Source organism: Ruegeria sp. AB5 (assembly GCF_056542645.1).
Window position 1 is genome coordinate 226,898 of record NZ_JBQGAE010000002.1, and the last position, 56,065, is coordinate 282,962.

Sequence of the window (56,065 nt, forward strand, 5' to 3'; positions counted from 1 at the left end):
TCGACTTCAGCGCCGGTGAAGGTGCACCCAGAAACGCCATTTCAAACTCGTAGTCATCCTCGACAACCATCGCGTCCAAATCGCGTGCACGTTCCAGCAGTTTATCCCTGCGCGCAATGGGCATGGTCGCAGTGGTCGGACTTTGATGGCTGGGGGTGGTGAAAATAACGTCTGTGTTTTCAGGCAATTGATCCGGGGGCAAACCGTTCCGATCAACGGGTAGGGCGGTCACATCACAATCCCAATGGGCCAAAAGGCTGCGCAGGGCGTAATAACAGGGGTCCTCGATCACCGCGGTTCGATTGTGGGTCAGCAACACGCGCGAGGCCAGCCACAGCGCATTCTGCGCCCCCATGGTGATCAGGATCTCTTCGGGCCGGGCTGCGATACCGCGGCGGGGCAAGGTGTGGCGGGCGATGAATTCGACCAGCAACGGGTCGTCCTGATCCACGTAGTCGGCGGTTAGCGAGGCGAAGTCTTTGTGCCCAAGGGCCCGAACCGCGCAGAGCCGCCAGTTCGCATGATCGAACAGGGTTCTGTCGGCTTGTCCGTAGATGAACGGGTAACGATAGTCACGCCAGTCTGCGGGTTTGGTCAGCGTATCTCCATCCGAAAACCGGCGTGCCAGCGCGCTGTCCCAATCAATGGTTTCCTCGTTGCGTTGAACCGGCGTGTATTTTGGCGGCACGGGCGCGTTCTCGGACACATAATAACCGGACCGTCCTTTAGCCGTCAGATAGTCATTGGCCAAAAGCTCGGTATAGGCCAGCGTGACCGTGATCCGGCTGACCCCCAGATGAGCCGCCAGCTTGCGCGAGGATGGCAGCTTTTCCCCGATGTGAAAGCGGCCGGACAGAATGCCCTCGGCGATCATCTGCTGGATTTGTGCCTGCAGAGTGCCCTGTCCGTTGAGTTCAAGAAAGAAAGTTTCAACCGAGATCGCCATACGCGTTTATAGGTTGGCCTTAAGCATGGGGCAATCTGGACTTAACGATCTGCCGCAATTTATTTGGCTGCTTGACGGGGGGTATAGAATAAACTAAATAACTAGAAAATTAGTTTAATGGAGATATCAGATGTGGGAAACAGCCGCTGCGGGGTTTTCGGCCATGGGGTCCGAGGCTCGGCTGAAGGTTCTGAAAACACTAGTACGGGCTGGCGAGGCAGGTTTGACCGTTGGCGAAATCCAAACACGAACCGGCATCGCGCCATCAACCCTTGCCCACCATCTGCGGTTTCTGGCCGCTGGTGGTGTGGTCGAGCAAGAGAAAATCGGACGCAGCACGATCAACCGCGCCAGTTTTGACGAATTGCGAAATCTTGCGGATTTCATCCTCAGCGAATGCTGTGCTGACGCAGTAGAAAAGGCCGCAAACGATGGCTGACTTGACACAAAACCCGAAACTCTCGGCCCGGGCCGCGCTTGACCTGATCAAGACGCCCTGGGCCCTCATCGTTGCGATCCTGGCGCTTGTGGCGATCCTGGATCCGGGAAACTGGCTTGAGGTCATTGTGTTCGCCGGTAAGGCGCTTGCACATACGGGACAGTACATCCTGTTTGCTGTTCTGTTGCTGTCCTATCTCAAGGCCACCGGGGCCGAGGTCATGGTGGCGCGCGCTTTTGAGGGGCGTGAAACCCGAATGATCTTTCTGGCGGCCTTGTTCGGGGGGCTGGCACCGTTTTGTTCCTGCGAGGTCATTCCGTTCATCGCCGGGCTGCTGGCGCTGGGCGCGCCGCTTTCTGCCGTGATGGCATTCTGGCTCAGCTCGCCGCTGATCGATCCGCCGACCTTGTTGATCACGGCAGGCGCCTTGGGTTGGCCCTTTGCCATCGGCAAAGCCGTTGCGGCGGTTGCTTTGGGTCTGTTTGGTGGGTTTGCTGTCCGGTTCCTGACCCGCAGCGGTGCATTCGCCCAGCCCTTGCGGGAATACAAACCCGCCGGATGCTGTGGCTGTGGTCCGAAGATGGACGATAAACCGGTCTGGAAATTCTGGCAGGAGCCGGACCGTCGCCAACGGTTCCGCGCCGAGTTCGTACACAACGGCATCTTCCTGCTGAAATGGTTGGCGCTTGCCTATGTGCTTGAGGCACTGCTGGTCAGCTATGTTCCTGCCGACCTGATTGCCCGAGTCGTTGGTGGTGAAGGCGTCCTGCCTATCGTCGTCGCTGCGCTGGTCGGGATGCCTGCGTACCTGAACTCCTATGTCGCGCCACCGCTTCTGGCGGGATTGATGGAGCAGGGGATGACCGCAGGGGCCGCGATGTCCTTTATGGTGGCCGGTGCCGTCAGTTCGATCCCCGCCATGGCGGCGGTCTGGTCGCTGGTGAAACCGCGTGTCTTTGCCACCTATCTTAGCCTTGGAGTCGGAGGCGCGATAGTCGCCGGGATCGTCTTTCAGATGCTTTGAAACGAAAACCGCCCGGCGCATGCACCGGGCGGTTTCAAACGTTGTTGAAATCAGTTCAGCCTGTTTCGCAGAATCGCGGTAGCTTGAACCGGTATCTCGGTTCCCCGCTTTCCACATAAACCCGTTTCTCAACACAGGCGCTGGTGCCCACGGTCTGAGAGACAGGAGCCTCGGTCGAAGTGATTGATGTGGCAGTGCCGTCCGGCAGTCGAACCGACGCAATAACCCCGTTCTTCAGATCTCCGTTGATGGCGGTTGCGGACAGGACCGGAACCGTCATGAACGAATGATGCTCGTGCTCACCATCATCCCCAAGCAGGAACAGACTTCCGACGATAACCACCATCACCACACCAGCGGCCAGACCCAACCCCCAGGTTTTCAGGAAGGCATAGATCGACACGGCGCGGTGCGGGCCAAAAACTGTAGACAAAACGCTCAGCATGAGGGTTCCCAAAGCAATGCCCCGGCCCGTTCAGACCCGAGCTTGAACCGGATCAAGTCCGCGGATCTTCGTCTTCTTCCTCATCTCCACCGCCTTTTGGCAGGTTGAAGAAGCTGTCTGCGTCCACGATTGGATCACTGTCTTCTTTCTCGTCTTCTGGCTCATCGGACAGCGAGAATGTTTCGAGGCCTTCAATCGCTGTCGGAATCTTTGGAGCCGCATCCATCTCAAGTGACTGCTCGGTCGAGACCAGCTTGCGACGTTCATCATCGCTCATGACGCCACCCTCAGCCGCCTTCTTCGCGGCGGCCTTCTGGACAACGGTATCAAGTTCGGACTGTTTGCACAGGCCCAAAGCAACCGGGTCGATCGGCTGCATATTGCTGATGTTCCAGTGGGTGCGCTCGCGGATCGACTGAATGGTCGGCTTTGTGGTGCCAACCAGCTTGGCAATCTGGCCGTCGCTCAGCTCGGGGTGAAACTTGACCAGCCACAGGATCGAATTCGGACGGTCCTGGCGCTTGGACAGCGGTGTATAACGCGGGCCGCGACGCTTTTCCTCGCCAGCGGCAGAGGGATTGAACTTGAGCTTCAGTTTATGCAGCGGGTTGTTCTGCGCCGTTTCGATCTCGTCCTGGGTTAGCTGGTTGTTTGCGATCGGGTCGAACCCTTTCACGCCAGTGGCCACATCGCCGTCGGCAATGCCCTGCACTTCCAACTCGTGCATTCCTACGAAATCCGCGATCTGCTTGAAGCTGATCGTGGTGTTATCCACCAGCCATACGGCGGTTGCCTTGGCCATAAGCGGTTTTGCCATCAGCCCGTCTCCTATGCATACATCTGTCCCGTCGCCGGAATTCGGCGGCCCCGTGATCTTGGGGCAGGTTTCCGTTGTCGGGGAACTTGGCCCGTATATAGTCGCGTCAGGGCAAGAAGGGAAGAGGTGAATGCGCCAAGGGTTTTTGGGGTTTGTTTTCGTGGTTCTTGCCGCTGTGGCCGCACTGGCCGAGGGCGAAAAGGCCGGAAAATTCGACTATTATGTCCTGTCGCTCAGCTGGTCGCCCAACTGGTGCGCCCGCGAGGGTGATGCGCGTGGGTCTGACCAATGCGACGCCCGGCATGATCATGGGTGGATTTTGCACGGACTTTGGCCGCAATTCCATCAGGGCTGGCCCTCTTACTGCCGCACGACCGAGGCGCCGCCGTCCCGCGCCATGACCCGCACAATGGAAGACATACAGGGCAGCGCAGGTCTTGCATGGCACCAGTGGAAAAAGCATGGCACCTGCTCGGGCCTGTCCGCGCGCGACTATCTGGACCTGTCACGCGAGGCCTATGGCCGTGTCGAGCGCCCTCAGGTGTTCCGCAAACTGGATGCAACAGTCAAACTGCCGGCTTCTGTGGTGGAAGAGGCCTTTCTAAAGGCCAATCCCACGCTGGAGCGCGACATGATCACTGTGACCTGCAAACAGGGGTACATCGAAGAGGTCCGCGTGTGTCTGTCCCGCAACCTTGACCCCGTGCCCTGCGGTCGGGACGTAGTCCGCGACTGCACGGCCAAGGGCGCGTTGTTCGACCCTATCCGCTAAAGGTCGCCGCTTTGGCGTTCGCGGGCGTATTCTAAAGCTTTTGCCGTTCCGTTCAGATCAATCGCTATGACGACCTCACCAACGGGGTTGCAAACGATAATGGTTAGGAATTGGGGTCGGTGAAGAAACGGTATGATTGCAAAGACTACCTTGATTGACAGGTCGAACATACCAAAGGAGACATGGACCAATTTGACCGGGCCACAAATCAACCTCATTTCGATCCAGAGCAGACCTATTCATTGGTGTCCAAGTCTGGGTGATCCTGCACAAACCTCTCAAAATACTCGGCAAATGTGCCAACTACGGGCGGCAATTGCTCGTAAGGCGGATAGTATAGTGTCAGCCACAGCGATGTAACCGACCAGTCCGGCAAAACGCGAATGACTTCGCCGGTTCCCAGCCCCGGATTGGTGATAAAATCAGGCAGGATACAGATACCGTCTCCTCCGACAGCAAGAGCGTAGAGGAAATCTCCGTTGTTGGAGATAACCTGTTGGCCTGCCTGCACAGTCGTGGGCCCCCCAGCATGCGAAAGCTCCCATGTCTCGGAACGGCCTTTGGAGCTGTAGGACATCAGGAATTCCGGGTTCAGATCGCGCGGATGATCGGGTTTGGCAATGCGTTCAAACAGCAACGGCGACGCGATCATCTGCCGTGGGACTTCGCACAGTTTGCGCCAGATCGTCGATTTGTCGGTCGGCGGGCCCGATACGCGAACGGCAAGGTCGCAGTTTTCCTCGATCACATCCAGCAGGGTGTCGGTGAAGTTGATCTCGACCGAAATGTTCGGATAGGCCAGTCGAAATCCCGAAATCACTTGCGGCAGCAGCGCAACGCCCAGCGAAACCGGCGCGGTAAGTCGCAGATGGCCCCTGTCGGGCTGATGGGCCCGTTGAAGACTTCGCGTGACCTCTTCGAACCCTTCCAACAACGGTCGATACCGGGCAAGAACGGTTGCTCCGGCGCTGGTCAGCGAAACTTGCCGTGTCGTGCGCACCAGTAGTTGGGTGCCCAGATCCTTCTCAAGCTGTGCGATGATGCGTGTCGCGGATGCCGGCGCGATGTGCAATTCCCGGGCCGCCAAAGAAAAGCTTTTGAGGTCGGATACGGCGCGTAGGACACGGATGGGTTTAAGCTCGATCATCTCCATCCAATAATTCCGTTTTCGTCAATAATAAACCTACATTCTTGTCCATTAAAGTAAACAGCCAAAGCGCCATCTTTGAAACACGTCGAACACACGCCAAGGAGCGCGACATGATCAAAGACATCAAGGGATTGCACCACGTTACATCGATGGCTGCAGACGCCAACACAAACAACGCTTTCTTTACAAATACACTTGGCCTGCGCCGGGTGAAACAGACAGTCAATTTCGACGCGCCGGATGTGTACCATCTGTACTATGGGGATGAGGTCGGCACGCCGGGCTCGGTCATGACCTATTTTCCGTTCGGCCAGATGCCCAAGGGACGTCGCGGTGCAGGAGAGGTCGGTGTGACCGAGTTTGCGATACCCTCAGGCGGCATTGCCTTTTGGCGCGCGCATCTTGCCTCCAAGGGTGTGGCAGGGCTTAGCGAACACATCACCTTTGGAGAAAAGCGCCTGTCTTTTGTCGGTCCTGATGGTGACAGCTTCGCATTGGTCGAGTCGGACGCCCGCGATCGGACGGCGTGGACCCAAGGCGGCATTTCCGATGATGCGGGGATCCTGGGATTCCGTGGCGCACGGTTCGCACTGACGGACATTGATGCGACAGGTGAGCTGCTTTGTTTCATGGGCTACCAGAAGGCCGAAACAGAAGGTGACGTGACGCGCTATGTCATCGAAGGGGGCAACGCCGCAGACACAATCGATCTGCAGCAATTGTCCTCGTGTGCCCCAACCGCCGCGCAGGGCGCGGGCTCAGTTCATCATATCGCGTTTGCTGTTGAGGATCGCGCAGCTCAACTGCGTGTTCGTCAGGCCCTGCTGGATACAGGCTATCAGGTCACTCCGGTCATCGACCGCGACTATTTCTGGGCGATCTATTTCCGTACGCCGGGGGGTGTGTTGTTCGAGATTGCCACAAATGAGCCCGGCTTTGATCGGGATGAGGATACCGCACATCTGGGTGAAGCGCTCAAGTTGCCCGCTCGGTACGAGCCATTCCGCGACAAGATCGAAGGGCTCTTGCCCACACTCGCGGCTTGAGGACGGAGGCTGAAATGTCCAAAGATCTCTACAAGACTCTCGTAAAAGCGCCGCAAGTTTCCCGTCCGCTGGTCTTTGCCTTTCATGGCACCGGAGGGGACGAGCACCAGCTGTTCGAGCTTGCAGGGCAGCTTGTAGATGGCGGGGGCGTCGTCTCGCCGCGCGGAGACGTTTCAGAAATGGGTGCGGCGCGGTTTTTTCGCCGCACTGCCGAGGGCGTCTACGACATGGAAGACCTGAGGCGTGCGACGGAAAAGATGAGTGCGTTTGTCGAAGCACACCGTGCGGCCTATCCCGGCAGCCCGGTCTATGGCTTCGGATATTCGAACGGGGCGAACATATTGGCTGCGGTCTTTCTAAAACGCCCAGACCTGTTCGAGCGGGTAGGGCTATTGCACCCGATGGTGACCTGGGAGCCGGAAGCCAATCCGAAGCTAGCAGGGCGGAATGTCCTGGTGACGGCCGGGCGACGCGATCCGATCACACCCTGGCCGATGACGGACCGCTTTATTACGTGGCTAGCCGAGAACGACGCCAAGGTCTCGTCCGAGATTCACGAAGGGGGTCACGAACTGCGCAATTCTGAGTTGACGGCCCTAGCTTTCCACTTTGGCGAGGGCACCAACGTTGGCTGAATGGTCAAGCAGTGCATTCAACGTCGACAGAACGGCGGCTTCTTTGCGGGCCCAGGACATGAACTCATAAATATGTTCTTCGTGCTCGCGACCCGGGTGGCAACATATGAAATAGCTGAGACCGGTTTCCACCACCGGACCAAATGGACAGACAAGGCGCCCGTCCGCAAGTGCGGAATACACCAGCAGCGAGCCACACAGCGCAATTCCCGCGCCTGCGATGGCGGCGTCAACAATCTGGCCGCCCGGAGGTCTTTCGAATTTCATGGCTTTCGAAGGATCGACTGCGCCCGGCAGTCCGGCATGTTGCGCCCAAAGGTCCCAGCTGGGGACCGATCCGGCCAGCATCGGCGTTGTATCGTACAGAACCTGCGCGGCCTTAACATCGGCTGGGGCCCTTATGCCGAAAGTGTCCAACACACCAGGACTGGCGACAACCAGCATCAGTTCGCGGTGAAGCAACAGCGCGTATCGGTCCTCGGGTGGCTCACTCGCGTATCGAATTTCGATATCGGCCCGCGGATTCATTCCGGTGTTTTGGGGATGTTCGGATTCGATGTGAACCTGAACATCGGGATGGTTCCTGGTGAATTTGTGCAGCCTTGGCAAAAGCCACTTGCTGATCAACGCGTTGCTGGAACTAATACGCAGTTTGGGCGCAGACTTTGGGCGGACCTCGTCGACAATCTGACGAATTTGCAGGAACGCTTCACTGATCGTTGGCTGCAGGCGTTGCCCTTCTGGTGTCAGATGGATCGCGCGGGTCTTGCGCACAAACAACGGTACTCCAAGGTCGGCTTCCAGCGCTTTGATTTGCTGACTGACAGCGCCGGGTGTGACCGACAGCTCAAAAGCCGCCTCCTTGATCGATCCACGCCGGGCCGCAGCCTCAAAGGCACGCAAGCTTAGCAGGGAAGGCAACCGAGACAGAGGCATGTCAGTCCAAAACTATAGTTTAGCCTGGCTAATGCATAGCCGCAGAACTTCTGCTTTGTCGAGTTCAAACTGCGCACCACATCAATGGACAACAAAACCTGGAACCGTGTGAAATGATCAAGATTCACGAAAAAGCCTCGCGAGGGCGCACGCAAAACGGATGGCTGGACAGCCATCATACGTTTTCGTTCGGTCAGTTCCAGGACCCAGCCCGCATGGGGTTTGCAAATCTGCGTGTAATCAACGAAGACAGTTTGATCCCGGGCGGTGGCTTTGCTGCACATGATCATTCCGACATGGATATTCTGACGCTGGTTCTGGACGGGCAGCTGCGTCACCAGGATGATCAGGGCAACATCGCCATCATTCGCGCCGGCGAAGTGCAGGGGATGTCGGCCGGTACAGGTGTGCGCCATTCCGAGTACAACGCTTCTGCATCCGAGGCGGCAAAGTTCCTGCAAATCTGGCTGATTCCGGATCAATTGGGCGGCGCGCCGTCATATACACAATCCGCGATTCCCGATGGCGATGACGTGCTGCTTGCGGGGCCGGCTGCAGCGCACCCCTTAATCCCGTTGAGATCAAAGACACGCCTGACGCTTCGCCGGTTCACCGAAGGACAAACGCTGACGCTTGTGCCAGATGGAGCGAGCGACCACTTCGTACATCTTCTGGATGGCCTCGCCTATGCCGAGCGCGAACGGCTAAGTGCGGGTGACGGCCTTCAGCTTCCGCTCTTCGAACAGGTCACGCTGCATTGGCACACTGACGGGGCCGCTCTGGTGTTCGACATGCCAAGCCTTGCAGCATTCAAGAAACCGGACGACCCCGATGTCAAATCACCCGAACCGGATCTGCAAGGAGACACCCTTTGACATGGCAACCTTACCTCCTTTCGCTCGCGGCGGGCCTGGGGATTGGCGTCATCTACGGCCTGATCGCAGTACGCAGTCCGGCCCCGCCAATCATCGCCCTTTTGGGGCTTTTGGGCATGCTCGCCGGGGAAGCCGCTGTGCAATGGATCAGAGGGCATTCCGACGTCGTGTCACAGGCGCTGCATCTGAAATCCTTCGCCGTGACCCAGCCGGAAAAGACCCCCGAACCAACCAAAACCGAAACACTTTAACCTCACCAAACGCAACAACGGAGAAGTCAAATGTCGAAACATGAAATGATCACGCCCGAGAATGCGGCCCTTGTGCTGATCGACTTTCAGCCCGCGATGTTTCAGGGCGTGGAAAGCCATGATCGTCTGTCGGTGATGCACAACGTTCAGATCCTAGCAAAAGGCGCGAAGCTGTTTGGCTTGCCGACTGTGATTTCAACCGTTGCAAAAGACAGTTTCTCGGGCCCGTTCATGCCAGAAGTGACCGAGCTTTTCCCCGATCAGGAGGTTATCGACCGCACATCGATCAACTCGTGGGTTGATGAGAATTTCCGCAACGCGGTCGCCGCAACTGACCGCAAAAAGATCGTACTGGCCGGTCTTTGGACCGAAGCCTGTGTCATGTTCCCCACACTCGATCTGTTGCGTGAAGGCTATGAAGTTTATGTCCCGGCAGACGCATGTGGCGACGTCACGCCCGAAGCCCACGAGCGCGCAATGGACCGTCTGGTTCAGGCTGGTGCGGTTCCGATGAATGCACTGCAGTTTATTTTCGAACTCCAGCAGGACTGGGCCCGTGGTGAAACCTATGACGGTGTCATGGATATCCTGAAAACGCACACGCCTTACGGCATCCAGGTTCGTTTCTCGAAATGGGCTTTGGGTGAGCACGCCTCAGAAGCAGGTATCGCAGCGGAATAATCTGTCACACTACGCCTGCTTGGGTCCTTCATTCCTCCCCATCAAGTCGAGCAGGCTCTTTCAGCAGCCGCCAATCCGTGCCCGTTCAGCGGGCGCGGGACAAACCCGCTTTGCCAAAGGATGCACACCATGGCCACCCCTGACAGGATACTCTTCAACGGGAAGATCACGACAATGGATCCCGAAATGCCCGAAGCAACGGCCGTGGCAATTTCGGGGGATCAGATTGCTGCCGTCGGAACAGACAAGGACCTACTCGGTCTCGCGGGACCTGAAACGCAGACCATTGATCTGGGCGGTCAGCGTGTGATTCCGGGTCTGATCGACAGCCATACGCATATCATCCGGCAGGGCAACAACTTCGCAATGGAGTTGCGCTGGGACACCGTTCCGTCTCTTGCTGACGGGTTACGCATGCTGAAAGCGCAGGCCGAACGCACGCCCACCGGTCAATGGATACGCGTGGTCGGTGGGTGGTCTGTCGATCAATTTGCCGAAAGGCGCCTGCCAACGATCGACGAGATCAATGCTGTTGCGCCGGACGTACCCGTTTATGTGTTGCACCTGTATGATCGGGCCTGGTTGAACAAAGCCGCCCTGCGCGCGATCGGGATCGACAAGCACTTTTACGAACCCTTCGTTTCAGGACGATTGGAGCGGGACGATCAGGGCAACCCGACCGGCCTGGCTATGGCGCGCCCCAACGCGCAGCCGCTTTATGCGTTACTGGACATGGCTCCCAAGCTGGATTTCGAACAGCAAGTCACCTCGACCAAGCACTATTTCAAGGCGCTGAATGGTCTTGGGCTGACTTCGGCGCTGGACTGCGCGGGCGGGTTCCTGAACTATCCGGACGATTACGGTGTCCTGACCGAATTGAACAAACGCGGCGAACAGACGGTGCGCATCGGCTATCAGCTTTTTGCGCAGCGTCCGATGTTCGAACTGGACGATTTCAAACGCTGGAATGACATCGTCAAACCGGATGCTGGCAACGAGTTCCTGAAATGCGTTGGCGCGGGCGAAATGCTGGTCGCCTCGGCCTATGATTTCGAAGACTTCAGCTACCCGCGTCCGGACCTTCCCAAGCGCATGGAGGTGGATCTGAGGCCCGTACTCGAGTTTCTGTTCGACAATCGGTGGCCGATCCGCTTCCACTGCACCTATGAAGAAAGCGCCCACCGGTTGCTGAGCCTGATTGAAGAGGTTGGGCGTGACAAAGGGCTGGAAGAGCTGAACTGGATCTTCGATCACGGCGAGACGATCTCGGAATCCACTATGGAGTGGATCGCCCGCCTGGGCGGAGGTATCAGCTATCAAAACCGCATCGCCTTTCAGACAACAGCCTATCGCGACCGCTACGGTGAAGACGCCCTGCGCGACGTCATGCCGGTCAAGAAGATGATGGCCTCGGGCGTGCCGCTCGCAGCTGGCACGGATGCGACGCGGGTGTCGTCTTATAACCCGTGGTTGGCCATTCACTGGGCCGTTTCTGGCAAGGGCCGTGGCGGAGACGTCATCTGGAGTGCGGCGAACCGTTTGGATCGGCACGACGCGCTGCGTCATTGGACCGCCGCCGGAGCTTGGTTCAGCCGGGAAGCGGGAAAGAAAGGTCAAATCAAGGCGGGGCAATGGGCGGATATCGCCGTGCTCGACCGGGATTATTTCTCGATCGCCGAGGATGAGATCACCGAGATCGAGGCCGACCTGACACTGACCGGCGGCAAGGTTGTGCACGCCAAGGGCCGTTTTGCCGCCCACGCGCCGGCCCCATTGCCGGAACTTCCAGATTGGTCGCCTGTCCCAATCTTTGGTGCGCCCGGTGCATCGGCACAGGGCAAAGGCAGCCTTGCCGCCGAATAGCGGCACATGCGCTCTCGATCTCAGGAGAACTCTCATGTTGGACAACCAAAGCCTAAGGATCACCTACAGCGAAAGCGACACGAAAGGGCGCTATGGCGCGTCTGTTTCCGGGATTGTGAGCGGGGCGGAACTGACATTGTCGAAAATCACGCCCAGTCTTGTCATCGCCGACCATACATTTGTTCCCGAAGAACTGCGTGGGCAAGGCTTGGCGCGGGCATTGGTGGCGCAGCTGGTTAAGGACGCGCGCGATAAGGGTCAGCGCATCGTGCGGCTTTGCCCGTTCCTGCGGACCTACGCGGAAAGAAATCGCGAGGAGTTGGTTGATGTCATCCAGTGGTAGTGCTGCAAAGCCCGCGCCCGCATCGTCAAACTCGGCCTGGGTCCCGTTCAGGTTCCGCGCGTTTGCACTGCTATGGACAGCGACTTTGATCTCCAATGTCGGCACCTGGATGCACGATGTGGGCGCAGGGTGGCTGATGACGACACTCAACTCTTCTCCTGCGGTGGTTTCGTTGGTGCAGGCGGCAACAACCCTGCCAGTGTTCGTCTTTGCCTTGTACGCCGGAACGCTGGCGGATCGGCTTGATAAACGCAAACTGTTGATCACGGTGAACTTGGTGCTGCTGGCGCTGGTTTCGATACTTACAGTGCTGGTCCAGCTTGAACTGGTCACGCCCGCGCTGCTGATTCTGTTCACCCTTGCGATCGGAACCGGCACGGCCTTCATGGCTCCGGCCTGGCAAGCGATCGTTCCCACGCTGGTGCCGCGCGAGGCATTGCAGCCTGCCATCGCGTTGAATTCCATGGGCATCAATATCAGCCGCGCCATAGGTCCTGCCTTGGCTGGGGTTTTGATTGCATCGGTCAGCCTGTCAGCCCCGTTTGCGGTCAATGCGGTCAGCAATATCGTGATCATTGCTGCTTTGCTGATCTGGAAGAACCAAGATGGCGGGACAAAGACATCGCAGCCTGTCTTCAACGCGATGATGACCGGTATGCGGCACGTTGCGCATAACGGTCCGCTAAAGGCCACTTTGATCCGGTCCTTTGCCTTCTTCATCTTTGCATCCGCGTATTGGGCGCTGTTGCCGCTGGTTGTTCGGAAAATCGAAGGCGGCGGGGCCACGTTGTACGGGATGCTTTTTACCCTGATCGGTGCCGGGGCTGTTGTGGGGGCTCTGGCACTTCCGAAGTTTCGCGCCAAGCTCGATGCGACTACCGCTGCAGCTGGCGGCACGCTCGGCACCGCTGTAGCTATGGCTATTCTTGCGACGGCGACTACGCCTCTGATGGCCTATGTCGCTGCGTTGCTGGGTGGCTTTAGCTGGATCGCCGTTCTGACCACGTTCAACGTTTCGGCGCAGACGGCGCTGCCAAATTGGGTGCGGGCCCGTGGGTTGGCCGTGAATCTGATGGTCTTCTTTGGGTCGATGGCCTTTGGGTCAGCAATATGGGGTCAGGTTGCCACGGCGACTTCTGTGTCGACCACGCTGCTGGTTGCGGCGGGCGGGTTGATCGTCGGCTTGGCATTGACACGCAAATTCCGGCTGGGACAAGGCGAAGACCTGGACCTGACACCCTCGATGCATTGGCCTGCGCCGCAAGTTGCATTGGCCGATGACGGGTTGTCGTCGCGCGGTCCGGTCATGGTCGAAGTAGAATATCGCATCCGACCTCAGGACGAAGCCGCCTTCCTGTCCGCGATCCGGGAATGGTCGGGCGAGCGCTGGCGCGACGGAGCCTACGATTGGCGTATCTTCCAAAGTGCCGAAGACCCTGAGCTATGGGTCGAAGCCTTCATGGTTTCGTCGTGGGAAGAACATCTGGCCCAGCACGCGCGGGTGTCGCGCCAGGACGAGGACCTTCAACAGAGCGTCGCAGTCTTCGACATCCGCGAAAGCGGCCCCGTGGTCCGCCATCTGATCGCACCATGAAGGGGGCGCTTGATATGGTTCCAGCGTGGGTCTCAAAGGGTCGCTGCCTATGTATCATGGCCTTTGTAGCCTTGCTTGCGTTTCATGAACCACGCCAGGCTTCGGCTGACCTGATAGTATATTCCGGCCGTATCGAAGCGTTCAAACGCGCAGGCGATCCACCGCTTTTTCAGATCGTCAACCGTAGCCGTCTGCGCGTTGTGTTTGAGGTCCCTCCCACGCCATTGGCCGCGAAGCAGGACAGCAATGGCGCTCGACCAGACGCGTTCTCAGATCTTAACCGTTTTAGCATCAAGTCAGAGAATGCCGATGTTCTACAGCAAGCGGTCTGGCTGACGGGATTGCAAGTTTGCATCAAGGATCAAAGCGGCAATATCCGAGTACAGGCGGATCTTGAAAACCGTCGTCAGGGTTTGCTTCCGGGAATGCAAGTCCCTGTCACGCCCGAGAAGAACCCAGGCATAGGCAAGGGCTACTCACTGCCCGAGCCATGCCGCTTTGCTTTCTACAAAACACCATCAACATCAGGCATCACAAGGATTGTTCCAAATGATCAAATTCGAGTTGAACGGCCGACCCGTAGAGGTTGATACCTCCCCTGACGAAATGCTTTTGCTGGTCCTTCGGGACACGCTCAAACTCAAAGGAACGAAATACGGATGCGGTGCTGCCATGTGCGGGGCCTGCACGGTGCATGTGGATGGCATCGCAGCTTTTGCCTGCCAGATGTCGGTAAGCGATGTGCAAGACACCAGTGTCACAACGATCGAAGGATTGTCCGAAGACGGCTCGCACCCTGTTCAAAAGGCGTGGATCGAAGAGCAGGTTGCGCAATGCGGCTATTGCCAGTCGGGCCAGATCATGCGCGCAGCGGCGCTTTTGGCGGACAACCCGTCTCCGACCAGAGAGGAAATCGTCAATGAGATGAGCGCGAACCTCTGTCGTTGCGGGACCTACAACCGAATTTTCAAAGCCATAGAACGCGCAGCCAAGGAGGTTTGAGATGACCATGACCATAAACCGCCGAGGGTTTCTACAAGGCGCTGCTGGACTGACATTTTTCATCGGTGCGGGAGGGATCTCATCTGTCCGGGCTGAGGCCGCAGTTGGCACGCTGGACGTCAATCACTGGTTGACGATACGGGCCGACGGAAGCATCCGGATCGTCTTCCCCTCGACCGAAATGGGACAAAGCAGTTATTCCACGCTGCCACAGATTTTGGCTGAAGAATTGGACGCTGCTTGGGAGGACGTAGAGATCGAGCAGCTGAATGCCGATGACCGGCGCTTTGGAAATCAGCTTTTTGGCGGTGTTTTGTATACAGCCGGAAGCACTGGTACGCAGTTTTACTTTGATCCGCTGCGCAAGGCGGGCGCACAGGCGCGGGACGTGTTGCTGCAAATCGCAGCGCGCGAATGGGGTGTGGACAAAGCCAGCCTTAGGACCGAACCAAGTGTTGTTTTAGGCCCCAATGGCCAACAGGCCGGGTATGGTGAACTGGCGGCTCTCGGTTCCACAGGCCTAGCTGTGCCTGACCCTGAAACCGTGCCTTTGAAAGCCCCCTCCCAGTTCCGGATCATCGGGAAAGACCTGCCCCGTCGAGACGTCCCAGCCAAAAGCACGGGGCAGGCCGAATACGCGATTGATGTCGAAGTGCCCGACATGGCCTATGCGGCTGTCTTGCGCGCGCCGGTGGAAGACGAAGTACCCCTTGTGATCAACGATTCCGCAGCGCGCGATGTATCTGGCGTGATAGATATCGTGACCGTACCGGACGGCGTTGCTGTCGTTGCCGAAAGCCTCTGGTCTGCCTTGGGTGCGCGGGGATTGCTTGAGGCCGAATGGTCCACCACCTCACCATTCCGGAGCTCCAACAGCGAAGAGACACTGGCCGAATATGCCGCTGCTGCCAGCGCTCCAGACGCGTCAGGCGCGATCTGGGCCGAGACCGGCGACGCCCGAACGGCTATTGCAAATGCGGATCGCCAATTTTCACAGCTGTACCTGTCAGACTATGCGTATCACGCCCAGATTGAGCCGATGGCGGCTGTCGCCGACGTAGACGCAGACGGACAAGGTGCAGAGGTTTGGGCGGGCACGCAAACCCAATCCTGGACGGCGCGCACCGTATCCGAGGTGCTGGGTATTCCCGTCGAAAACGTTCGTCTGAATATGATGACGATGGGCGGCGGCTTTGGGCGACGCACAGTCCTGATGCAGAACTATGTGCGCGACGCGGTGCTGTGTTCCAAGGCTATTGGACGTCCGGTCAAAGTGATCTGGCCGCGCGAAGATGACGTCAAGCAGGGGACTTTTCGCCCTGCGGCCGCCCAAAAGCTTGAGGCCGGATTGACCGCGGATGGCAAACTGGATGGGTGGTATCACAAGGTCGCCACGCCCACGGTCATCGGGTTCTTCAACCCGCTACGGTGGGACGCGGTGAACCCGAACGATGTGATTTCGATGCGTGGCGCCGAGAGTAAATTCTACGGGATCCGGGATTTCCGAGCCGATCACCTCATCATGGACCGGCACGCACGCCTTGCTCCTTATCGCGGCATCGGGGCCTCGTATACCGCATTTGCCGTTGAGTGCTTTATGGATGAATTGGCGGAACAGGCTGGGCGGGACCCGTTGGATTTCCGATTGGATCTTGTCTCGGAAAACCCGCGTGGGCGTCATCTTCTCGAAAAAGTGGCTGAAATGTCCGACTGGCGCAATCGAGGCAACCGTAGTCTGGGGCTTTCATTCGCAGGCTACAGTTCGTCCATGGCCGCAGGTGTCGCCGAAGTTGAAGTTGACGCCGAAAGCCGAGCAATCCGGGTCACCAATTTCTGGGCCGCCGTTGATGCAGGTCTGATCGTCACACCGGATAACGCGCTCAATCAGATTGAAGGCGGGATTGTATTCGGTATTTCAATGGCTCTCAGTGAGAAGATCGACATCGAAAACGGTGAGGTTGTTCAAAACAATTTCTGGGACTACGAGATCACCCGTGCATCGCAGGTGCCTAAAATCGAAATATATCTTGCTGAGGTTGATGCGCCACCCGTCGGCGTCGGTGAAGTTGGTACTCCGATGGTGCCAGCGGCGATTGCAAACGCATTTCACGCAGCGCAAAACAAGCGTCTGCGTCACATGCCCTTTACGCCGGATCGCATCGGGGCTGTACTCGAGTCTTGAATGTCATTCATCGACAAATCCGATGGGCGTGTCGTATTGGGTTAGAGAGCGGCCTCCGAACTTTTCCTTCGGTCAGGATAGGATTTACCTTCGCCATGATGTTATCAGATGGTCTGATGTGGATCGGCTGAACAGGCCACAGGAACAGCGAACCGTTCTCTCAAACTATGGGCGGTTCACGATAGATCGGTATTCAACCCCCTTCGGCTTTTGTTGCGGTACCGACAAGCATCCGATGGGTGCGGAGCGCTTTGCGTTTGAGCCAAATCCCAATGCCTGCGCCACGGCAACCAGTTTTTGTTTGACGGTTGAAAGTTGTTTCATTCCGAAGTGACGGGACAGATGCTTGGTCGCATTTGTCACTGGCGTGACAGGGCGCCGCTAAGGTCAAAGTGACTGGGGAACATCGCACTTAGAAAGCGAAAGACAATTCTCATCGCCTCGCTGCGATCAAATGAATCCGGGTGGAGCAGGTAGTCGGTCCACATGCCTTCCAACATGGCGAGCGTGCCATGTGTAGCGTCTCGGGCAACCTGATTGGGGTGTTCGATGCCGGCTTCTTTCGCAATTCGTACGAAGGCGTTGAAGACCAGATTCCGAAGCTTTGCGTCGCGTGTATCCGAGAAGGCCGCGATAGCCGCTCTGTTTCTGGCTTCGCCGCGAAATGCGTACCAGATCGAAACATTTTTCTTGTTCAGGATGGCTTCGCCCAAGTCACCCCGAACAATCATCTCGATATGTTCCTGACCAGATTGCCCGGTCGTTTCCAGCAAGGCATAGATGCCGTTGTAGTATTGCTCAGACGAGTGGCGGGCCGCTTCGTCCACGAGGTTGTCCTTGCCGCCGAAGTGAAGGTGAATCATGCCGCGGGACAACTCAGCGCGTTGAATGATTTCACTCACCGAGGTCTCAGAAATCCCTTTTTCTGCCACCGAGTCGAGTACGGCCTCAATCAGTGACAGGCGGTTTCTTTCACGTATCTGTTGGCGCTTTCCAGTCATTTGATCAGACGGTTCCGTTTGTTTTCAGCATCTTGCGCTGCCTTCCAATGGCCTTGGTGAAATTGGCCAGCTTTTGGTTCTGAAAATATCAGTTGACACAACTGGCTCGAAGATTCCAGATTTAAATGGACGATTGTCCATTTTGTGATGGGAATTGTCGCGCCACCGAAAGCAAAGGTCAGCAGGGAAGCATGGCTGCAGTTATCCGAAGTGAAACGGGCAAGGGCCTGGCACTGAGCGCTCCTGCGACGCTCTATGTCGGTCTGCTTGTTGCTGTGCCTCTTTGTATTCTTGTCGCCTACAGCTTTTGGACCCAGACCTATGTCGAGATTGACCGCACTCTGACTTGGGCGAACTACCAAGAGGCGTTTACCGATCCCCTGGTTCGGCACTTGATGATCCGGTCGGTTGCAATTGCGGGTGCGGTGACATTGGCGACGGTCTGTCTGGCCTATCCGATTGCCTACTTCATCGCATTTCGAACACAGAAAAAAACGCTCTGGCTACTGCTGATCACCATTCCCTTTTGGAGCAGCTACCTGCTGCGTGTGTTCAGCTGGAAGCTGATCCTCGGCTTCAATGGGGTGATGAACTCTGCGCTGATCTCACTTGGATTGATACAGGAGCCGCTGACATTTCTGCTCTATAACGAGTTCGCCGTTGTGCTTACGCTTGCGCATGCCTGGGCGCCGTTTGCGATCTTGCCGATCTATGTGTCATTGCAAAAGATCGACCGCAGCCTGCTAGAGGCCGCGACAGACCTGGGGTGCAGCAAGCTGGAAAGGTTTGTCCGTGTGACGTTGCCCCTGACGGTGCCTGGGATCATCGCGGCCTGTCTGATCATTTTCATCCCCACTGTGGGCGATTATGTCACGCCGGCCCTGGTCGGTGGGTCGCAGGGCAAAATGGTGGCCAACTTGATCCAGGTGCAGTTTGGCGCTGCCAATAACTGGCCTTTGGGTGCAACCCTGTCTCTGCTTGCCATGCTTTCGGTCGGCTGCGTTGCTGTTCTTTTCGTGGTTGTCGTCACCGCACTGGGGCGGAGGATCCGATGACCAAGGCAATTCGTATCCCATGGTTGCTTGTCTATGCGATCGCCTATCTTGTTTTTCTGTACCTGCCTGTTCTGCTTTTGCCGTTGTTTTCGTTCAATGACGGAACCATCGTGGCCTTTCCTCTAAAGGGGTTCACGTGGAAGTGGTACGCGCAGTTGGGTCAGCAAGACACGCTCTTGCAAGCCATGGTGAACTCGCTGATCGTCGGCAGCGTGACTGCCGTGATGGCCACGTCGTTGGGACTGTTCGCAGCACGCGCCTATGTTCGGTACAGATTCACGGGTCGGGAATTGTCCGAGGGTCTGGTGATGCTGCCTCTGGTCATCCCCGGCATCATCGTTGCCAGTTCGATGCTGGTTCTGTTCATCAGCATCGGATTGAAGCCGTCGCTTACAACGGTGATCCTTGGGCATGTGTTTGTGGCGCTGCCCTTCGCGGTTTCGATCATGAAATCCGCCTTTGACGATTTTGATCAATCGTTGGAAGAGGCCGCCTTCGATCTGGGTGAGAGCGTGGTGGGAACCTTTCGGCGCGTTACTCTGCCAATCGTCGCACCGGGCATCATCGCCAGCCTTCTGGTCACGTTCACCGTGTCCTTTGACGAGTTCGTGCTGGCCTTCTTCCTGTCCGGGAACAGCCCGACACTGCCGGTCTATATCTGGAGCCAGATCCGCTTCCCGGCAAAGTTGCCCAACACGTTGGCGCTGGGGTCGCTGCTTTTGATGTCCTCGGTCCTGCTGCTGTTGATAGCTGAATACTTCCGTCGCCGTTCCATCCAATCCTCAGATTGAAGCCAAAGGAAAGAGTAAGATGAGCGAACAGAACATCATCGAAATTCAGGGCGTCGAAAAACGCTTTGGTTCCTTTGTGGCTGTATCTGATCTGAACCTGACCTTGAAAGAGGGTGAGTTCTTTTCGCTGCTTGGGCCGTCGGGCTGCGGAAAGACAACGGCATTGCGCATCATCGCGGGGTTCCAGGATCACGAAGAGGGCGAAATTCGGATTGATGGTCGCACAATGGGCGAGGTTCCGGCCAACAAGCGGCCGACCAATATGGTGTTCCAAAGCTATGCAATCTTTCCGCACCTGAATGTGGGTGACAATGTGGGCTTTGGCTTGCGCAAGACAAAGCTCTCGCGGAAGGAAATCAAGGAACGCGTTGCCGAAGCGCTTGAGATGGTTGAGCTGGGCGGCTTGCAAGACCGCAAGGCCAACGAGTTGTCCGGCGGTCAGCGCCAACGCGTGGCGCTGGCCCGTGCTCTGGTCATGAGGCCAAAAGTGTTGCTGCTGGACGAACCGTTGTCGGCGTTGGACAAGAACCTGCGCGAAGCGATGCAGCTTGAAATGCGCCGCCTGCAACAAAAGCTTGGCATCACTTTCGTGATGGTCACGCATGACCAATATGAGGCCATGACCATGTCAGACCGCATCGGCGTCATGTTCGCCGGGCAGCTCAAGCAGGTCGACAAACCCGAGGTTCTGTATTCCCAACCCTGCAATCGCGAAGTGGCCTCTTTCATCGGTGGAATGAACTTCCTGGATGCCGAAATCACAGCCGAGAACTCAGAATCGCTGGAGGTGGATGTTCTGGGCTTCGGGCAAATGACGATCGGGGTGAACCCCAACGTACAGGTGCATGACAAGGACCTGCTGGTCGGCGTTAGACCCGAGCAATTGGAGATCAGCGCAGAAAAGCCCGACGGCTATGATGCTTGTGTTCAGGGCGTCGTGACGGACGTCGCCTTCTACGGTGAAAGCGTCCACTACTATGTGCGCATCGATGAGTTGCCCGATAGCATCGCTGTCGCGGTGCCAAACTACTTTCACACAGTTGATCACAGCCGCGGGGATACCGTTTGGCTTGGCGTTCAAAGCGCCTCGGTGATCGATTTGGGTAAACGTGACTCTTTGGGAGGAGACAAATGAACAAAGCAACATCATTTTTGGCAGCCGTGGTTGCCACCTTTACCGCCAGCCAAGCACTGTCCAATGCGGCTGATCTGACAATTTTTGACTGGTCCGGATATGAGGATCAGGGGTTTTACGGCGGCTATGTCGAAAAGTACGGTGGCGCGCCCAGCTATACCTATTTTGGCAGCGTGGAAGAGGCGTTCACCAAGCTTCAGTCGGGGTTCGAGGCTGACCTGGCCCATCCCTGCACGGATGCCCTGAGAAAGTGGGTGGCGGCGGACATGATCAAGCCGATCGACACCAGCAAGCTGGAGAACTGGGACAAGCTGATGCCCAAGATCAAGGAGGTCGATGGCATCACGATCGACGGGCAGACTTACATGGTGCCTTTTGAATGGGGCAATACCGGCCTGATCTATCGCACGGACATGATTCCAGCGGACGATGTGTCACTACAATTGCTGATGGATCCTGCCTATCAGGGCAAGGTTGCCATTCCGGATGCTGCATCCAGCGCATTTGCCATGGCGGCGCTGGCGACCGGCGCGTCCAGCTACACCGACATGAGCGACGAGGAATTCCAGAAAGCAGCGGACTACCTGCGCGCAATTCACCCCAATGTGCGCTTCTACTGGTCTGATGCCGGCCAGCTGGATCAGGCGATTGCCAGTGGCGAGGTGACATTGGGTTGGGGCTGGAACCAATCGGAACTGAACCTGATCTGGAACGAAACCCCGGCGGTCATGATGCGGGATGTAGACAAAGGCATCGCCACCTGGGTCTGCGGTTATGTGCATCTGAAATCCTCAAAGCAATCAGATGAGCAGGTCTACGATATGCTCAACGCGCTTAGCTCGGCTGAAAGCGGCAAGTACATCATCGAAAGCTGGGGCTACGCCCATGCCAACGAGGACGCATTCGCGCAGGCCGATCCTGAGTTGATCGAAACTTACGGGTTCTCGGACGTTGACAGCTTTTTTGAAGGCAGCCTTTTCTTCGACGCGGTCAACCCCGAGTTGGAAGCAAAGATGCTGAAGGAGTTCGAGCGCATCAAAGCGGGTTTCTAAGCCCACCCACTGTCAAAGTCGTGAGTGGTCAGGAGGTTACGCTCCGCCACTCGCACCGACCCATTTCCAATTTTCTGGAGGAAGCGCGGCAATGTCAGGCGCTGACGGATACTCTGTTCTCTTCGAACCGGTTCAGATCGGGCCAGTGACGGCCCGAAACCGGTTTTATCAGGTGCCCCACTGCAATGGTCTGGGGCATCTAAGACCGCAGGCCGAAGCCGCCATGCGGGCGATGAAGGCCGAGGGCGGCTGGTCTGTGGTATCCACCCAAGAGGCCGAGATTCATCCAACTTCGGATCTGTCGCCATTCTCTGAGAACCGGATTTGGGATGATCGGGATATTCCGGCACTGCGTCTGATAACCAATGCAGTCCATGACAAGGGATCGCTTGCGGCAATCCAGCTGGCGCACAACGGTCACCATGCGCAAAATCACCTGACCCGAGCGCCTCTGCTGGCCCCGTCAGAGCTTGCCCTGCAAACCGCCTATCCCAAACAGGCCCGGGCAATGGACAAGTCAGACATTCGCGACTTCCGCAAGTGGCATCGCGCGGCGGCGCGGCGCGCGCGTGAAGCAGGCTTTGACATCGTGTATGTCTATGCCGGTCACCATATGACTTTGCCGCATCATTTTCTGCTGCCACAGTTCAACGATCGGATGGATGAATACGGCGGATCGTTGGAGAACCGGGTGCGCCTGACCCGCGAGCTTTTGGAAGAAACCAAAGAAGAAGTCGGCGACGATTGCGCGATCGCGCTTCGTTTTGCGGTTGATGAACTGCTGGGTTCCGACGGGATGCAGGCGCAGGAAGAAGGCCGCGCTGTCGTCGAGCTGCTGGCCGAGCTGCCCGATCTTTGGGACGTCAACGTCGCGGATTGGAGCAATGATTCTGCCACAACCCGCTTTGAACCCCGCGATGGGTTTCAAACCTCATATGTCGAGTTTGTCAAACAGGTCACGTCCAAACCTGTTGTGGGCGTCGGTCGGCTGACGTCGCCGGATTTGATGGCGTCGCTGATCAGGAAGGGCATTCTTGATTTTATCGGCGCGGCACGACCATCCATTGCCGATCCGTTTCTTCCAAACAAAATCAAGGAAGGCCGCATCGAAGAAATTCGCGAGTGTATCGGCTGCAACATCTGCGTTTCTTCGGATTCTCTGGGTGTTCCTATTCGGTGCACGCAAAACCCGACAATGGGTGAAGAGTGGCGCCGGAAATGGCATCCCGAAATCATCGAGGGCAGGGGAAAGGAACAAGCCGCGTTGGTTGTGGGCAGCGGACCCGCCGGGCTTGAATGCGCCATGCAACTGGCACGCCGCGGCTATGAGGTAACTCTGGCCGAAGCCAAGCAGGAGCTTGGTGGCCGCGTGTTGCTGGAATCCGGACTGAGAGGTCTGACCGCTTGGAAACGTGTGACAGACCACAGGGTTTATGACCTGCAGCAACGCGGGAACGTTCAACTGTTCACCGACAGCCCCTTGTCAGCAAATGAGGTTGTCGAGTTGGGCATTCCAAATGTCTTTCTGGCAACCGGCGCATCATGGCGGCGAGATGGGCGCGGGAAATCGGCATTCCACGGGGTATCGATAGGCTCAGGTTCTCAGGTTTTCACCCCGGACGACATCATGTCCGGTGAATTGCCGGGGGACGGTCCCGTTTTGGTCTACGATGATGATCAAGCCTATCTCGGCGGCGTACTGGCCGATCATCTGGCTCAGACCGGGCGAGAAGTTGTGTTTGTGACCCCGGCCTCGATGGTTTCGCCGTTTACTGAACTGACATTGGAACAGATCAAAGTACAACGCAGACTGCTGGATAGCGGCGTTCAGTTGGTTTTATCCCATACATTGGACAGCGTGGTGCCCGGTCAAGTGAAAGTGCAATGCGCCTATACGGCGCGAGAGCAGGTCATCGAATGTGGCTCAGTCGTCCTGGTGACGCAGCGCGCGCGCAAGACCAGCCTGTATGACGAGCTTCGAAGCCTGGCCGATAGCCCGCTGACAAAGCTGGACCTGATCGGAGATGCGGCCAACCCCGGCTTGATTGCCGACGCTGTCTATTCGGGTCACATGGCTGCCCGGAATTTCGAAAGCGATGCGGGTGACATCGACCGTGAACTTTTCCGCCGGGAAATCGTTTCCCTTGACACAGCATGAGGTGTGCTATGCCACAAGATGACTTGCAAGTAATGCGCGACTTGATGAAGGCGCAGCGGGAAGGGTTTGCCCTGCCGCGTCATTTCTATACCTCTCAGGCTGTATACGAGAACGATATCAATACGTTCTGGAACCAGAGCTGGATCTGGGTCGGCCACGTCAGCCAGGTCGCCGAACCCGGAGACTATTTCCTGTTTGACTACGGACCCGAGTCCGTGATCATCGTTCGGGATCGCGAGGGTGAAATACGTGCGCATCTGAACGTTTGTCGCCACCGGGGATCGCGAGTGTGCATTGAACGGAAAGGCAAGGCGCGCAATTTCATCTGTCCCTACCACGCGTGGACCTTTGACCTGAACGGCAGGTTGCGAAACGGGCGGTCAATGGGGCCGGAATTTGATCCCGGCCAATACGGGTTGTTCCCGGTCCAGGTGAAGATTTTCCAAGGTCTGATTTTTGTGTGCACAGCTGAAGACGCCCCGCCGCTGGAAGCAGCATTGGACCGATTGGCCCCGCTTTCAAAGCCCTTCGACTTTGAAAACATAAAAGTCGCCCACGAGGCCTCATATCCGGTTCCGGCAAATTGGAAACTGGCCCTGGAGAATTATCTGGAGTGCTATCATTGCGCGCCGTCTCATCAGGACTATTCGCGCAGCCACTCGCTGAAAGACCCCGATCAGGTTCTGGAGTTCAGTGGAGCTTTGCGCGAACGGATGGCAGAAGCCGGAGTTCCTGTTGAAGAGCTGGACCTGACCGGAGAAAACGCGGTTGCGCCGGGTGCGGATGTCTATTGGCGGCGCTACCCGCTGTTCCCCGGCTATTTGACTGGCAGCAAGGACGGTGCACCCATGGCGCCGCCTTTGGGCGAATTGAAATCCCACGATGGCGGCGCTACCGATCTGGGTGTCGGGACGCTGAACTACTTCCTCGTGTACGCAGATCACATGGTCGGGTATCGGTTCGTCCCACGTGCCCTGCAAGAAACGGATATTCAGATTGTTTGGTATGTCCGCGGCGACGCTGAAGAGGGGCGCGACTACGATAGGGATGCTCTGACATGGCTGTGGCATGTCACCTCACTGGATGATGAACGGATCATCCGCCACAACCAGGAAGGCGTGAACTCGCACCACTTTGTTCCGGGTCCGCTGTCCGAAATGGAATGGAGCATTCCGGGCTTTTATCGCAACTACTTCAGCATGATCTGACACGCTCAGTATTCGGAGACTACACATGACAGAGCTAACGCAGCGCAGATCAAGACGGCGCGGGGGCGGGCGCGAAGCACGCGCGGCCGTACGCACCAGCAATGCCGCATCGCAGGCAATCTGGCCCGGCATTCCGGGTGGACGATACAAGCCTTTGTCAGACGCGGATATGTCGCGCATTCATCAAGCTGCCCTTGCCATTCTGGAGCGCACAGGGATCGGAGACCCAACGCAGGAAGTTCTTGATCTCGTGTTGCCCAAGGGGGCGACGGTGAATGAGCACGGCAGGCTGTGCTTTCCCCGTGCCCTGATGGAGGACCTGTTGGCCCAGGCAGCCAGCGAATTCTATGTCCACGCACGCGGTTCGCGGGCCGGTAAGGACGACATGCACTGCACCAAGGACAAGGTGTACTACGCGAATTCTGGCACGGCGGTGACCACGTTTGACGCGGAAACGCGCAGCTACCGCCCGTCAACGCTCAAGGACATCTACGATTTCACCCGTCTGGTTGACCGGCTCGACAATATTCACATGACGGGCGACACGGTTCTGGCAACGGATGTCCCGCAAGACTACGAGCATGACATGAACATGCTCTACGCCATTCTGGCGGGTAGTGAGAAACCATCGTGTCTGACCTTCCGCACACGCGAGCATATTCAGGATGCGCTCCATCTGTTCGATCTGGCATCGGGTGGAGAGGGTAAGTTCCTTGAAAAGCCTTCGGTCATCTTTGGAGGCTGCCCCATCGTTTCGCCACTTCGGTTTGGGCAGGAGAATCTGGAAATCCTGATTGATACTGCGAAACTGGGTCTCGTTTGCGATCTTGCCGTTCCCCCACAAGCCGGGGCGACATCACCTGCACCCTTGGCCGGAACGCTGGCGCAGGCGGTCGCCGAGACCCTGTCCTGTGTCGCCATCGCCAACCTGATCAATCCGGGGACTCCGGTGGTGTTTGCAGCTTGGCCTTTCATCACCGATCTGCGCACCGGATCGTTTACGGGTGGCAGTGGTGAGCAGGCGTTGATCTCTGCAGCGGCGATCCAGATGGGCAATTTCTACAACCTGCCAACCAGCGTCGGGTGCGGCATGACGGATTCCAAGATCCCTGATGCGCAATACGGTCTGGAAAAGGCCCTGACCTTTGCTTTGGCGGCCCATGCCGGGGCCAACCGGCTCTGCGAATTTGGCGGAATGCTGGGCAGTCTGATGGGGTGCAGTTTCGAGTCCATGGTCATCGACAATGAGGCTGCGGGGATGATTTCCCGAACGCTGCGGGGGATCGAGGTGAGCGACGACACGCTGTCGGTCGATGTCATCCATGAATGTGCTATCGACCCGGGCCACTTTCTCGGCAACCCACAGACCTTGCAGTTTATGGAAACCGAATATGTCTATCCGACCCTGATGGACCGCGAGCTGACCGACACATGGGAGAAGGCAGGCCGTCAGGACATGTTTGAACGAAGCCGGTCCGTTGTGGACGACATTCTGTCCAATCACTACCCGAACTACTTTGGCAGCAAAATCGATGAAGAGGTGCGGTCCAAATTTCCGATCAAATTGCCACCTGAAGCAATGCGGGGCTAAGTGGGCGCGGAAGGCATCGCAGCTTGCAGGTCCACAATTCCGCGCGGTTGCACTACCTGGGCCCCGAACGCACCCTGGCGGGTCAAGTCTTCGGTTGCCAGCCGGATTCCTTTTTCAAGGATGTCGAACATCTGGTTCAACTCACCTTCCGTGATGATCAGCGGAGGGGAGAACACACACATGTTGATGATTGGCCGCAGGATCAGCCCGTTCTCCTGACAATGCTTGTCGATCAACGCACCTACTGATTTATCCAGATCCAATGCGTTTTCGGCATTGGCGTTGGCAACGCATTCGACACAGCCCACCAACCCCATACCACGCGCATCCCCGACGAGCGGCAGGTCTGCCAAAGCCTGAAGACGCGCTTTGAACAGAGGCGTGATCGCGCGTACATGTTCCAGAACACCGTCGCGTTCCATGATCTCAATCGTTTTCAGACCCGCCGCCGCACTTACCGGGTGGCCGGAATACGTGAAGCCATTGGAAAAAGTTGCGTCCTGCGCATTGTCACCGCTTACATCCTCGATCAACCGATCAGAGATGATGCACGCCCCCATGGGGACATACCCGGATGTCATACCTTTGGCACAGGTGATGATATCAGGTTGAATTTCGAAGACCTCTTTGGACGCAAACCAGTGACCAAGCCGTCCAAACCCGGTTACGACCTCGTCTGAAATATACAGGACATCGTACTTCCTGCAGATTTCCAGGCAGCGCTGGTGATACCCCTGCGGAGGCACGATGACTCCACCGGAACACAGGATTGGTTCAGCGATGAAAGCCGCGACCTTGTCTGCCCCGGTCTGCAGGATCATGTTCTCAAGATCGGAAACCTTTTCGTTCAGAAAGTCAGCGATTGTTTGGCCCGGACGACGCGTATACGGGTTCACATTCGGCAGAAAGCGCGTGAGGTGAGAGGCTTGGTCAAGCCACCCTTTGTCACGCTCTTTTCCGGACACTGAGGCCGCCAGATAGGTCGATCCATGATAGGCTTTCTGCCGCGATATCACGATCTTCTTTTCAGGTTGACCCAGCAGGTTGTTGCGGAACTGCACAAAACGCAAAGCGCTGTCCACAGCCGTTGAACCACCGGTTGTGAAGAACACATGGTTCAAGTCGCCCGGCGTCCTCTTGGCGATTTCATGGGCCAACCGGGCCGGAGCTGAGTTGGCATTGTTGAAGGGCGAAAAATACGCCATTTCCTTCGCCTGCCGGGCCATCGCATCGGCAATTTCGGTGTTTCCATACCCCAATTGCACGCACCACATCCCGGCAGGTCCGTCTATGAGACGTTTTCCATCTTCGGTCACAACGTGAACGCCAAGACCACTTTCGGCAAAGGTTCGTTCATTTTGGCCCAGGTACGACATCCCTTCCCAAGGGTGCAGAAAGTGGTCGTTGTCCCAGTCTCGTATGGGCTGAAAGTCCGAATTGAAAAGGGTCATGCCGCACCTTTATGTAATATATATCACAAAATGAACAATCATTCATTATATGTCAATCCTTGAACTCTGGCTCTGCCAGATGCGAGAAGACTAAGAGCGAGCGCCCCAGCGAAGGACAGATAAGATTACTCTCGAGCCCGATACCCCAAGCAATGCTCGGGACCTGAGCAAGTTGCGGAACCGAAAGCAGTTGATCCAAGCGGCTGCGGACGCCATCCATAGATACGGAATTCGCGGCACGACCTCGGCAAGAATCCAGGAATTGTCGGGATTGTCGCGGGGAATGGTGAACCTGCACTTTCGCTCCAAGGAGAAGCTGCTGCTCGCCGTCGCCGAGGATCTTTCGGCGCGCTATACAGGGCAGTGGATGGCAATCGCTGGTGATCCCGGTTTGGGTCCTGCGGACAAGTTGATCGGTATCCTAAAGGCGGATTTTGACCCCTTTGTCCTGAATGCGCGGGACGTGGCGATCTGGTTTTCGTTTCGGGCAGAGGCGCTCTCGAATCCGGACATACTTCCTTTCATCGACTCACGAGACAAAGGGTTCCGAGCGATGATCCTGGACTTGCTAGAGCAAATAAAGAACGAAGGTGGTTATGAAGACGCCGACGCCAAACTCGCAACCGACGCTTTGATAGCCTTGCTGGAAGGGCTCTGGACTGACTTTCATTTGCATTCAGATATCTTCCAACCTGACGAAGCCTTGAAGGTCTGCCTGTTTGTATTGCAGTCGATGTTTCCCAGACACTTTGGCGCCCGGTCACTCAGACGGTGAATGGCACTGCGCCGATTATCATCGAATTGGTCAATGTCTCTCGCCCGTCGCCTTGGATCAGAAAAGTTCCAATCACAAGCGTCAGCATATCCACCGAACTTGATCGCGTTCACGACAAGAATGCCGGAGTCGGCGTACGTAACAAGGACGGTCGTGGCTCTCAGGTCCTTTAATAGGTGGACTGCTTTGCACACAGCGTCGTTGGGTCATGCCGTTCGAAAAGCGTACGTGCGACGCTTTTCAGCATCACAAGAACGGATCTTGACTGCAATGTAGTCACCGCAGCCCGTGGTAGGACTGCGGCAATAGCATTCATTTGAAAACGTCGATCAGATCCGAGACACTTACGCCTTCCTTGATCTCTTTCAGCCGGGCAAAAATCAGAGCGACAGCAATGCTGAGCCAGCCATAGGAAATTGCGCTGATCGCGGCCTCGACGAAAATCCATGGGCCGAGTGTCCCTATGGTGCTTGATTGATCCGAGAAGACGCCAAACAAGGCTGCCAGAACGAACCCGATGACAAAGGCGACCAGGAAAATACACAAGATCACAAGGGTCAGCGTACCAATGATGGGCCAGCGGTAGTTTTTGGTCAGATAGGCACTGCGCCCCATGGCTCGGAATCCTGCTCCATCAATCACGATGGCCGGGACGACGACCGAGAAGACCGCATAAATCCAAATGCCAGGGAGGATGAACAAAATGGCACCCAAAATGTACAGAATAGTCGTTATGACCGAGAGAACAGCAATGGCGGGCAGATTTTTTATGGCTGCTGAAAAATAGCTGCCAATCCGTGCTGGCCGCTCCAATTTCGCATCATAGGCAAGCTGGATCATCATGGCGGTCGTAATTGCTACGGCCACCAGAGATACAACAAATGAAACAGCGAAGCTGGTTGCGAAGGCGGCGCCATCAAAATTCTCGGTCGCAATATCCTCGATAGGCTGGGTCACGGCATAGTTGTTCACAATGACTTCGATCAGGGCCGGGACAAAGCCCAGAAGCAGGACAAGATGGATCTTTCTGAAGAAGATCGAAAACGTCTCTCCGACTACATTGCCTGCACCGAAAGGAACATGTGCGTCTGGCTGCCCGGGATTGAATGTATCTGTCATCTGTAGTTCCAAACCAATTTAGTTTCTGATTTTGATAGAGCCTTGAGGATGGGATCATCCACAAGACGGAAGTCGACTTTCTACCGGGCGCTTGGGCAAATCTGCAACAGCCTTACGGTCCCTCATCACCCGCTGCGCGATGGAACTTGTCCGCGCGCTTGTCACCAAACAACTGCCGTTGTTCCAGAAATGCGCGTTGGGCTTTGTAAAACGCCTCTAGAAAGGCCAGCCGGTCTTCGGGGCGCACGGCCTCGGCATAGTCGATTTTACGCCGGACCTGTTCGACAATCGCAGCCATCGTTTCTTTGTTTCGCTTATGCGCCTCAGGTCCGGCCGCGCGCCCCGCGCCGCGCAAAAAACCTTCGAGCGTTTGCAACTCGAATGCTCCGTAGTGCTCTAGTTGGTGGGTTAGAAACTGGAACCCCGGTTGGCTGGCCGTAGCGGGTTGAATGGCTTTGGACATATCCGGCATCAGGATCGGTTTTGGCAGATGGATCACATAAGTGCCTGCGATGATATCGCCCAGCCTTTGACTTCGGCGGTTGAACACGGGCACGGCGACCACGCCAAGAATCCAGGCCAGAGCCATCAAAGAGGGCACAAGAGCTTCGGCATTCAGCGTTAGCACCAGGGTGCCGGGCAGGAAAATCTCGGCCTCTTTCATCAGGTTGCGCACCACCAGGGATTGCGTTGTCAGCGCCTGCCCGTCGGCTGCCACGACTTTGATCTTCATCATGCGCTTGCCGATGGTTTGCCCGTTCCAAATCAGTTCCAAAGCCGCGTAGTAGGGGATGCGAATAACAAAAAACAGCATCGCACCTATGGCAACCGCAGCCTCAGGCGGGACGACATTCATGCTCAGTGCCAGTATGAACAACGCAACCGCGCCGACCCCGGTGATGAGAATATCGGCGAATTGCGCGGCCATGCGAACACCTACACCAGCGACGCGAAAATAGAGGGGCACGCCTTCGGGTGGCAGCAGCCGATCCAGTCTGGGGCGCGTCATGACCGTTTTCTCCCGCCCAGACAGAACCAGAGCAACCACAAAGCACCGATCCCCCAGCCAATGGCGATGCGTGTCGAGCGATCCTGAATCAATTGCCGCCCGAACCCTTCCAGAAGGGCCGCCATGACCAGCATCATCGCGGCGATCAGCGCCAGCTTCACAGCATCGTGCCCGGCGGCCCGCAGCGCCATGCGGCGGGTGTGCTGCCCGGGGAACAACACCGCAAGGCCCAGCTTCAGTCCACCCGCGCCAGCGATACAGATCGCCGACAGCTCGGTGACGCCATGGATCGACAGCCAGCCGAACAGGTCCCAGCCCAGCCCGCGATCAATGTGCAGGGCGTAAAATACGCCCAGAATCAGGCCGTTGTAGAATAGCAGAAGAACTGTCGGCGCACAGAGAAACGCCCCCAACCCAAAGACGAAGATGGCGATACGTGTATTGTGCGAGAACAGGTAAGTAGCAAAGGCCCCCAGGCCTGACCCGTCCTCTTCGCCATAGATCACCGAGCGCAGATAGTCGGTGCTGGCATCCGGGCCTCTGCCTCCTGCAAGTTCTGTGGGCATGAAAACAAAGAACCACTCGGGATTGTCGAAGTAGAAGAAATACCCTGCGATTGCGCCTGCCGCCATGCACAGAAATCCCAACACCGTCACCCGCCACGAGGCCCGCATCGCTTGCGGCCCGCCGCTGGTCAGGAATTTGCGGATGATCCCGCCCATACGTTGTTGCGGGGCGTAGACGCTCAGATAAGCGCGGCTGGTCAGGGCCTCAAGATACTCCAGCAACCCACGATCAAGTGAGATCTCACGCGCGATGGATAGCGACGTGGTGGCCTGCCGGTAGAGGTCGGCCAGATCGCGCGCCTCTTGAAAGCTCATGCGGTGCAGGCCCTGACCTTCGGCCTTGTCGACCAGATCGGACAGGCGACGCCAGTCGCCTTCGCGTTCCTGCCGGAACCGGGCCGAGCGGATCAGGTCAGCTTCAGACATCAGATCATCTCTCGCGCTTTGATTTCCAGATAGGTCGAGATCAACCGCGTCGAAATCTCGCCCGGTTCGGCATCAATCACGGTCACGCCGATCTGTTGCAACCGTTCCAGCACGAGGCGGCGTTCGCGCAGAAGCTGCCCGGTTGAGACGGTCTCGGCCACCTCGTTCATATCCCGGGGTGCGGTGTTGACCCGAGCTTCGAGGATTGGATCGCGCAGAGTGACAAAGACGATCAGGTGCCGTTTCGCCAAAGCGTTTATGTTTTCCACCATCAACTCGGCCGAGGTCGTGTCGACGAAATCCGAAAACACGATGATCAGGCTGCGTTTTGGCGTGCGCCCGTTCAGCTCGGTCATAGCGAGGGTGTGGTTGGTCTCAACGCTTTCATATTGCAGCTCGGCCGTGCGGCTGCGAAGTCGAGTGAACGCTGCGCGGCCCGGTTCGGGGGGTAGGAACATGCGCGGCTTGGCGTCATAGGCGTAGAGTCCGACCAGATCCCCACCGATGGCTGCGGCCCACGCGGTGGCAAGTGCTGCGGTAATGGCGTGGTCGATCTTTGGCAGGCCCGCGATTTCCTCGCGCATCTGGTAGCCGTTGTCCAAAGCTATGATCACATGGTGATTGCGCTCGGCCCGGACCTCTTTTGCGACAAGGGATCGGTGCCGCGCCGACCGCTTCCAGTCGATCGAGTTCGCATCCATGCCGGGTACGAAATCGCGCAATTGGTGAAACTCGGTGCCCTCACCGATGGCGCGGTTTTCCTTTACGCCGAACAGGCGGGATTGAACCGTTGTCGAAATCTCACCCGATTGCACCCGGCGGATGTTTGGGACAACAGCCAACTCAAGGCCAAAGGTGATTTTCGGGACGAATTCGAACAGTTTGAAACGCGAGGACCAGCTGAGCCACAGATGCGAGAGGCGCCATGTCCCCCGGCGGATTGCGCGAAACGAAATGTTGGCCACACCGTCGGACAGGTCGAAATAGGCCGGACCGTCGAGGCCGTCGGGCCAGTGCAGTTTCCCGGTCATGTCAGATGTTGCGGGTGTGACAACAAGGGCGATCTCGCCCTGCTCGCCCACAAAAACATCACTGAGTGGTTCAACCGAGACAGCACGTCGCCGCGGCCAGGACAACAAGAGGTCGCAAATGGCCAGCACACCCAACACGCCCCAAGGCACCCCCGCGACGGCGCGGGTTGCATCGCCCAGAATGACGGCCAAAAGCGACAGGCCAAGGGCCACGCAACCCGCCACCAGCAATATGCGCGAGGGACGGATCAGCGGGGGGCCTCGATCTGGTTGAGGATGTTCTCCAGCACCTGCCGTGGGCCGCGTCCCTCAATCTCGGCTGAAGGGGACAGCACGATACGATGTTGCAGCGCGTGGATGATCAGGGTTTTGACATCGTCGGGAATTGCGAAATCGCGTCCGTTCAACGCGGCTGTCGCGCGGGTGGCTCCGGCAATTGCGTCTGCGGCGCGGGTTGAGGCGCCAAAGGCGATATCCGCGCTTTCACGCGTCGCGCGGACCAGCCTTAGAATATAGGCCAGAATGTTGTCATCCAATACGATCTCATCAATCAACTGACGCGCTGCCGTCATTGTTGAGGCATCCAGCAGAGGGCGGACCTTGTGCATTGCGCCAAGGAAATCCAGCGGTTCATTGGCGTGTTGGCGCAGTATCGACAGTTCGACATCCTCTGGCGGGAAACTCAGGTTCACTTTGAACAGAAAGCGGTCCAGCTGCGCTTCGGGCAGCGGGTAGGTGCCTTGCTGTTCAATTGGGTTCTGCGTGGCGACCACGATGAATTCGGACCCCAGCGCGTGGTCGGTGCCGTCGATGGTCACCATGCGTTCGTTCATCGCCTGCAGCAGCGCGGCTTGTGTTTTTGGTGGGGCGCGGTTGATCTCATCCGCCAGCAGGATCTGGCTGAAGACCGGACCTTTGGTCAGCACAAATTCACTGGTCTGGAAGTTGTAGATCGATGTGCCCAGAACGTCGCCTGGCATCAGGTCAGGGGTAAACTGAATGCGCCCGAAGTTCAGGTTCAGCGCGCCGGCAAAGCTGCGCGCCAGCAGCGTCTTGGCCGTCCCCGGCGGTCCTTCGAGCAGAACGTGACCCCGCGCGAACAGCGCCGTCAGCAGCAGATCGACGGCCTCCTGTTGGCCTAGCACAACTTTGCCGATCTCGGCCCTGAGGCTTTCGGCATGGGCGAATAATTCATCAAGCGTCATCGGCAAGTTGCTCCAGTATCAACTCAAATTGGTCTACATAGGGAATGGCGTCTTTGGGGCCCAGATGGGGGGGCAGGGCCCGGATAGAGGCAATCAGGTCTTCCAGTCGGGCAGTCAGGGCCGGTTTTCTGGCGCGGATGTAGGTGAGATAGGCATCTTCGGGCGTACCGCGCAGGGCATTGAACGTGCCGAACACGGCCGCCGCGCGCGCGTGCAGGCGGGTGTCGATGAAATCCGACAGCAACGCACCATCCTGATCCGTCATGCGCATCAACCGGGCCCGGACCCGATTGGCGGTGCGTTTGCCCGAGCCTAGTCCAAGGGTCAGGTCGGCGACCGGCCCATTGCGCACACCACCGCGCCAAACCGCGAGGACCAGCACAAGCCCTGCACCGATCCAAAGGATCAGGAACGGCGGTTCGAACAAACGTTTCAGATCGTCCCAGGTGCGTTCGCGGGTGACCTGCTGTTGCGGGTCGGTCAGCCAGTTCCGGTCGCTGTAGTCGATGATGATCCGCTCTTCGCCAGCAATCTCGGGCAAAAGCTGCGCCGCAATCCGGGCATTGTCACCCAGTACCAACCCGTGATTGTTCAACAGATCAGGGTCGGACAGAATGTAGACCTGCTGTTGCACGCCATCTCCGGGTAGTGGACACAGGCCTAAGACCATAGCGCCGCGACGGCCCAACAGCGCCTTGCAGTTGTTGCCATCAAAGACCTGCGCGGCGTAAAGCCGTGCGGTCAGGTTCTCTTGGGTTGATGTGGGGAAATCTGTAAACGGGACGCGCGCCGAACGGATGGTTCCGACATCCGCACCGGTCAACTCTTGCAGCAGCGCCTCGATATCCGGTTCAGGTGCAAGCAGTATGGGATGACCAAGTCCGGTCAGACGCAAACCTGAACGCCATTTCGGCAGGATGACAAGACTGGGCGTCGATCGAGCTTTTTCCAGGATCACGCCCAGACTTTGATCGAACTCATCCGTTTGCAGCAAAAGCTCCTCTTTCGTCTGCGCGCGTTTGCGGTCCGTGTCGGGATGGGTGTCATAGATGGGCTGGACCAACAGACCAATGCTGCTGCGATCCAGTGGCCAGCCCCCGGTAAAGCTTTGCACCGCGTGACCCTGATCCCGCAGCCAAAGCTCCAGCCCGTCGAACCCTGTCGACGAGTCGCGCAGGGCATATTGGCGACCGGCCATAACATAGAGGAAAATGCCGATACACAGCGCCCCCATGACGCCAAAGATGATCCAGTCCACCCGGACCCGGCCAGAGGCCGTAATATCAGTCGTATCCGTCATGCGCGTACCTCGCGCAGAATGGGACGGATGCGGGCCAGCAGAGTGTCAAAGTCCGTACCGCTGATGGATCGATGGCCGAAATTTACCCGTTCACTCTCCAGCACCAGTGCCCGAAGATCAGCGATATACCACAGGTTTTGCGGCAGGCTCCGCAGCGCCTCGCGATGCGTCCAGCTGCGTTTGAAAAGGACCTCGTTTGCCGCAAGACATCGGGTCAGCACCAGTTGAGCCAATCCAACGACGGCCTGATTGTGATCGCCGTGCCGCAGGATGCCTTCGAGATCGGGCAGTTCCTCTTCGATGCCGGAACTGGTCGCGGACCGCTGTTCGGCGCGTTTTGCATTGTCAGTGCCTGACCGAAACGAAACCGATGTGCGACCAACGCTCAGGTACAGAATCCACACCAGCAGAGCCAGAACAATCGCAGCAACAACTCCAAAAATCCGGCGGTTGTCTGCTGATATCGTCTGCTGTTGCTGTTCGGATTGTGGTGAGAGATTGGTGTCCAGGGCAGGCGCGGGACGGGTCGGGTCGAAATACACCACTTCCGCATCAATGCCGCGATATCGGATGGCTTTCAGGTACTCTTGTCCCGAGGCGCTAAGCTCGTCCTCGGAAAGTGCTTTTTCCTGCGCATTGACCAAGGTGGGACCGCAGGACAGCAAAAACAAAATCAGGATCGGCAGAAAACGCATTGGGGTATCGTTAGTTCACTCTCGCTATGCATGCAATCTGCAGAATGGGTCCCGCGCGTTGATCGCGCGGTGGGCATCACCAACACGGGCCACCTGACATTTGTCTGTCCTGTGCTTGTGGCGATTTCATGACGGTTCCGGGCATGAAATCAAAGAATGAGCGACTGATCCTATTCAGGTTCTTCCGCATACAGACCCAGCTGGTGTCTGCGCTGGTGGAAACGGGCCACCCGCTCGACGATTTCGTCGCTGGAGACGGCAATCACGAAGGACAGCAGCGTTTCCAGCAACGCCATGGTCGAGACAGAGGACGGGAAGAACTGTGGCGTATCCGCCGCCACGACAAAGCCGTGCTGTGCGTTCAGGATCACCGGGCTGGCTGGACTGTCCGAGATGCCGATAACCGTCAGGCCCTGTTGGCGCGCCAGTTTGATCGCCTCGATCACTTCGGTCCGATAGGGGTGGCAGGTGATGGCGATCAGCACATCCTGTTCGTCCGCCCAGGCCAGATCGTCCACCGGGGTCGATCCGGGACGCGGAATGGCGTGAAACTGTTTCATCCCGGTTGATGCAAGATAGGTAAAGTTGCGCGCGTTCGAGTGGTTGGCCCCGACACCCAGCGTAAAGATCTGGCGACAGTTCCAGATATCCTCGGCCGCCGATTGCAACCTTGCGGCATCGATGCCGGCAAAGGTTTCCTCGATATTGCGTATCGCTGCCCCGATCATTTCGGCATAAAGCCCGCCGAACGCGCCGGACTTACCGATATCCTGCAACCAGCGCGCGCGATCCGGGAACGAGACTGGTCCTTGCCGGATGGCTTGCCGGAATGGCGCGCGAAAGTCTTCATACCCATCAAAGCCAACCTGCCGGGCCATGCGCACGAATGTGTTCGGTTTGACATTTGCTGCTTCGGCAATCTCACGAACGGTTGAAACACCGACTTCGGTCGGGTGTTCCAGCACATAGCGCGCGGCCTTCTGGGCTTCTGGTGTCAGGGCCTCCCACTCTTCAGTCAGGCGGTCGAGGACGATTGATGATACATTTGTGTCATTCATGGTTGACGATGGTACATGCGTGAAATTAGCGTGTCGAGCAGATTCGCACGTTTGGCGCGGCATTGCGAGTAGGAACAGACGGTTCGTTGCGCCGAAACACCATTGCCGCCCCGCGGCACATTTGTGGAGACTAAAACATGGGTCTGCCTGACACGATGAAAGCCATGGTGACCATGGGTCATGGCGGGTTGGAGCAAATGGTTCTGCACGAGAACTGGCCGCGGCCCGAGCCAGCGGCTGGCGAAGTCTTGATCAAGGTTTCGGCGTGCGGTCTGAACAACACGGATGTGAACACGCGGTCGGGCTGGTATTCCAAGACAGTTACAGACGCGACCACCGGGGGGGCGTTCGAAGACGTAGGTGAGGACGATCCGACCTGGGGCGGCGCACCGATCACTTTCCCACGCATCCAGGGGGCGGATATCTGCGGTGAGATCGTTGCAGTCGGTGAAGGCATGGATATCGCGCGCATCGGACAACGTGTCATAACCGATGGCTGGCTTCGTGATCCCAGCGATCCTGAGAACATGGACAAGACCGGCTATTACGGTTCGGAACGCGATGGCGGTTTTGCTGAATTTGCCACAACGCTCGCGGTCAATGCCGTCCCGATCAACTCGGGCCTGACGGATGCGGAACTTGCGACCTTCTCCTGTTCATATTCGACCGCCGAAGGGATGCTGACCCGCGCCCAAGTGACCGGCAAGGACACGGTTTTGGTGCCCGGAGCATCAGGCGGTGTGGGCGGGGCCTTGGTGCAGCTGGCCAAGCGGCGCGGCGCGCGGGTAATCGCGTTGGCGTCCGAGGCGAAACATGCCGATGTGGCCGAACTTGGCCCGGACAGAATCCTGCCGCGCGCGCCGGACAACCTGCGGGCAGCTCTGGGCGATGAAAAGATCACTGTGGTCGCTGATGTGGTCGGTGGCCCGTATTGGGCGCACCTGATAGACGCTCTTGAGCGCGGCGGGCGTTATACCTGTTCCGGTGCCATCGCCGGGCCAATGGTCGAGTTTGACCTGCGCACGTTCTATCTGCGCGACCTGACCTTCACAGGCTCTACGGTGATTGATCCGCAGGTAATGCAAAACCTCGTCAAATACATCGAAGCGGGTGAAATCAAACCTGCCCTTGCCGCCACCTATCCGCTTGAAGAGTTGCGCGAGGCGCAAGCTGCATTCATTGCCAAGCAGCACACCGGGAATATCGTGGTGATCCCATGACGCTTGAGGATGTATTGAAGGCCGCGCGGCAATTGCATCAGGTTCACCCCGATCTATCGGCCTTTGGCGCTTGGCCAACCGACCTGTCAGCCACTGTGTCAGAGCCGAACGACATCCCGGCGACAGGCTTGGTCAGAGGTTTTGACCGTCCAGGGACCGCCCTGACTCAGCAGCTGACCAACGCCATCAAGGCAACGACCCATCTGGCTCATTGGAAACAGACATACACCGAGCAAGAAGTCGGCGCGGATTTTCTCAACCGGTATGGCTACTATGAACTGTTTGGTCCAACCGGTCATTTTCACTCGACCCAGTTGCGAGGGTACATCGCGTTTTGGGGCGCAGGTCTGACCTACGACTGGCACAGCCATCAAGCCGAAGAAATCTATCTGACCTTGGCAGGGGGTGCAGTGTTCAGGGTCGAAGGCGATGAAGCTGTTGTTGGTCCGGATGAAACGCGCCTGCATTCCAGTTGGCAAAGCCATGCGATGACGACCGAGGATCAACCGATCCTGACTTTTGTCCTGTGGCGGGGCGAGGGATTGGATGATCTGCCCAGAATGGATGCGGCATGAAAATCACCCGTATTCGCGTATATCAGACCGGGCTGCCCTATGTTGGCGGTGCCTATGTCTGGGGGGCTGGCAACGCTATCGAGACGGCCATCGCTTCGGTCGTGGTCATCGATACTGACGCAGGTCTGCAAGGCTGTGGTGAGTTCACGCCCTGTGGTGAAAACTATATGGTCGCCCATTCCGAAGGAGTTGTGGCCCTGGCGCGGTTGATCGCTCCGAACCTGTTGGGTGAAGACCCGCGGCAGGTCGCGCGGATCGAACAACTGATGGATCAACTGGTGCAAGGGCATGGATATGCCAAGGCGCCATTTGATGCCGCATGTTGGGACATCTTGGGCAAAGCCTGCGACCAGCCGCTGTGGATGCTGTTGGGCGGCAAGCTGACCGATGGCGCGCCGATGTACCGGGTCGCTCCCCAAAAGACGGTGGAGGAGACTGTGGCCGAAATGAATACCTACCGCGCGCGGGGCTATCGTCAGTTTCAGGTCAAGGTCGGTGGCGACTGGTCTACCGATATTGAACGGATCCGGACCACGGTTCCTTTGTTGGAGCCCGGCGAGAAAGCCATGGCGGATGCCAATCAGGGATGGCGCGTCGACAATGCGATCCGGGTGGCGCGTGCCACGCGCGATCTGGATTTCATTCTGGAACAGCCTTGCCGCACCTATGAAGAGTGCCAGCAGGTCCGTCGTGTGGCCGAGCAGCCGATGAAGCTGGATGAATGTGTTACCGGCATCCACATGGCTCAGCGGATCGTTGCGGATCGTGGAGCCGAGATCTGCTGCCTGAAAATCTCGAATCTCGGCGGTATCAGCAAGGCGCGGCGGGTACGTGACTACCTTGTCGACAACCGCATTCCCGTAGTCAGCGAGGATACCTGGGGCGGTGAGATTGTGACGTCGGTTGTTGCGCATTTCGCGGCGTCGACCCCGACTGAATATCTACAGAACACCACCGATCTGATGAATTACAATACGCGGTCAACAGGAATCGGCGGTCCGGTGTCGCAGGACGGCAAGCTTTATGCGCCTGACACGCCCGGACTGGGGGTGACCCCGGATTTCGAGAGCCTGGGCGCACCAATTCAGGAGTTTCGCCTATGAGACAGCAGGCCACAGCAACCCAGATGATCGACGACGCCCGTGTACGGGTGACGCGTTTTGACTTTGCCCCGGGCGCTGAAACCGGATGGCATCGTCATTCGATGGATTACGTCATCACGGCTGTTACCGACTGCCAGATGCGCCTTGAGTTGCCGGACGGAACGGTCAACGACGTAGCGGTTCCGGCAGGCACGTCTTATCGACGTGACGAAGGCGTTGAACACAACGTGATCAATGCCGGCGATGCGCCGATGTCCTTCGTCGAAGTGGAACTGAAATGAAGATTACCCGGCTGACAGTCTATCATGTCGATCTGCCTCTGGAGCATCCTTATTGGCTGTCCGGTGGACGGCTGAAATTCGAAACGCTTGATGCGACGATTGTGAAGATCGAAACCGATGCCGGTCTGGTTGGCTGGGGTGAGGGAACGCCTTGGGGTCACACCTATGTGCCCGCGCATGGGCCGGGTATCCGCGCAGGGATTGAGACGGTTGCGCCGTTCATTCTGGGCATTGATCCGCGCAAGGTGCTGGACGTGGAACGGGCGATGGACCTTGCGCTGCCGGGACACCTGTATGCCAAAAGCCCGATTGATATGGCCTGCTGGGACATTGCGGGTCAGGCCGCAGGATTGCCCATTGCCGACCTGATGGGCGGAGGGTCACGAACCCCGCGCCCTATCGCCTCGTCGGTGGGGGCGAAAACCATCGAAGAAACCCGCGAGGTGATGGAGCGCTATCGCAGCAGGGGCTACGTTGCACATTCAGTGAAAATCGGCGGCAATGTCGAACGCGACATTGCCCGTGTTCGGGATGTGGAAAGTATACGGATGCCCGGCGAAATCGTTCTCTATGACGTCAATCGGGGGTGGACCCGGCAACAGGCCCTGCGGGTAATGAGCGCTTGCGAAGATCTGAATGTCATGTTCGAGCAGCCGTGCGAGTCACTGGATGATATTGCCGCACTCTCAAGTCGGCATGCCGCGCCGGTTTCGGTGGACGAAAGCCTTGTCACCCTGCAAGATGCGACCCGGATTGCGCGCGACGGTATTGCCGAGATTTTCGGGATCAAGCTGAACCGCGTGGGCGGGCTGACAAAAGCCGCCAGGATGCGGGATATCGCGCTAGCTCATGGAATCGACATGTTCGTGATGGCCACCGGCGGGACGGTCCTGGCTGACACCGAAGCGCTGCATCTGGCCGCAACCATCCCGGATGACAAGTGCCACGCCGTCTGGGCCTGTCAGGACATGATCACAGTCGATATTGCTGGCGGGCGCGGTCCCCGCAATGCCGATGGACATCTGCACCTGCCCGAGGCTCCGGGCCTTGGTGTGTATCCAGACGAAGACGCGCTGGGTCATCCGGTCGCAACTTATGGATAGCCTCTGAATTTCTTGACGATGGAGATTGCCTGATATGCTGAAGATCAACTCTCAATCCGAATGGATCGACCGCGCCAAGGCCGTCCTGCCCGCAGGTGGATTTGGCAATTTCGACCCTGGCATCATGATCTCCCGCGGGGAAGGCAGCCGCGTCTGGGACGAAGACGGCAACGAATACATTGACTACCTGATCGGATCGGGCCCGATGTTGCTGGGCCATGGCCATCCCGAAGTCATGGAGGCCGTGCTCGAGCAGCTGCCCAAGGGCATGACGTACTTTGCCAACAACAGCAAAGGCGTGGAATTGGCCGAGGCCATTGTAGATGCGGTGCCGTGCTGCGAGCAGATCCGTTTTGTCGCCTCAGGCGGCGAGGCGGATATGTATGCGATCCGGCTGGCCCGCGCTTATACAGGCCGTGACAAAATCCTGAAATTCGAAGGCGGCTATCACGGGATGAGCGCCGAGGCGCAGATGAGCCTGGCCCCCAGCCGCGAGGTGAATTTCCCGCAAGCCGTCCCGGATAGCGCAGGTATCCCGGTTGGTGTCGCTGAACAGATGCTGATCGCGCCATTCAACGATCTTGAGGCGGTTGAGAACCTGCTGAACGAACATGGCGACGTCGCTGCGATCATGGTCGAGCCCTTGCAGCGGATCATTCCGCCGCAGCCCGGGTACCTGCAAGGCCTGCGGGATCTGTGCACCAAACACAGCGTGCTTTTAATCTTTGACGAGATCGTCACAGGATTTCGTCTGGCGTATGGCGGAGGTCAGGAACGGTATGGTGTGACCCCTGATATCTGTACGCTGGGCAAAATTACCGGCGGTGGTTTCCCACTGGCGGCTCTGGGAGCCAGTGCCGAGATCATGAAGCATTTCGACAAAGCACAGGTTGGCGAAGCCGGGTGGCTGATGCAACTGGGCACCCTGTCAGGCAACCCTGTTGCCTCGGTCGCCGGACTGAAGACCATGGAAATCCTGCGGCGCGACGGAACCTATGAAATGCTGCGCAAGACAGGGGCCACCTTGCAGCAGATGCAGGTGGATGAACTGACCAAAGCGGGTATCCCGCACAGGGTCTGCGGCGATGAGACACTGTTCGACATCTATTTCACTGACGCGGCGTGCCGAGATTACCGCAGTGCCAAACATGACGATCCAAATCGTGGTGCGCTCTACAATGCAGTGCTTCGGGAAAACGGCGTGTTCAAAGCCCCTGGCAAGCTTTATCCGTCTCTGTCAGTGACCGAAGCCGACCTTGATCAAACCCGGGATGCGGTGAAAAAGGCGGTCGCTGCTCTGGGGTGATCATACGAAAACGGGTCGTTGCCGAAACCGACAACGACCCGCTACCTATTGCAATCCGGGGTCAGCCTCGCCCCCTCGAATACTTGTTAAAAAACCAAAAATCTGAAACTTTTCGATACTTTCGAGACTGATCCTGTTCTGCAACCGGTATGACACATTGATGACGTATTTTGGCAAGCGTCTCAGTGAACTGGATCACTTTGACTAAAATCTTTCTGAACTTCTCCAATCGAAGAATCCCGGACCGGCCTGCCGCAGCAGGGTATCAGCCATCGCACGACCCATTTCTGCACCGTCTTCGACAACGCCGGATACGTCTTCTGAAATCGATTCTGATCCATCCGGGCGCAACACTTCGCCACGTAGCCGCAGTTGACCGTTGTGCATCTCGGCCAGCCCGGCGATTGGTGTTTCACAGGATCCATCCAGCGCTGCCAGCAGCGTGCGCTCAGCCGCCAGTCGACAACCGGTCTCGTTGTGATGAATGGCTTCAAGCAGGGCGGCCGCCCGATTGTCGTCGCGGCGACGTTCGATTCCAATCGTTCCCTGTGCAATTGCAGGCAGCATGTCATCGGGCGAGATGGCGGTGGCCGGAACGTCCTGCATCCCAAGTCTCCGGATACCGGCCATGGCCAAAAAAGTGCAGTCTGCCACGCCGTCGGCCAGCTTTTTCAGGCGCGTTTGCACGTTGCCGCGAAACTCGACAACTTTCAAATCCGGGCGGCGGTTCAACAATTGAGCCCTGCGGCGCAACGACGAGGTCCCTACAACCGCGCCGTCTGGCAGATCGTGGATGGATTGAAGTTTTGGTGAGATGAATGCGTCACGCACATCCTCACGCGGAAGGAATGTGTCCAGAACCAAACCTTCGGGCTGTTCAACCGGCATGTCCTTGGTCGAGTGTACGGCGATGTCGATCTCGCCGCGCAGCATTGCGTCTTCGATTTCCTTGGTGAAAAGGCCCTTGTTGCCGATCTCTTTCAGCGGTCGGTCCGCATCGATCATCGCCCGATTGTCGCCGGTGGTCTTGATCACCACAATCTCGAACGCCTCATCGGTCAGATCAAATGCATCGCGCAGCCTCTGGCGGGTCTCATAAGCCTGAGCCAGGGCCAGCGGTGAGCCACGGGTACCAATCTTGAGAGGCGATGCGGGGGTCGGCAGTGTTAAAGTCATACGCACAGCTTTAGTCGCGTCACATTGCCCTGACAATGGGGGCAGAGCTTGACAAATTGCCACTGAGCACCGACCCGTTGGCGAAACGCAAGTTTGAGGATGAGAATGGCTGAGACGAAGAAATTGCTGCGCACACTGGCCGGAGAGGTTCAGGATGTTCCGCCGATCTGGATGATGCGCCAGGCCGGGCGGTACCTACCCGAATACCGGGCCACGCGGGCGCAGGCCGGGGATTTCCTGTCGCTATGCTATAACCCCGAACTGGCCGCCGAGGTTACATTGCAGCCCATTCGCCGCTATGGTTTTGATGCGGCGATCCTGTTTGCCGATATCCTTCTGGTGCCGCAGGCGCTGGGCGCGGACCTTTGGTTTGTGACCGGTGAGGGCCCGCGTTTGTCGACGATCACGCAGCAAGCCGAGTTTGACGCGTTGAAACCGGTTGAAGATATCCACGAAACGCTGTCTCCGATCTACGAGACCGTTCGTATTTTGTCGCGTGACCTGCCGTCCGAGACAACGTTGATCGGCTTTGCTGGGGCACCCTGGACTGTCGCGACCTACATGATCGCCGGGCGCGGCACGCCGGATCAGGGTCCCGCACACGCGTTGCGGGAAGAAAACAACGCTCTGTTCGAGGCTTTGTTGCAGCGGATTACTTTGGCGACCATCGAATACCTCTCGGCCCAGATCGAGGCAGGGGCCGAGGTGGTCAAGATATTCGACAGTTGGGCCGGATCACTTAAGGGCGACGCATTTCAGAAATACGCGGTCGAGCCTTGCCGCGTGATCACACAGGCAATCAAGGCACGCCATCCCGGCATTCCGGTCATCGGCTTCCCCCGTGAGGCCGGTGATGGCTATATCGGCTTTGCCGCGGCGACGGGCGTCGATTGCGTCGCGCTGGACAACTCGGTCGCGCCCGATTGGGCAGCTGCGCATGTGCAGGTGGATGGATGTGTACAGGGCAATCTGGCCTCGTCACATATGGTCACCGGAGGGCAGGCATTGGTGGATGAGACACGACGCATTGTCGCGGCGTTCTCGAAAGGGCCGCATATTTTCAATCTGGGCCACGGGATTACTCCGGATGCGGACCCGGAGAATGTGCAGTTGATGATCGATACGGTGCGCGACCAATAGGGGAAGGGGGCCAGCCCCCTTCTTGGCCTGCGGCCAATTCATCCCCCGGGATATTTCTAGCCAGATGAAGCGGGGGATCGGGCATTGGGATTGAGCGCGCGCAGAATCTCCTGAGTGTTTTCGCCGCGACGAGGGCTGGGTTTGGCTGTCCATTGGGACGTCGAAAAGCGCGGCGCTGCGGCGGCCTGCAACGTACCGCCTACGGTCTGCCACGTCTGTCGCGCTGTGTTCATGGGGTGGGTCTTGGCCTCATCGGGGCTGAGGACAGGGGCGACGCAAGCGTCTGTTTCCCTGAACAGATCGGCCCAGTGGTGACGCGGCTTGGTCAGAAACAGCGCGGCCAGCCGGCGGGTTTGCTCTGGCCAAAGGGTGGGATCGAACTGTTGCTGGAAGGATTGATCCTGTTCCAGGTCCATGATGCGGAGAAACTGTGTATAGAACCTGGGTTCCAGGCATTGGACCGAGATATAGAGACCATCTGCGCAGGCATATGTACGGCTCCAATGGGGGCCGTCCAGCAGGCTTTGGCCACGGGTGTCAGACAGGTTGCCGGTTTGGCGGAGGCTCATCAGCAGGTTCATCATATGAGCCGACCCGTCGTAGATGGCGGCGTCGACAACCGTACCCTGACCGGTGCGCTGCGCGTTCAGCAAACCGGCGAGGATGCCTGTGACCAGATACATCGCGCCGCCCCCGATATCGCCGACCAAAGTGGCGGGGGTTTGTGGCGCTGTGCCTGGCTGTGACGCATACCAAAGCGCGCCTGACAGTGCGATATAGTTCAGGTCGTGCCCTGCGGTGTGGGACAGCGGACTGTCCTGCCCCCACCCTGTCATCCGACCGTAGACAAGTTTGGAATTCAGCGCATGGCATGTCGCGGGACCCAGCCCCAGTTTCTCCATCACGCCGGGTCGAAAGCCTTCGATCAGTGCGTCGGCCGTGGCGATCAGGCGCTTGGCGGTGTCCAGATCTTCGACATCCTTGAGATCTAGCGCAATGGAGCGTTTGCCCCGATCCAGAACCGAGCGCTCGGGCATGCCTGGTGCGACCGTGCCGTCCTTGCGGTGGACGGTGATTACATCCGCCCCCAGGTCGGCAAGCAGCATGGCAGCGAAGGGCCCGGGGCCCAGGCCCTCGATCTCGACTACGCGTGTTCCGTTCAACATGGCCGTCTCCGTTTCGGGCGAGCTTTTCGGGCCTGGCGGTGAATTGCAAGCGTCGCGTAGCGCGGAATGCTTGCCTGACAGCGCGGCCAGGGTTAGGTCTTTGAGGGCAGAGGTCACGGAGGAGCCAACTCATGCAGATGAGCGACACACGCGAAATTCCGGCCCCTCCTGCAGCGGTCTATGCCGCTTTGTTGGACCCTGACGTTCTGAAAGCCTGTATCGGGGGTGCGCAGGAAATCACCGGAAACCCCAAGGACGGGTTTCATGCGGTTGTGGTTCAGAAGGTTGGACCCGTCAAAGCGACGTTCAAAGGCACCGTTACCATGTCGGACATGGTCGAGCCCGAACGCCTGACCATCGCCGGAGAGGGGAAAGGTGGGGCGGCGGGTTTTGCCAAGGGCAGTGCATCGGTGAGGCTGACAGCCTCGGAAACAGGCGGCACTGCACTCAGCTATGACGTGGACGCCAAGGTTGGGGGTAAACTGGCCCAGCTGGGCAGCCGCCTCATTGATGGCTTCGCCAGAAAGATGGCGGATCAGTTCTTTTCCAATCTTCAGGATCAGTTCGAAGCCCCGACAGAGGATAGCGGCGCGCAGGAAGAAGAGGACAAGCGCGGTTGGTTGGGCCGTTTGACCGGGCGCGATTGATCCTGCCGCAGAATTGCGCAGCACCCTGTGCGAAATTGACCTGTTCTGTTCTGGTTCGGCGCGATAGGGTCGCCGCCAGAACGGGGAACAGGCATGACCACCATTTTGTCCATCAAGGATTTACGCAAGTCTTACGCTGACGGGTTCGAGGCGCTGAAAGGTGTCTCACTGGACATCGAAGAAGGGGAAATCCTTGCCTTGCTTGGGCCAAACGGTGCGGGCAAGACAACGTTGATTTCGACTGTTTGCGGAATTACGACACCGACCTCTGGCCGTGTCTCTGTCGGAGGTCACGATATCCAGACCGAGTTTCGCGCGGCCCGCAAGATGATCGGGTTGGTGCCGCAGGAAATCGCTTTGGAGCCGTTCGAGAAAGTCTACAACACGGTTCGATTTTCCCGAGGGTTGTTCGGATATGGGCACGACAACGCACGGATCGAGGAAATCCTGCGCAAACTGTCGCTCTGGGACAAGCGCAAGAATGCGATAAAGGAACTGTCTGGTGGTATGAAGCGCCGGGTTCTGATCGCGAAGGCTTTGGCGCATGAACCCCGTGTTCTGTTTCTGGACGAACCGACGGCTGGCGTGGATGTCGAGTTGCGAAAGGATATGTGGGAGATTGTGGCCGAGCTGAAACAGGCGGGTGTCACCATCATCCTGACCACGCACTACATCGAAGAGGCCGAGGCCATTGCGGACCGGGTCGGCGTTATCGACAAAGGTGAACTGCTGCTGGTGAAAGACAAGGACACTTTGATGGCGCAGATGGGCAAGAAGCAGATCGAGGTCATGTTGACCGAGCCGATTCAAGCCATTCCCGACAGTCTTGCAACGCACAATCTGATGTTGAACAGCAATGGTGATGTGTTGGTCTACACCTATGACACCCATGCGGACCGCACCGGTATAACTACGCTTTTGAACGATGTGGCCAAGGCGGGGCTGGTGCTGCGGGACGTGCAGACCCGGCAATCCAGCCTTGAAGAGATTTTTGTCAATCTGGTATCAGGAGAAGCTGCATGAACTGGTCCGCCATTGCTGCCATCTATCGGTTCGAGATGGCCCGGTTTTTCCGTACTCTGGCGCAAAGCTTTATTTCTCCGGTCCTGTCGACGTCCCTGTATTTTGTGGTGTTTGGCACCGCGATCGGCAGTCGAATTCAAGAGGTCGAAGGCGTGTCGTATGGCGCGTTCATTGTCCCCGGGCTGATCATGTTATCGATTGTGACCCTCGCGATTTCGAACGCATCGTTTGGCATCTACTTTCCCAAGTTTTTGGGAACGATTTATGAACTGCTTTCGGCTCCGGTGAATTTCATCGAGATTGTGATCGGATATGTAGGGGCCGCCGCGACAAAAGCGTTGTTTGTGGGATTGGTGATCCTTGTCACAGCGTGCTTTTTTGTCGAGATACGCATCGAACATCCGCTTGCAATGGCGTTGTTTCTGATCCTGTCATGCCTCAGCTTTTCGCTGCTGGGATTTATTGTCGGGATCTGGGCCAGCAATTTTGAGCAGATGTCGCTGGTGCCGCAATTGGTCGTCACACCGCTGATCTTTTTGGGCGGTACTTTCTATTCGATTTCGATGCTGCCGCCCGTGTGGCAGACGATCACGTTGTTCAACCCGATTGTCTATCTGATTTCGGGTTTCCGCTGGTCGTTCTACGGGTTGGCCGATGTACCTGTTGTGTTCAGCCTGCTGGCCATCCTTGCCTTTACCGGCATCTGTCTGGGGATCATCGGTTGGATCTTCAAAACCGGTTGGCGTATCCGCAGCTAGGGCCTTGAGGGGCGTTGCATTTTTGCCCATCGGTGTCACGAAATTGCCTAACGCCGCGTATTGCGATCTGCGAGTCCCTTGTTTCGCCGATAGGGGCACTCTACATCGGCACGCATGAAGCTCAGCCTGCCGTTTGTCAAAAAGCACCCCGTTGTGGCCGTCGTCCGCCTGTCCGGAGCCATTGGAATGGCCGGGCGGGGGGCGTTGAATGATACCTCTTTGGCGCCGGTGCTGGAAAAGGCGTTTCGCAAAGGCAAGCCTGCAGCAGTCGCGCTTGAGGTCAACTCACCTGGCGGTTCACCGGCTCAAAGCTCGCTGATCGGTGCGCGTATTCGGCGGCTGTCGGAAGAGCTTGATATCCCGGTGATTGCCTTTGTCGAGGATGTTGCTGCCTCGGGCGGATATTGGCTGGCTGCCGCCGCGGATGAGATATGGGCCGATGACAGCTCGGTTCTTGGGTCGATCGGTGTGATCTCGGCCAGCTTTGGCGCGCATGAGTTTCTGGCCAAACAGGGCTTCGAGCGGCGCGTTCATACGGCCGGGAAATCCAAATCCATGCTCGATCCGTTCCGGCCGGAAAAAAAGGAAGACGTCAAGCGTCTGCAGGGTCTGCTGGGCGATATCCACGAAAACTTCATTGCCCATGTCAAAGACCGCCGGGGCGACAAGCTGGACGAGGGCGCGGATTTGTTCACGGGCGAGGTTTGGCTGGCAAAACGGGCGCAAGAGCTGGGGTTGATCGAAGGCATCGCTCATCTGAAGCCCAAGATGCAAGAACGTTTCGGGGACAAGGTCAAGTTCCGCCGGTACGGTGTTCGCAAACCCATCTGGTCGCGGTTCGGGGCGTCGCTGGCACAGGACGCCATTGCAGGTCTAGAGGAGCGGGCAGCCTACGCGCGTTTCGGTCTTTAGGGTGATCATCAAGATCGTCACCCTGTTTCTCGTCGCCATGGGTGTGTTGGCGATGTTTGGCAAACTGCGGTTTCCGGGGCAAAAGCGCTTGAGCTCGGCCAAATGCCCGCGATGTGGTCGGTTCAGGATCGGTAAAGGCCCTTGCGCCTGCGAAAAAGGAGGCCGGACATGACGGCATGGCTGTTATCCGGCCTTGGGTTGGTGATCCTGCTGCTGGCGGGCGATGCGCTGGTGCGGGGTGCTGTGAACTTGAGCCTGCGGCTGGGTGTGCCTGCGTTGATTGTCAGCTTGACGATTGTGGCCTTCGGCACCTCAGCGCCCGAGCTTCTGATTGCCATCAGTGCGTTGCAGGAAAATGCGCCCGGAATAGCGTTGGGGAATGTCGTCGGGTCAAACACAGCCAATATCCTGCTGGTTCTCGGCGTGCCCGCCTTTCTGGCGACATTGCACACCAGTGAATGCGACAGCCGCAAGAACTATGTCTTTATGCTGTTGGCCAGCGTCCTGTTCATTGGCCTTGCTTTCTGTGGTGTGTTCAATCTGATCAGCGGCGCCATCCTGCTGGTTGCTTTGGGCCTGGTTCTGTGGAACGCGTTTCGTGAAGCCAAGGCACATCGCAAGGCTTGTGCCGAAGCCGAAGGCGATTGCGCAGAGGATGAAGAGCTGGACGGCCTGGAAGAGGCCGACCCCGACATGCCCTATTGGAAGGTCTCGGTCTATCTGCTCCTTGGCCTGATCGGCCTGCCCATGGGAGCACATTTGCTGGTGGACAATGCCACCATCATCGCGCGGATGTATGGGATAAGCGAGACGGTGATTGGCTTGACGCTGGTAGCCATCGGAACCTCTTTGCCCGAACTGGCGACGACCGTTATGGCGGCGCTTCGGCGTCAGGCGGATGTGGCGCTGGGCAATGTGATCGGCTCGAACATGTTCAACCTGCTGGCCATCGTCGGCATTGCCACGTGGTTCGGCAATATCCCGGTTGACCCGGAATTCCTCGAGTTCGATCTGTGGGTCATGTTGGGCGCGTCGCTGCTGTTGATCCCGTTTGTGTTCTTCAAACAGGATATTTCCCGGATCTGGGGTCTGGTGTTGACTTTCCTTTATGCGGTTTATGTCACCACATTGCTGATGTGATCTGACAGAAAGAGGTAGCCCATGTCCCGAGCGCTAGTGACCGGAGCCGGAATCCGTTTGGGGCGGGCAATGGCCCTCTATCTGGCGGGACGCGGACACGATGTGGCTGTCCACTATGCGACGTCTGAACAGTCTGCTGCAGAAACGGTGGCCGAGATTCAGGCGTTGGGGCGCAAATCCGTCGCACTTCGGGCCGACCTGCTGGATGAGGCCCAGGTGGTCGATCTGGTGCCGCGCGCTGCTGCGGCCTTGGGGGGACCGATCACTTGTCTGGTGAACAACGCGTCCGTCTTCGAGTATGATAACATCCAAACGGCCACGCGTCGCAGCTGGGATCGTCACATCGACAGCAACCTGCGGGCGCCATTTGTGTTGACACAGGCCATGGCCGAACAGGGATTGCAGCCCGATACTGACACGCTGGGTGAGCCTGTGGCGACAGGCCTGATCGTGAACATGGTTGATATGCGGGTACGAAAGCTGACACCCGAATTCATGAGCTACACCATCGCAAAAATGGGGTTGTGGGCCTTGACCCGAACTGCTGCGCAGGCGTTGACCCCCGCGATCCGCGTCAATGCCATCGGGCCGGGTCCGACCATGCAGGGACATCGCCAGTCCGAGGAGCATTTTCAGGCGCAGCGCTCAAACACGGTGCTGGAACGTGGTGCAAACCCTTCAGATATTACTGCTGCGCTGGGATATTTTCTGGACGCTCATGCGGTGACCGGGCAGCTTTTATGCGTTGATGGCGGGCAGCACCTGGGATGGCAAACCCCGGATGTGCTGGGTGTAGAATAAACAAACTGGCTGCAAGTTTTGCACCGCTCGAATTCCTGTTACCCTCTTGTTACAAAAATGTCTTTTTTATCATATACTTGCTAAGTGAGTAAAAAAATTTGATTTAAAATCAATGCTTTATATCAGTGCACATTTTTTGTGCAACTCAACAAAACGACAATGAAACAACGACAAACGCGCAGCTTTGGAAACTTATCTTCACACTTATCCACAGAAACCGTGGATTTGTTTTCTCTTGAAATGAGGCGCTCAAGATTGCAGCCATGGACAAAGAATCACAGTTTTTCGCCATGACCTCTCAGAACGATACGAGTAAATCTCAGAATGACACTGAATCGACGGCACCGCTGACCGGCTATGCCTGCATTCAGCGCTTCGTCAAAACACTGGACAGCTCGCCCGGCGTCTACCGGATGCTGGATGCCGACAGCCGGGTTCTGTACGTGGGCAAGGCGCGCAATCTGAAGGCGCGGGTGTCGAACTATACGCGTCCCGGTCATTCCGGGCGGATCGAAAAGATGATTGCCGCGACCGCCTCGATGATGGTCCTGACCACCCGGACCGAGACCGAGGCGCTGCTGCTGGAACAGAACCTGATCAAGCAGCTCAAGCCGAAATACAATGTTCTGCTGCGCGACGACAAAAGCTTTCCCAATATTCTGGTGGCCAAGGATCATGGCTTTCCGCAGATCAAAAAGCATCGCGGGGCCAAAAAGGAAAAGGGCGCGTATTTTGGCCCGTTCGCCAGTGCGGGCGCGGTAAACCGGACGTTGAACCAGCTGCAAAAGGCGTTCCTGCTGCGCAACTGTTCGGATTCGATGTTCGAAAGCCGCACGCGCCCCTGCCTGCTCTACCAGATCAAGCGGTGTTCTGGGCCGTGTGTCGGGCTGATCTCGGAACAGGACTATCGCGAAAGCGTCAAGGACGCAGAGCGGTTCCTGTCGGGCAGGTCGACCAAGGTGCAGGAAGAACTGGCCGAACAGATGATGGCCGCGTCCGAGGCGATGGAGTTTGAACGCGCCGCCAGTCTGCGCGATCGTATCAGGGCGCTGACACAAGTGCAGACGTCACAGGGCATCAACCCGCGCGGCGTGGCCGAGGCGGATGTGATCGGCTTGTATATGGACAGCGGGCAGGCCTGCGTTCAGGTGTTTTTCATCCGCGCCAATCAAAACTGGGGCAACAAGGATTTCTATCCGCGCGTCGGGGCCGATGTGTCCGCGGCAGAGGTGATGGAGGCGTTCCTGGGTCAGTTCTATGACAACAAGGAACCGCCCCGGCAGTTGATCCTGTCCGATGCCATCGAAAACGCCGATCTTATGCAAGAGGCGCTGTCTGAGAAGGCCGGTCGCAAGGTGGAAATCCTGGTGCCCCAGCGCGGTGAGAAACAGGAATTGGTCGCCGGGGCCATTCGCAACGCGCGTGAATCCCTGGCGCGGCGCATGTCCGAAAGCGCCACGCAAGCCAAGCTGTTGCGCGGGATCGCCGAGGCCTTTGATCTGGATGCCCCGCCGGGCCGGATCGAAGTCTACGACAACTCTCATATCCAAGGCACCAATGCGGTGGGTGGCATGATCGTGGCCGGCCCCGATGGGTTCATGAAAAACGCCTATCGCAAATTCAACATTCGCGGTGATGACCTGACCCCCGGTGATGATTTCGGCATGATGAAAGAGGTGCTGACCCGCCGCTTTACCCGCCTGCAGAAAGAAGACCCGGACCGTGACAAGGGAATGTGGCCCGATCTGTTGCTGATCGACGGCGGTGCCGGGCAGGTCAGCGCGGTGCATGAGATCATGGCGCAGCACGGGGTCGAGGATATCCCGATGGTCGGTGTCGCCAAGGGGGTCGACCGGGATCACGGAAAAGAGGAATTCCATCGTATAGGTCAGCGGCCTTTCGCGCTGAAACGCAACGATCCGGTATTGTACTTCGTTCAACGGCTTCGGGACGAAGCGCACCGCTTTGCCATCGGCACCCACCGCGCGAAGCGCGCCAAGGCTGTGGGGGCGACCCCACTGGATAAAATCCCCGGGGTGGGGGCCGCGCGCAAACGTGCCCTGTTGGCTCATTTCGGCAGCGCAAAAGCCGTCAGTCGGGCCAACCTCGCGGATCTGAAGGCGGTCGAGGGGATTTCAGCCGGGTTGGCGCAGAAGGTCTACGACTTCTTCCACGACAAGGGCTAGGCGCGCCGCCCCCGCCACAGGATAAACAGGCCCGAAGCAACGATCAGCGCGCTGCCGATCCACATGGTTTGATCCAGCTGTTCGCCGAAGAAAAACACACCAAGGCCCACGCCAAACAGCAGCCTCGAATACCGAAAGGGCGTCACCGCCGCGACTTCTCCGGTCCGCATCGCTTTCATCAAGGATGCGTAGGCCATTGCTCCAAGACTGACTGCGCCTGCCATGTACAGGCCTGTGTCTAAGGATACAGGCGCAATCGGGGCTTGTTCCCATAGACTGTAGGCTAAACCGGCAAATATCACACAGACAAAGCCATAAAACCCCAAGACCTCGGTACCCAGGCTGGCCGGGGCCGCACGACTGGCCAGATCGCGTCCGGCAAACCCCAGCATGCCGAACACGGCAAACAGCGACAAAATGGTAAAGCTGTCTCCGGTCGGTTGGATGATGATCACAACGCCAATCAGTCCAACGATGATAGCGCTCCAGCGTCGCCAGCCGACGGTCTCGCCAAACAACAGCGCGGCGCAGGCAACGACCACAAGCGGGGTGGCTTGCAGGATCACGGTTGCCGAAGACAGAGGAGTCAGCGTGAAGGCCAGAATGTAGAACAATCGACCAAGGATCTCGAACACAGCGCGTATTTTCATCGCCGGGGACAATACATCAGGCTGCCACAACTGCGTGCCACGTGCTGCGGCGACGCTGGCGAATATGGCCGCTCCGCCCATTCCGAACAACATCAGAATCTGCCAGATCGGCAGGGCCAATGCTGCGGCTTTCAACAACGCGTCTTCCAGCGCGAAACACGCCATTGCGCCGATCATCCACGCGCTGCCAATCAGGTTCGAGCGCGCATCGGTCTGAATAGTCGGGGTCATCTGGGTCGTTTTTTGGTTGGGAAAAGAGGAGGTTTTGTGCACGCCTATCACGCTGCGGCGCGTGGTCCAAGCGTCTGTGATTGGTGCAGTTTTTTAACCCTCTATCTTTTCTGTCCCGAAGCGGCGATGTAGGGTCGGCGCATGAAGTGGAACTTGCCCAATATCCTGACCGTATTGCGATTGCTGGCCGCCCCCGGTCTGGCCGTGATGTTTCTGTATTTCACCCGCCCATACGCAGATTGGTTCGCGTTGATCCTGTTCATGTCAGCAGCCATTACCGATTGGTTCGATGGCTATCTGGCGCGGGCGTGGAAGCAGGAAACCAAGATCGGGGCCATGCTGGACCCGATTGCCGACAAGGCGATGGTGGTGATCGCGCTGATGATCCTTGTGGGCTATTCGACGGAACACTGGACTCCGTGGCTGGTGCTGCCTGCGACCGTCATCCTGTTTCGAGAGGTGTTTGTGTCGGGGCTGCGGGAATATTTGGGCGATGTGGCCGGAACACTGAAGGTCACGAAGTTGGCCAAATGGAAGACGACAGCGCAAATGTTCGCCATTGCCATCCTGTTTTCCCAGGGGATTTTCGAACACTATTTCGTGATGTCCACATTTGGCATGGATGCCACAACGATTGATCAGGTTTTGACCGGGCAGATTGACGATATGAATCATATCCGCTGGCATCTTGAAGGGATGTTCTGGTCGGGCCGGATCGGGTTGTGGCTGCTGTGGATCGCCGCAACCCTGACATTGATCACCGGCTATGATTACCTACGTAAAGCCATGCCTCATCTGAAGGAGAGCTAAGCGATGGACGTGTTGTATTTCGCCTGGGTGCGCGAGCGGATCGGCCTGCCGAAAGAAAAGGTCGAAACGCAGGCAGAGACGGTATCCGATCTGGTCGCCGAACTCAGCGCGCGCGAGGATCGCTATGCCGCGGCCTTTGCCGATGTCTCTGCCTTGCGCGTGGCGCTGGATCAGGAGTTGTCGGACTTTGACGCGCCTTTGGCGGGTGTG

General features: G+C 57.7%; 56 protein-coding genes (2 of these 56 cut by a window edge). 38 read left to right on the top strand and 18 right to left on the bottom strand.

Features of this window, described 5'->3' with window-relative positions:
- Nucleotides 1-946: the 5' portion of a MocR-like pyridoxine biosynthesis transcription factor PdxR gene (gene pdxR, locus ACR0L4_RS06375; RefSeq protein WP_170750055.1), read on the bottom strand. Its footprint begins 515 nt before the window's first position; the window shows 946 of its 1,461 coding nt (coding positions 1-946); the start codon lies at nt 944-946; its stop codon lies off the left edge, out of view.
- 130 nt (nt 947-1,076) lie between these two features.
- On the opposite strand from pdxR, the gene ACR0L4_RS06380 reads away from it, so the two are divergent.
- Nucleotides 1,077-1,385 (top strand): ArsR/SmtB family transcription factor, encoded by a 309-nt coding sequence (locus ACR0L4_RS06380; RefSeq protein ID WP_480511467.1) that lies wholly within the window; start codon nt 1,077-1,079, stop codon nt 1,383-1,385.
- Nucleotides 1,378-2,409 (top strand): permease, encoded by a 1,032-nt coding sequence (locus ACR0L4_RS06385; protein ID WP_480511469.1) that lies wholly within the window; start codon nt 1,378-1,380, stop codon nt 2,407-2,409. The genes ACR0L4_RS06380 and ACR0L4_RS06385 overlap by 8 nt, the downstream gene beginning before the upstream one ends.
- Nucleotides 2,410-2,464: 55 nt before the next feature.
- Here ACR0L4_RS06385 and ACR0L4_RS06390 read toward each other — a convergent pair whose 3' ends face one another.
- Both ACR0L4_RS06390 and ACR0L4_RS06395 read right to left on the bottom strand, forming a co-directional pair.
- Nucleotides 2,465-2,854, bottom strand: a complete 390-nt coding sequence (locus ACR0L4_RS06390) for a hypothetical protein (protein WP_480511473.1) — start codon at nt 2,852-2,854, stop codon at nt 2,465-2,467.
- Between the two features lie 52 nt (nt 2,855-2,906).
- A complete protein-coding gene (locus ACR0L4_RS06395) occupies nt 2,907-3,671 on the bottom strand; it encodes a DUF1013 domain-containing protein (RefSeq protein WP_170750051.1) in 765 nt (254 codons plus the stop codon).
- A gap of 130 nt (nt 3,672-3,801) precedes the next feature.
- On the opposite strand from ACR0L4_RS06395, the gene ACR0L4_RS06400 reads away from it, so the two are divergent.
- Nucleotides 3,802-4,443 (top strand): ribonuclease T2 family protein, encoded by a 642-nt coding sequence (locus ACR0L4_RS06400; RefSeq protein ID WP_480511475.1) that lies wholly within the window; start codon nt 3,802-3,804, stop codon nt 4,441-4,443.
- A gap of 235 nt (nt 4,444-4,678) precedes the next feature.
- Here the strand turns inward: ACR0L4_RS06400 and ACR0L4_RS06405 are convergent, their stop codons facing one another.
- Nucleotides 4,679-5,596 carry a LysR family transcriptional regulator gene (locus ACR0L4_RS06405; protein WP_480511477.1) on the bottom strand — a complete coding sequence of 306 codons (918 nt, stop codon included), beginning with the start codon at nt 5,594-5,596 and terminating at the stop codon, nt 4,679-4,681.
- 107 nt (nt 5,597-5,703) lie between these two features.
- Here ACR0L4_RS06405 and ACR0L4_RS06410 point away from each other — a divergent pair, with 107 nt between their 5' ends.
- Nucleotides 5,704-6,639 (top strand): VOC family protein, encoded by a 936-nt coding sequence (locus ACR0L4_RS06410; RefSeq protein WP_480511479.1) that lies wholly within the window; start codon nt 5,704-5,706, stop codon nt 6,637-6,639.
- Nucleotides 6,640-6,653: 14 nt separating this feature from the next.
- Complete coding sequence (locus ACR0L4_RS06415; protein WP_170750048.1) at nt 6,654-7,274, top strand: alpha/beta hydrolase; 621 nt, start codon at nt 6,654-6,656, stop codon at nt 7,272-7,274.
- Here ACR0L4_RS06415 and ACR0L4_RS06420 read toward each other — a convergent pair.
- Nucleotides 7,236-8,210: a LysR family transcriptional regulator gene (locus tag ACR0L4_RS06420; protein WP_170750047.1), complete on the bottom strand. Its 975-nt coding sequence runs from the start codon at nt 8,208-8,210 to the stop codon at nt 7,236-7,238. The two genes, ACR0L4_RS06415 and ACR0L4_RS06420, sit on opposite strands and share 39 nt — an antisense overlap.
- A 113-nt stretch (nt 8,211-8,323) precedes the next feature.
- Between ACR0L4_RS06420 and ACR0L4_RS06425 the strand changes: the two genes are divergently transcribed.
- From ACR0L4_RS06425 to ACR0L4_RS06465, 9 genes are all read left to right on the top strand, one after another.
- Entirely contained in the window at nt 8,324-9,085 is a 762-nt protein-coding gene (locus tag ACR0L4_RS06425; RefSeq protein WP_480511482.1) for a pirin family protein, read from the top strand.
- On the top strand, nt 9,082-9,336 hold the full coding sequence (locus tag ACR0L4_RS06430) for a DUF1427 family protein (protein WP_170750045.1): 255 nt from the start codon (nt 9,082-9,084) through the stop codon (nt 9,334-9,336). The genes ACR0L4_RS06425 and ACR0L4_RS06430 overlap by 4 nt, the downstream gene beginning before the upstream one ends.
- A gap of 30 nt (nt 9,337-9,366) precedes the next feature.
- A complete protein-coding gene (locus tag ACR0L4_RS06435) occupies nt 9,367-10,017 on the top strand; it encodes a hydrolase (protein ID WP_170750044.1) in 651 nt (216 codons plus the stop codon).
- Between the two features lie 129 nt (nt 10,018-10,146).
- Entirely contained in the window at nt 10,147-11,880 is a 1,734-nt protein-coding gene (locus ACR0L4_RS06440) for an amidohydrolase (RefSeq protein WP_480511485.1), read from the top strand.
- A 34-nt stretch (nt 11,881-11,914) separates the two neighbouring features.
- Nucleotides 11,915-12,223 carry a GNAT family N-acetyltransferase gene (locus ACR0L4_RS06445; RefSeq protein ID WP_480511487.1) on the top strand — a complete coding sequence of 103 codons (309 nt, stop codon included), beginning with the start codon at nt 11,915-11,917 and terminating at the stop codon, nt 12,221-12,223.
- Nucleotides 12,207-13,817, top strand: a complete 1,611-nt coding sequence (locus ACR0L4_RS06450; RefSeq protein ID WP_480511489.1) for an MFS transporter — start codon at nt 12,207-12,209, stop codon at nt 13,815-13,817. Before ACR0L4_RS06445 ends, ACR0L4_RS06450 begins: the two co-directional genes overlap by 17 nt.
- 56 nt (nt 13,818-13,873) lie before the next feature.
- Nucleotides 13,874-14,407 carry a hypothetical protein gene (locus ACR0L4_RS06455; RefSeq protein WP_480511491.1) on the top strand — a complete coding sequence of 178 codons (534 nt, stop codon included), beginning with the start codon at nt 13,874-13,876 and terminating at the stop codon, nt 14,405-14,407.
- Nucleotides 14,367-14,819, top strand: a complete 453-nt coding sequence (locus ACR0L4_RS06460) for a (2Fe-2S)-binding protein (protein ID WP_480511493.1) — start codon at nt 14,367-14,369, stop codon at nt 14,817-14,819. The genes ACR0L4_RS06455 and ACR0L4_RS06460 overlap by 41 nt, the downstream gene beginning before the upstream one ends.
- Before the next feature lies 1 nt (nt 14,820).
- Complete coding sequence (locus tag ACR0L4_RS06465) at nt 14,821-17,001, top strand: xanthine dehydrogenase family protein molybdopterin-binding subunit (RefSeq protein ID WP_480511495.1); 2,181 nt, start codon at nt 14,821-14,823, stop codon at nt 16,999-17,001.
- 359 nt (nt 17,002-17,360) lie between these two features.
- Here the strand turns inward: ACR0L4_RS06465 and ACR0L4_RS06470 are convergent, their stop codons facing one another.
- Complete coding sequence (locus tag ACR0L4_RS06470; RefSeq protein ID WP_170750037.1) at nt 17,361-18,002, bottom strand: TetR family transcriptional regulator C-terminal domain-containing protein; 642 nt, start codon at nt 18,000-18,002, stop codon at nt 17,361-17,363.
- Nucleotides 18,003-18,193: 191 nt separating this feature from the next.
- Here ACR0L4_RS06470 and ACR0L4_RS06475 point away from each other — a divergent pair, with 191 nt between their 5' ends.
- From ACR0L4_RS06475 to ACR0L4_RS06505, 7 genes are all read left to right on the top strand, one after another.
- The gene (locus ACR0L4_RS06475) at nt 18,194-19,057 is read left to right on the top strand and encodes an ABC transporter permease (RefSeq protein WP_170750036.1); all 864 of its coding nucleotides are present in this window, start codon (nt 18,194-18,196) and stop codon (nt 19,055-19,057) included.
- The gene (locus tag ACR0L4_RS06480) at nt 19,054-19,848 is read left to right on the top strand and encodes an ABC transporter permease (protein WP_170750035.1); all 795 of its coding nucleotides are present in this window, start codon (nt 19,054-19,056) and stop codon (nt 19,846-19,848) included. Before ACR0L4_RS06475 ends, ACR0L4_RS06480 begins: the two co-directional genes overlap by 4 nt.
- Nucleotides 19,849-19,867: 19 nt before the next feature.
- Nucleotides 19,868-20,983 carry an ABC transporter ATP-binding protein gene (locus tag ACR0L4_RS06485; protein WP_480511498.1) on the top strand — a complete coding sequence of 372 codons (1,116 nt, stop codon included), beginning with the start codon at nt 19,868-19,870 and terminating at the stop codon, nt 20,981-20,983.
- Nucleotides 20,980-22,035 (top strand): ABC transporter substrate-binding protein, encoded by a 1,056-nt coding sequence (locus tag ACR0L4_RS06490; RefSeq protein ID WP_480511500.1) that lies wholly within the window; start codon nt 20,980-20,982, stop codon nt 22,033-22,035. Before ACR0L4_RS06485 ends, ACR0L4_RS06490 begins: the two co-directional genes overlap by 4 nt.
- Before the next feature lie 91 nt (nt 22,036-22,126).
- Complete coding sequence (locus ACR0L4_RS06495; RefSeq protein ID WP_480511502.1) at nt 22,127-24,193, top strand: oxidoreductase; 2,067 nt, start codon at nt 22,127-22,129, stop codon at nt 24,191-24,193.
- An 8-nt stretch (nt 24,194-24,201) separates the two neighbouring features.
- Nucleotides 24,202-25,401 carry an aromatic ring-hydroxylating oxygenase subunit alpha gene (locus tag ACR0L4_RS06500; protein WP_480511503.1) on the top strand — a complete coding sequence of 400 codons (1,200 nt, stop codon included), beginning with the start codon at nt 24,202-24,204 and terminating at the stop codon, nt 25,399-25,401.
- 25 nt (nt 25,402-25,426) lie between these two features.
- Nucleotides 25,427-26,992, top strand: coding sequence for a trimethylamine methyltransferase family protein (locus tag ACR0L4_RS06505; protein ID WP_170750030.1), 1,566 nt, complete (start codon nt 25,427-25,429; stop codon nt 26,990-26,992).
- Here ACR0L4_RS06505 and ACR0L4_RS06510 read toward each other — a convergent pair.
- Nucleotides 26,989-28,443: an aminotransferase gene (locus tag ACR0L4_RS06510; RefSeq protein ID WP_480511505.1), complete on the bottom strand. Its 1,455-nt coding sequence runs from the start codon at nt 28,441-28,443 to the stop codon at nt 26,989-26,991. The two genes, ACR0L4_RS06505 and ACR0L4_RS06510, sit on opposite strands and share 4 nt — an antisense overlap.
- Before the next feature lie 172 nt (nt 28,444-28,615).
- On the opposite strand from ACR0L4_RS06510, the gene ACR0L4_RS06515 reads away from it, so the two are divergent.
- Nucleotides 28,616-29,218 carry a TetR family transcriptional regulator C-terminal domain-containing protein gene (locus ACR0L4_RS06515; protein ID WP_170750028.1) on the top strand — a complete coding sequence of 201 codons (603 nt, stop codon included), beginning with the start codon at nt 28,616-28,618 and terminating at the stop codon, nt 29,216-29,218.
- 312 nt (nt 29,219-29,530) lie between these two features.
- Here the strand turns inward: ACR0L4_RS06515 and ACR0L4_RS06520 are convergent, their stop codons facing one another.
- From ACR0L4_RS06520 to ACR0L4_RS06555, 8 genes are all read right to left on the bottom strand, one after another.
- Nucleotides 29,531-30,337, bottom strand: a complete 807-nt coding sequence (locus tag ACR0L4_RS06520) for a hypothetical protein (RefSeq protein ID WP_170750027.1) — start codon at nt 30,335-30,337, stop codon at nt 29,531-29,533.
- A 112-nt stretch (nt 30,338-30,449) separates the two neighbouring features.
- On the bottom strand, nt 30,450-31,346 hold the full coding sequence (locus ACR0L4_RS06525) for an RDD family protein (RefSeq protein ID WP_170750026.1): 897 nt from the start codon (nt 31,344-31,346) through the stop codon (nt 30,450-30,452).
- Nucleotides 31,343-32,338: a stage II sporulation protein M gene (locus ACR0L4_RS06530; RefSeq protein WP_480511508.1), complete on the bottom strand. Its 996-nt coding sequence runs from the start codon at nt 32,336-32,338 to the stop codon at nt 31,343-31,345. The genes ACR0L4_RS06525 and ACR0L4_RS06530 overlap by 4 nt, the downstream gene beginning before the upstream one ends.
- Nucleotides 32,338-33,582: a DUF58 domain-containing protein gene (locus ACR0L4_RS06535; RefSeq protein WP_480511510.1), complete on the bottom strand. Its 1,245-nt coding sequence runs from the start codon at nt 33,580-33,582 to the stop codon at nt 32,338-32,340. The genes ACR0L4_RS06530 and ACR0L4_RS06535 overlap by 1 nt, the downstream gene beginning before the upstream one ends.
- A gap of 35 nt (nt 33,583-33,617) precedes the next feature.
- Nucleotides 33,618-34,574 (bottom strand): AAA family ATPase, encoded by a 957-nt coding sequence (locus ACR0L4_RS06540; RefSeq protein ID WP_480511512.1) that lies wholly within the window; start codon nt 34,572-34,574, stop codon nt 33,618-33,620.
- Nucleotides 34,564-35,874: a hypothetical protein gene (locus ACR0L4_RS06545; RefSeq protein WP_480511514.1), complete on the bottom strand. Its 1,311-nt coding sequence runs from the start codon at nt 35,872-35,874 to the stop codon at nt 34,564-34,566. The genes ACR0L4_RS06540 and ACR0L4_RS06545 overlap by 11 nt, the downstream gene beginning before the upstream one ends.
- Nucleotides 35,871-36,569, bottom strand: coding sequence for a DUF4129 domain-containing protein (locus tag ACR0L4_RS06550; RefSeq protein ID WP_480511516.1), 699 nt, complete (start codon nt 36,567-36,569; stop codon nt 35,871-35,873). The genes ACR0L4_RS06545 and ACR0L4_RS06550 overlap by 4 nt, the downstream gene beginning before the upstream one ends.
- Before the next feature lie 170 nt (nt 36,570-36,739).
- Nucleotides 36,740-37,627 (bottom strand): MurR/RpiR family transcriptional regulator, encoded by an 888-nt coding sequence (locus ACR0L4_RS06555; RefSeq protein ID WP_480511518.1) that lies wholly within the window; start codon nt 37,625-37,627, stop codon nt 36,740-36,742.
- 137 nt (nt 37,628-37,764) lie between these two features.
- Here ACR0L4_RS06555 and ACR0L4_RS06560 point away from each other — a divergent pair, with 137 nt between their 5' ends.
- The 6 genes from ACR0L4_RS06560 to ACR0L4_RS06585 are packed head-to-tail and all read left to right on the top strand — an operon-like array spanning nt 37,765 to nt 43,215.
- Nucleotides 37,765-38,847, top strand: coding sequence for an alcohol dehydrogenase family protein (locus ACR0L4_RS06560; RefSeq protein WP_480511520.1), 1,083 nt, complete (start codon nt 37,765-37,767; stop codon nt 38,845-38,847).
- Nucleotides 38,844-39,422 carry a dimethylsulfonioproprionate lyase family protein gene (locus tag ACR0L4_RS06565; RefSeq protein ID WP_480511522.1) on the top strand — a complete coding sequence of 193 codons (579 nt, stop codon included), beginning with the start codon at nt 38,844-38,846 and terminating at the stop codon, nt 39,420-39,422. The genes ACR0L4_RS06560 and ACR0L4_RS06565 overlap by 4 nt, the downstream gene beginning before the upstream one ends.
- Nucleotides 39,419-40,525, top strand: coding sequence for a mandelate racemase/muconate lactonizing enzyme family protein (locus tag ACR0L4_RS06570; protein ID WP_480511524.1), 1,107 nt, complete (start codon nt 39,419-39,421; stop codon nt 40,523-40,525). The genes ACR0L4_RS06565 and ACR0L4_RS06570 overlap by 4 nt, the downstream gene beginning before the upstream one ends.
- Complete coding sequence (locus ACR0L4_RS06575) at nt 40,522-40,806, top strand: cupin domain-containing protein (RefSeq protein ID WP_480511526.1); 285 nt, start codon at nt 40,522-40,524, stop codon at nt 40,804-40,806. Before ACR0L4_RS06570 ends, ACR0L4_RS06575 begins: the two co-directional genes overlap by 4 nt.
- On the top strand, nt 40,803-41,909 hold the full coding sequence (locus ACR0L4_RS06580) for a mandelate racemase/muconate lactonizing enzyme family protein (RefSeq protein WP_480511528.1): 1,107 nt from the start codon (nt 40,803-40,805) through the stop codon (nt 41,907-41,909). The genes ACR0L4_RS06575 and ACR0L4_RS06580 overlap by 4 nt, the downstream gene beginning before the upstream one ends.
- Nucleotides 41,910-41,943: 34 nt before the next feature.
- A complete protein-coding gene (locus ACR0L4_RS06585; protein WP_480511530.1) occupies nt 41,944-43,215 on the top strand; it encodes an aspartate aminotransferase family protein in 1,272 nt (423 codons plus the stop codon).
- A 204-nt stretch (nt 43,216-43,419) separates the two neighbouring features.
- Here the strand turns inward: ACR0L4_RS06585 and hemC are convergent, their stop codons facing one another.
- Nucleotides 43,420-44,391: a hydroxymethylbilane synthase gene (hemC, locus tag ACR0L4_RS06590; protein ID WP_480511532.1), complete on the bottom strand. Its 972-nt coding sequence runs from the start codon at nt 44,389-44,391 to the stop codon at nt 43,420-43,422.
- 105 nt (nt 44,392-44,496) lie between these two features.
- On the opposite strand from hemC, the gene hemE reads away from it, so the two are divergent.
- Entirely contained in the window at nt 44,497-45,531 is a 1,035-nt protein-coding gene (gene hemE, locus ACR0L4_RS06595; RefSeq protein ID WP_480511534.1) for a uroporphyrinogen decarboxylase, read from the top strand.
- Nucleotides 45,532-45,587: 56 nt separating this feature from the next.
- On the opposite strand, the gene ACR0L4_RS06600 is transcribed toward hemE, so the two are convergent.
- A complete protein-coding gene (locus tag ACR0L4_RS06600) occupies nt 45,588-46,697 on the bottom strand; it encodes a CaiB/BaiF CoA transferase family protein (RefSeq protein ID WP_480511536.1) in 1,110 nt (369 codons plus the stop codon).
- A 131-nt stretch (nt 46,698-46,828) separates the two neighbouring features.
- Here ACR0L4_RS06600 and ACR0L4_RS06605 point away from each other — a divergent pair, with 131 nt between their 5' ends.
- The 7 genes from ACR0L4_RS06605 (at nt 46,829) to uvrC (ending at nt 54,164) form a co-directional block, all read left to right on the top strand.
- Nucleotides 46,829-47,344 (top strand): SRPBCC family protein, encoded by a 516-nt coding sequence (locus ACR0L4_RS06605; protein WP_480511538.1) that lies wholly within the window; start codon nt 46,829-46,831, stop codon nt 47,342-47,344.
- Nucleotides 47,345-47,437: 93 nt separating this feature from the next.
- Nucleotides 47,438-48,367, top strand: a complete 930-nt coding sequence (locus tag ACR0L4_RS06610) for an ATP-binding cassette domain-containing protein (RefSeq protein ID WP_170750010.1) — start codon at nt 47,438-47,440, stop codon at nt 48,365-48,367.
- Complete coding sequence (locus tag ACR0L4_RS06615) at nt 48,364-49,125, top strand: ABC transporter permease (protein ID WP_170750009.1); 762 nt, start codon at nt 48,364-48,366, stop codon at nt 49,123-49,125. The genes ACR0L4_RS06610 and ACR0L4_RS06615 overlap by 4 nt, the downstream gene beginning before the upstream one ends.
- 114 nt (nt 49,126-49,239) lie before the next feature.
- Nucleotides 49,240-50,037, top strand: coding sequence for a S49 family peptidase (locus ACR0L4_RS06620; protein WP_480511540.1), 798 nt, complete (start codon nt 49,240-49,242; stop codon nt 50,035-50,037).
- 168 nt (nt 50,038-50,205) lie between these two features.
- Entirely contained in the window at nt 50,206-51,177 is a 972-nt protein-coding gene (locus ACR0L4_RS06625; protein WP_480511542.1) for a calcium/sodium antiporter, read from the top strand.
- Between the two features lie 21 nt (nt 51,178-51,198).
- Nucleotides 51,199-51,978 (top strand): SDR family oxidoreductase, encoded by a 780-nt coding sequence (locus tag ACR0L4_RS06630; protein WP_480511544.1) that lies wholly within the window; start codon nt 51,199-51,201, stop codon nt 51,976-51,978.
- Between the two features lie 290 nt (nt 51,979-52,268).
- Nucleotides 52,269-54,164 carry an excinuclease ABC subunit UvrC gene (uvrC, locus tag ACR0L4_RS06635; protein WP_480511802.1) on the top strand — a complete coding sequence of 632 codons (1,896 nt, stop codon included), beginning with the start codon at nt 52,269-52,271 and terminating at the stop codon, nt 54,162-54,164.
- Here uvrC and ACR0L4_RS06640 read toward each other — a convergent pair.
- Nucleotides 54,161-55,045 (bottom strand): DMT family transporter, encoded by an 885-nt coding sequence (locus ACR0L4_RS06640; protein ID WP_480511546.1) that lies wholly within the window; start codon nt 55,043-55,045, stop codon nt 54,161-54,163. The genes uvrC and ACR0L4_RS06640 overlap by 4 nt on opposite strands.
- A 141-nt stretch (nt 55,046-55,186) precedes the next feature.
- On the opposite strand from ACR0L4_RS06640, the gene pgsA reads away from it, so the two are divergent.
- Both pgsA and moaD read left to right on the top strand, forming a co-directional pair.
- The gene (pgsA, locus tag ACR0L4_RS06645; RefSeq protein ID WP_170750003.1) at nt 55,187-55,855 is read left to right on the top strand and encodes a CDP-diacylglycerol--glycerol-3-phosphate 3-phosphatidyltransferase; all 669 of its coding nucleotides are present in this window, start codon (nt 55,187-55,189) and stop codon (nt 55,853-55,855) included.
- 3 nt (nt 55,856-55,858) lie between these two features.
- A protein-coding gene (moaD, locus tag ACR0L4_RS06650) for a molybdopterin converting factor subunit 1 (RefSeq protein WP_170750002.1) crosses the window boundary here: on the top strand, nt 55,859-56,065 show its 5' portion. The gene runs 39 nt beyond the window's last position; the window shows 207 of its 246 coding nt (coding positions 1-207); the start codon lies at nt 55,859-55,861; the stop codon falls past the right edge of the window.

Bases quoted from the DNA above. Each gene is read 5' to 3' on its own strand.
- ACR0L4_RS06380 (WP_480511467.1), top strand. From the start codon at position 1,077: ATGTGGGAAACAGCCGCTGCGGGGTTTTCGGCCATGGGGTCCGAGGCT.
- ACR0L4_RS06385 (WP_480511469.1), top strand. From the start codon at position 1,378: ATGGCTGACTTGACACAAAACCCGAAACTCTCGGCCCGGGCCGCGCTT.
- ACR0L4_RS06390 (WP_480511473.1), bottom strand. From the start codon at position 2,854: ATGCTGAGCGTTTTGTCTACAGTTTTTGGCCCGCACCGCGCCGTGTCG.
- ACR0L4_RS06395 (WP_170750051.1), bottom strand. From the start codon at position 3,671: ATGGCAAAACCGCTTATGGCCAAGGCAACCGCCGTATGGCTGGTGGAT.
- ACR0L4_RS06400 (WP_480511475.1), top strand. From the start codon at position 3,802: ATGCGCCAAGGGTTTTTGGGGTTTGTTTTCGTGGTTCTTGCCGCTGTG.
- ACR0L4_RS06405 (WP_480511477.1), bottom strand. From the start codon at position 5,596: ATGGAGATGATCGAGCTTAAACCCATCCGTGTCCTACGCGCCGTATCC.
- ACR0L4_RS06410 (WP_480511479.1), top strand. From the start codon at position 5,704: ATGATCAAAGACATCAAGGGATTGCACCACGTTACATCGATGGCTGCA.
- ACR0L4_RS06415 (WP_170750048.1), top strand. From the start codon at position 6,654: ATGTCCAAAGATCTCTACAAGACTCTCGTAAAAGCGCCGCAAGTTTCC.
- ACR0L4_RS06420 (WP_170750047.1), bottom strand. From the start codon at position 8,210: ATGCCTCTGTCTCGGTTGCCTTCCCTGCTAAGCTTGCGTGCCTTTGAG.
- ACR0L4_RS06425 (WP_480511482.1), top strand. From the start codon at position 8,324: ATGATCAAGATTCACGAAAAAGCCTCGCGAGGGCGCACGCAAAACGGA.
- ACR0L4_RS06435 (WP_170750044.1), top strand. From the start codon at position 9,367: ATGTCGAAACATGAAATGATCACGCCCGAGAATGCGGCCCTTGTGCTG.
- ACR0L4_RS06440 (WP_480511485.1), top strand. From the start codon at position 10,147: ATGGCCACCCCTGACAGGATACTCTTCAACGGGAAGATCACGACAATG.
- ACR0L4_RS06445 (WP_480511487.1), top strand. From the start codon at position 11,915: ATGTTGGACAACCAAAGCCTAAGGATCACCTACAGCGAAAGCGACACG.
- ACR0L4_RS06450 (WP_480511489.1), top strand. From the start codon at position 12,207: ATGTCATCCAGTGGTAGTGCTGCAAAGCCCGCGCCCGCATCGTCAAAC.
- ACR0L4_RS06455 (WP_480511491.1), top strand. From the start codon at position 13,874: ATGGCCTTTGTAGCCTTGCTTGCGTTTCATGAACCACGCCAGGCTTCG.
- ACR0L4_RS06460 (WP_480511493.1), top strand. From the start codon at position 14,367: ATGATCAAATTCGAGTTGAACGGCCGACCCGTAGAGGTTGATACCTCC.
- ACR0L4_RS06465 (WP_480511495.1), top strand. From the start codon at position 14,821: ATGACCATGACCATAAACCGCCGAGGGTTTCTACAAGGCGCTGCTGGA.
- ACR0L4_RS06470 (WP_170750037.1), bottom strand. From the start codon at position 18,002: ATGACTGGAAAGCGCCAACAGATACGTGAAAGAAACCGCCTGTCACTG.
- ACR0L4_RS06475 (WP_170750036.1), top strand. From the start codon at position 18,194: ATGGCTGCAGTTATCCGAAGTGAAACGGGCAAGGGCCTGGCACTGAGC.
- ACR0L4_RS06480 (WP_170750035.1), top strand. From the start codon at position 19,054: ATGACCAAGGCAATTCGTATCCCATGGTTGCTTGTCTATGCGATCGCC.
- ACR0L4_RS06485 (WP_480511498.1), top strand. From the start codon at position 19,868: ATGAGCGAACAGAACATCATCGAAATTCAGGGCGTCGAAAAACGCTTT.
- ACR0L4_RS06490 (WP_480511500.1), top strand. From the start codon at position 20,980: ATGAACAAAGCAACATCATTTTTGGCAGCCGTGGTTGCCACCTTTACC.
- ACR0L4_RS06495 (WP_480511502.1), top strand. From the start codon at position 22,127: ATGTCAGGCGCTGACGGATACTCTGTTCTCTTCGAACCGGTTCAGATC.
- ACR0L4_RS06500 (WP_480511503.1), top strand. From the start codon at position 24,202: ATGCCACAAGATGACTTGCAAGTAATGCGCGACTTGATGAAGGCGCAG.
- ACR0L4_RS06505 (WP_170750030.1), top strand. From the start codon at position 25,427: ATGACAGAGCTAACGCAGCGCAGATCAAGACGGCGCGGGGGCGGGCGC.
- ACR0L4_RS06510 (WP_480511505.1), bottom strand. From the start codon at position 28,443: ATGACCCTTTTCAATTCGGACTTTCAGCCCATACGAGACTGGGACAAC.
- ACR0L4_RS06520 (WP_170750027.1), bottom strand. From the start codon at position 30,337: ATGACAGATACATTCAATCCCGGGCAGCCAGACGCACATGTTCCTTTC.
- ACR0L4_RS06525 (WP_170750026.1), bottom strand. From the start codon at position 31,346: ATGACGCGCCCCAGACTGGATCGGCTGCTGCCACCCGAAGGCGTGCCC.
- ACR0L4_RS06530 (WP_480511508.1), bottom strand. From the start codon at position 32,338: ATGTCTGAAGCTGACCTGATCCGCTCGGCCCGGTTCCGGCAGGAACGC.
- ACR0L4_RS06540 (WP_480511512.1), bottom strand. From the start codon at position 34,574: ATGACGCTTGATGAATTATTCGCCCATGCCGAAAGCCTCAGGGCCGAG.
- ACR0L4_RS06545 (WP_480511514.1), bottom strand. From the start codon at position 35,874: ATGACGGATACGACTGATATTACGGCCTCTGGCCGGGTCCGGGTGGAC.
- ACR0L4_RS06550 (WP_480511516.1), bottom strand. From the start codon at position 36,569: ATGCGTTTTCTGCCGATCCTGATTTTGTTTTTGCTGTCCTGCGGTCCC.
- ACR0L4_RS06555 (WP_480511518.1), bottom strand. From the start codon at position 37,627: ATGAATGACACAAATGTATCATCAATCGTCCTCGACCGCCTGACTGAA.
- ACR0L4_RS06560 (WP_480511520.1), top strand. From the start codon at position 37,765: ATGGGTCTGCCTGACACGATGAAAGCCATGGTGACCATGGGTCATGGC.
- ACR0L4_RS06565 (WP_480511522.1), top strand. From the start codon at position 38,844: ATGACGCTTGAGGATGTATTGAAGGCCGCGCGGCAATTGCATCAGGTT.
- ACR0L4_RS06570 (WP_480511524.1), top strand. From the start codon at position 39,419: ATGAAAATCACCCGTATTCGCGTATATCAGACCGGGCTGCCCTATGTT.
- ACR0L4_RS06575 (WP_480511526.1), top strand. From the start codon at position 40,522: ATGAGACAGCAGGCCACAGCAACCCAGATGATCGACGACGCCCGTGTA.
- ACR0L4_RS06580 (WP_480511528.1), top strand. From the start codon at position 40,803: ATGAAGATTACCCGGCTGACAGTCTATCATGTCGATCTGCCTCTGGAG.
- ACR0L4_RS06585 (WP_480511530.1), top strand. From the start codon at position 41,944: ATGCTGAAGATCAACTCTCAATCCGAATGGATCGACCGCGCCAAGGCC.
- hemC (WP_480511532.1), bottom strand. From the start codon at position 44,391: ATGACTTTAACACTGCCGACCCCCGCATCGCCTCTCAAGATTGGTACC.
- hemE (WP_480511534.1), top strand. From the start codon at position 44,497: ATGGCTGAGACGAAGAAATTGCTGCGCACACTGGCCGGAGAGGTTCAG.
- ACR0L4_RS06600 (WP_480511536.1), bottom strand. From the start codon at position 46,697: ATGTTGAACGGAACACGCGTAGTCGAGATCGAGGGCCTGGGCCCCGGG.
- ACR0L4_RS06605 (WP_480511538.1), top strand. From the start codon at position 46,829: ATGCAGATGAGCGACACACGCGAAATTCCGGCCCCTCCTGCAGCGGTC.
- ACR0L4_RS06610 (WP_170750010.1), top strand. From the start codon at position 47,438: ATGACCACCATTTTGTCCATCAAGGATTTACGCAAGTCTTACGCTGAC.
- ACR0L4_RS06615 (WP_170750009.1), top strand. From the start codon at position 48,364: ATGAACTGGTCCGCCATTGCTGCCATCTATCGGTTCGAGATGGCCCGG.
- ACR0L4_RS06620 (WP_480511540.1), top strand. From the start codon at position 49,240: ATGAAGCTCAGCCTGCCGTTTGTCAAAAAGCACCCCGTTGTGGCCGTC.
- ACR0L4_RS06625 (WP_480511542.1), top strand. From the start codon at position 50,206: ATGACGGCATGGCTGTTATCCGGCCTTGGGTTGGTGATCCTGCTGCTG.
- ACR0L4_RS06630 (WP_480511544.1), top strand. From the start codon at position 51,199: ATGTCCCGAGCGCTAGTGACCGGAGCCGGAATCCGTTTGGGGCGGGCA.
- uvrC (WP_480511802.1), top strand. From the start codon at position 52,269: ATGACCTCTCAGAACGATACGAGTAAATCTCAGAATGACACTGAATCG.
- ACR0L4_RS06640 (WP_480511546.1), bottom strand. From the start codon at position 55,045: ATGACCCCGACTATTCAGACCGATGCGCGCTCGAACCTGATTGGCAGC.
- pgsA (WP_170750003.1), top strand. From the start codon at position 55,187: ATGAAGTGGAACTTGCCCAATATCCTGACCGTATTGCGATTGCTGGCC.